The organism is Sporanaerobacter acetigenes DSM 13106, from assembly GCF_900130025.1.
Classification (GTDB): domain Bacteria; phylum Bacillota; class Clostridia; order Tissierellales; family Sporanaerobacteraceae; genus Sporanaerobacter; species Sporanaerobacter acetigenes.
Genome location: NZ_FQXR01000007.1, coordinates 1 through 57,671, shown reverse-complemented (window position 1 = coordinate 57,671; position 57,671 = coordinate 1). Strand labels below are relative to the sequence as shown.

Here is a 57,671-nt window from a genome sequence, read left to right as displayed (position 1 = left end):
TAATCAAAAAATGATCTTATGCTAGCAACTTTTCTAGCTTTGGTATAGTTTCCATTGTTTCTATTTTTATCTACAAAAGAAATAAACGCGTGAAGATCTTGTATATTGACTTTTTTGATTAAATCTATATCTATATCGTCAATATTGATTTCTTCGAAGGAGGTAGTATTATCGACTAATTTATATCTGATTTTTAAAAATCGAAAAAAAGTTCTTAAATCAAAATAATACTCTTTAACTGTGTTTTGAGATTTTCCTCTGATAGTTTCCATATAGTTTAAATAATCTTCTAGTATCAAAGGCATATTTTTCATTTCATCACCACTTTCTATATAATCAATACATCATTAGTCACAAAATATACATTTTGTGACTAATGATGTATTCGACATAGATATAAAAAAATCCTTCTTTTTCATATCTATTTTTTATTCTTTAATTATATGAATGTGATATAATTTTAGCAAACTTTCTCCAAAATGGCCTTCTATTTTGGCCTATAACAGCTTTTCATTACGGCATTAATATAATTTCATATATAGACAAAAATATAGACTATTTTGGCCCGTATTGAGGCTTAAAATAGCTATTCCATATTTTTGATTTATTTTGTTTTAAAAATACCATCTAAATTTCTCAGTCTCTAAAATATTGTAAAAAACCTCCATACTTTCCTACAAGGAATAGAAAAAAATCCATTTAGTTTACATAAATTAATTATGTAAACTAAATGGATCCTTACAAAATAAATATTTGAATTATTTATCTTCTACTATTGTCTTGATTCTACTTAATCCTTTTTCTATGTTTTCCATAGATGTTGCATAAGACAATCTTATATAGTCATCATCACCAAAACCAATACCTGGTATTACAGCAACTTTTCCTTCATCTAATAAAAGCTTTGCAAAATCAAGGGAACTTTCAATTTTCATTCCTCTTATTGTTTTGCCTTTGATTTTTGTAATATTTACCATTACATAAAATGCGCCTTTTGGTTTTCTACAGCTTAAACCTTCAATTGAGTTTACTGTATCTACCATGAAATTTCTTCTTTCTTCGAAATGTTTTTTCATTTTTTCAACACTACTTTGGTCTCCTGAGAGCCCTTCAACACTTGCATATTGAGATATTGAACATGGATTTGATGTAGTATGACTTTGAATATTACTCATAATTTTAGTTATATCTTCACTAGCTGCTGCATATCCAATTCTCCATCCTGTCATAGCATAAGCTTTAGACATACCATTTATAAGAATGGTCAAATTTTTAATTTCATCGTTTAGAGATGCTATACTTACATGATTTTCTCCATCATATACTAATTTTTCATATATCTCATCTGAAATAACAAATATGTTATTCTTTACTGCCCAGTCTGCTATTTTTTCTAATTCATTTTTATTGTAAAAAGTACCAGTAGGATTATTTGGGCTATTAAGTATGATTGCTTTTGTTTTATTACTTAATGCATTGTTTAAGTCTTCTAATGTATATTTAAAATCGTTTTCTTCTTTTGTCTTTATAAATACAGGCTTTCCTCCAGCTAACTTTATCAATTCCGGATAACTAACCCAATATGGTACAGAAATGATGATTTCATCTCCAGGATTTGTAATGGCCATTAGGGCATTATAAATTGAATGTTTAGCACCACTGGATATAATTATATTTTTAGGTGAATAAGTTAGATTATTGTCTTTTTTTAATTTTTCACAAACAGCTTCTTTTAATTCCAATATACCTGATGCAGGAGTGTATCTTGTTTTTCCTTCCTTTATAGCTTTTATTCCTTCTTCAGCAATATTTTCAGGTGTATTAAAATCAGGTTCTCCTGCTCCAAAACTTACAACATCTATACCTTGGGTCTTCATTGATTTAGCTTTAGCTGTAATCTCTAAGGTTACAGATGGGGATATTTTGAGTCCTTTTTCTGATAATTTTGTGTTCATTGCTTTTCCTCCATTCGTAATTATATTGTATATCTATCTTCTACAAAAAATCTGTTTTTCCTTCTTTTAAATGTTAAATATTTGTCAACTATTTATTCCATATATGTCTTTTAAAACAGTTTGCACTATAAATAATGAATCTTCAAATGCTGGTTTATACATACGGGATATTACTTTATAGTGTTCATATCCCTTATCTGTAAGCTTATATCTTCTTATAGAGCGTTTATCGGGTTCTTCCCACCATCCAACAATATAACCTTCTTCTTCCAATTCCCTTAAAAGGGGGTAGACCATACCAGGACTAGGTTCCCATTTATTTTTAAGTTTATATTTAATTTCGTCTATTATTTCATTTCCATAATAACTTTTTTCTCTAAGAAGATGTAGTATATATAATTTGACAAAGGAAGTTGTACTAATTTTAGATGGGAATTGTCTATTTCTTTCACCTTTATAATTTGCCATTTTAATTCAATCCTTTCATTTGATCCAAATTATCTAAATCAATACAGTATTTACCCAACACGTAATCTCCATTGATTAATTGCCCATGACAATCTGAACCTCCAGTCTTTATTAAATTGTGCTTATTAGCTAATTTTGTATAAAATTCGATTTCTTTCTTAGAATGCTTTGAATGTACAGTTTCTATTCCATCTACTCCAATTTTTATACAATAATAAATAATATTTTTATCCTTTATTAACCCAGGATGTGCTATTACAGCAATTCCCTTGCATCTATGTATAATATCTATTGCATCTTCTATAGAAAGCTTGTATCTCTCTACATATGCAGCTTTTCCTATTTCTAAATACTTATCAAAAGCTTCATCTATACTATTAACCCATCCTTTTTTAATTAATGCTCTAGCTATATGAGGTCTTCCAATGTTATTTGCACCAGAAATTTTTTTTACATCATCAATGGTCACATTTATTCCCAAACTATTCAGTTTATCTAGTATCTTATATCCTCTATTCATTCTTTCTAATCTTAAATTATATGTCAATTGAATTAAATCAGGAGATTTATAATCTATGAAGTATCCTAATATATGTATCTCTTCAGTAGTATATATACAACTGAATTCTATACCTGGAATTACTTGAATATCTTTATATATTTTACTTCTTTCAATAGCTCTGTCTATTCCTAGTGTGGTGTCATGATCAGTTATGGCTATTCCATCAAGTTCTTTTTTTACTGCTAAGTCAACAACTTCTTCTGGTGTGAGTAATCCATCTGAAAAGGTTGTATGAATGTGTAAGTCTGCTATCATAAAAACACTCCTTTTTTAATACACTATAAAGAAAATCACATATTAGAAAAAACCTGCCTAAAACAAAGCAGGTTTTTTATTTCTATCTAGGTTCTACAATTAGCTTAATCGCCGTTCTTTCTTCTCCATCAATCTCGATGTCAGTAAATGCAGGTATACAAATAAGATCAATTCCACTTGGAGCAACAAAACCTCTAGCAATAGCAACTGCTTTAACAGCTTGGTTTAGAGCACCAGCTCCAATAGCTTGAATTTCAACAGTACCTTTTTCCCTTAGAACTCCAGCAAGTGCTCCTGCAACAGAATTTGGGCTTGATTTTGCGGCTACTTTTAATATATCCATTAAAAAGCCTCCCTATTTAATTTATTTTTCATATATTCATACATTGTATTATTATATATCTTCTATAAATAATAGAAAAACCCTCTTTTATTTCTAATATTTCTAAATTATTTTTATAAAAAGATTTCTTAGAAATAAAAAACCTGCCTAAAACAAAGCAGGTTTTTTATTTCTATCTAGGTTCTACAATTAGCTTAATCGCCGTTCTTTCTTCTCCATCAATTTCGATGTCAGTAAATGCAGGTATACAAATAAGATCAATTCCACTTGGAGCAACAAAACCTCTAGCAATAGCAACTGCTTTAACAGCTTGGTTTAGAGCACCAGCTCCAATAGCTTGAATTTCAGCAGCACCTTTTTCCCTTAGAACTCCAGCAAGTGCTCCTGCAACAGAATTTGGACTTGATTTTGCTGATACTTTTAATACATCCATTAAAATAGCCCCCTCTACCTATATTATTTTTTTATATTATATTATATATATCTATATATTCTTAATTCTACAAATAATAAAAAAATCCTCTTTTATTTTCAAAAAAATATTATTATTTGAAATTTATAAAAATCATATTTTTCATTTTTAAGCTTATAGTTATTCTGGCTATTTTGCATATTCTATTGCTCTAGTTTCTCTTATGACATTTACTTTTATTTGTCCAGGATAATCAAGTTCAGTTTCAATTTGTTTAACAATTTCTCGTGCTGTATGAACTATTTCATCGTCATTGATTAATTCAGGTTTCACCATGATCCTAATTTCACGACCTGCTTGTATTGCATAAGATTTTTCTATTCCATCAAAAGAGTTAGCAATCTCTTCTAATTTTTCTAGTCTCTTAATATAAGCTTCTAAGGTTTCTCTTCTAGCTCCAGGTCTAGCAGCAGAAATAGCATCAGCGGCTTGAACTAATACTGCTTCAACGGTTTCTGGTTCTATATCACCATGATGAGCAGCTATAGCATGCAATACCTCTTTTTGCTCTTTATATTTTTTAGCTAAATCTACACCAATTGTCACATGAGGTCCTTCTATTTCGTGATCTACAGCCTTACCAATATCATGTAATAATCCCGCTCTTTTTGCAACTTTTATGTCTGCTCCAAGCTCTGCAGCCATTACCCCTGCCAAATGAGAAACTTCAATTGAGTGCTTTAAAACGTTTTGTCCATAACTAGTCCTATATTTAAGTCTACCTAAAAGCTTTATTATTTCAGGGTGAAGTCCATGAACACCCGTTTCAAAAGCAGCTTGCTCTCCTTCTTCTCTTATTATATTTTCTACTTCTTTTTCAGCTTTTTCAACCATTTCTTCAATTCTTGCTGGATGAATTCTGCCATCTACAATTAGTTTCTCTAATGCTATTCTAGCCACTTCTCTTCTTATAGGATCAAATCCAGATAGAACTACTGCTTCTGGAGTATCATCAATGATTAGATCAATACCAGTTAAGGTTTCTAAAGTTCTAATATTTCTTCCTTCTCTTCCTATAATTCTACCTTTCATTTCATCATTTGGAAGAGGAACAACTGTAACTGTGGTTTCAGCTACAATGTCCGCTGCACATTTTTGTATTGAACAAGCAACAATTTCTCTGGCCTTCTTTTCAGCTTCTTGTTTTGCTTTGTTTTCCATTTCTTTAATCATTATAGCAGATTCATGAACTATTTCTTTTCGTATATCATTTAATAGTAGTTCTTTTGCTTCTTCTGTAGTTAGACCAGATAGTCTCTCAAGTTCTTGGACTTGTTTTTCATAAAGTTCATTAATTAATTCTTCTTTTTCATCAAGCTCTTTAGATTTTTTGATTAATAATTCATCTTTTTTCTCTATAGATTCACTTTTTCTATCTATAGTTTCTTCTTTATGAACTAATCTTCTTTCTAATTTTTGTAGCTCATTTCTTCTTTCTCTACTTTCTCTTTCAATATCACTTCTCAACTTATGAACTTCTTCTTTTGCTTCAAGAATAACTTCTTTTTTCTCTGTTTCAGCATCTCTTTTTGCATCTTCAATTATTCTTGTAGCCACTTCTTCAGCATTATTAATCTTTCCTTCACCAATAGTTTTTCTTATATAATATCCTATGATGATTCCTACTATAGCACTTAGAATTAATTTTATAATGTCAATAATAAAGCACCTCCCTTTCTATTTACTTTTCAAGTTCCATGTTACATTTTCTGGATAATAGTAAAAATATAAACCGAGTAGTCTCGGCTTATAGAGTCTACACTATTATTTTATATGGATTGCACACACTTTAATTTTATTACTTTTAGATAAATCTGTCAAGTGTTTAATTGGATGTCACCTTTTCTACCATGCTCTTGGAGCCGTTTAAATGAACTCTATAGGCATTTGTGCTTATAGATGAAAGATGATTGTTATGGGTGACCATTATTATTTGTCTATCAAACATATCTGAAGTTCTCTTTAAAAAGTCTGCAACATTAAATATATATTCTTCACTTACGTGTTTTGCAGGCTCATCTAATATCAATGGTCCTTCAATAAGGGGTTTATGAATTTGAAGAAAAGACATTCTGAGTGCCAAAGAAATAATATCTACAATTCCACCACCCCTTGACAATTCTGGTTTGGTTTTTATCAGTTCTTCATTGATTTTTGAGACAACATAAAATTCTGCATTTGGTTTTCCATAAAGCTCCTCTATCTCCACCTTGAATTCCATGTCAGCGTCAAATACATATTGAAGACAGTTTGTAACGATTATTTCTATTTGTTTTTTTGCCTGTTCTCTAGCATACTCGGAAGTTTTTTGTAATAGTATATTTACCTTTTCTAAAAGTTCAATATTTTTCTCAATTTCAGAAATTGTCTTTACATTATGATCTATCTGTTCCAATATTTTGTCTTTCTTTCCAGATTCTCTGGACAAATAATTTTTCAAATCAGATATTTTTTTTTCTAATTCAAAGGAATTGTCTATCATTATTTATCACTTCTTTTCTAATATATCTTTTGGTAATAATTCATTTGCTTCTCTAAATAAATCATCAATTTCATTGGTCAATTTTTCTATTTCACTGTCTAATTCATCAGGAGATACTCCCAATTCTTCTAATTCTTTAATAATCTCTTCTTGTTGTTTATTTAATTGTTCTAATCTTGCTTCTGCTTTATATTTTAATGATTTTGCTTTCTCAAGATTATCTTTTAAAATATTTAATTCTTTTTCGTAATCAGTCAATTTTAAACCTCCCTACTTATAGTTATCTACTATTTTATCGATAGTTGCTTCATCTATTCTATTGAAACATAGCGGACATACTTCAAACTTTGACAAAAGATTTTTGTATTCATCTAGAAGTATTTTGATTTTTTCATCTTTATCTTGCATAGTTTTAATGTTTTTATTTAATTCTATTTCTATTTGCTCCTGTTGTTCTTTTAAATTATTTAGTTTTGAAAGCATTTTAGTTTTATATCCTATATCTGATAAATTGTTTTCAATTATATTTATTTTTTCAAATTTAGAAAAATAAATATTTCCATATGCAATTCTCTTATTTATTTCGGTTACCCTCAATTGAAATGATTTTAGATTTAGCATTTTCTTTATATATTCATTAATTAAATAAATTTTTGTTTCTACACCATCTGTGTCTTTTAATCCTATCAATATATTTTTATTATAATTTAAACTTTCAGCTGTTACTGTATATTTGTTTTTTGCATTTTCCAATTTATCTATTTTCTTAACTTTTAATTCTGAATTTTTTATGCAATTCTTAACTGTATCCAAATTTTTCAACTTTGCTATTATATCTTCATTATAACAAATATTCTTATTGACATTTAACAATGTATATTGCTTTTCTTTAATAAGAATATATGCTTTTATTTCACGATTTAGTTTATCAATTAGATTTTTAAAGTAATTCAAATTTTGCAATTTAGTGATCATTAATTCTGAATAAGCAATATCTTTATTTAGTTCCTTTAACTTAATAGAAATGGATTTTAACTTTTCAACCTTAGTTTCTAAGTCTTTTATTGCATTTTTTTTGTCTTCTAGTTGTTCTATGTTTATTCTCAATTTTTCTAAATAATCATATTCTTTCAAGTTTTCATTAAGAGTATCTAATTGGTCTTCTAGATTTTTCTTTAATAAATTTAAATTTCGAATATCTTTTAAAGTTCCCCCAACAGCATCATCTACAATATGAACTCCTACTAATCTTCCAATAGCATTAGCTCTAGTAACTGTTTTTTCCGATAGTAAAAAAGGGCCTTCCAATTGATCGCTTATATTAATGGAATTGGTTTGTTTTCCATCTAGATATATTTTTCTAATATTAATTTTTTCTGTAATTTCCTGTGGTACGCTAGTCCCAAATCCTTCAAAAATAGTTTCCTTCCCATTTTCATCATAGAGATAATACAAATTTTTACTTTTATTTCTATATCTTTTGATTTTGGTATTATCGTTAAAGATAATAGTAACACTACACTCATTTTCACCTTCTCTTATAAAAAAATCACCTGAGGGTTCATTAAATAATGCCCACTTAATTCCTCGAATGATTGCACTTTTACCTTGATCGGAAGGTCCAACTATAACATTCAAATTATTGTCAAAGTCTATTTCTGAATATTTATGGGACTGAAAGTTTTCTAATATGGCTTTTTTTATATATTTCATACTAGTTATTCATCTCCTGTATTTTTCATTTGAGACAAGGATATTCTTTTTAAAGCTTCTTGTTTTACTTTATCAGACACTTCTTCAGTCAATGAAATATTCAAAAGTATTTCATTAATATCTAATTTTTGAAAATTTGCAGTGGAGTCTACTGATTGTTTAAATTGTGTTAATCTTTCATTTTTAAATATAAAATTTTCAATTTCTTGTCTATCTAATACTTCTTCACCAGGTAATGCAGATTTTAAAGGAATTAATTCAATTTTTATATCGTCTTTTAATGTAATCATTACTACTTGAGGTATTCGCTCTATTTCTTTAAGGCTATTAGTTATCCTAATTATACTTCCTGGATTGACAAAGTATTTATCATCACTTTTAATTATACCAAAACCAGAGTGATAATGTCCTGCTAATGTTATATCAGCTTTAGTATCTTTAATGTCATCAACAAGGGTATAGGGTATGCCTTTTATAAATGGCCTATCTAGCAACATGCCATGAACCATATGTATAGAAAAATCGGCTTTTTTATCGATTTTTTCTACTCTGTACTTACTTATATTTATTTTTTCATCTATACTATAAATGTAAGGTTGACCAGTTAATTGAACATTTATATCATCTTTTCTAAGAAATACAACTTCTCCTTCGTGTATTAAATGAATAATTCCCATAGCATTAAATAGGCCTAACATAGTTCTATGGATAGTTTGAGGATTATGTCCATATACATCATGATTTCCAGATATAATATAAATAGGAGCTTTAAATTTATTTAATATAGTAACAAATTTACTTACAATAGATATTGAAACATCAGGTCTATCAAATAGATCTCCTCCATGTAAAACAAAATCAACATTATTAGAATTTGATATTTCAACAATCTCATTAAATTTTTTTCCCAAAGTATCTACTAAATCATCTTTTCTATTTTTAGGAGTAGTTCCTCTTATATGAGTATCAGTAAAAAATAATATTTTCAATTTTTAACACTTCCCTTTGATTTTAAAACCTCCTTATATAAGGAGGTTTTAAATTTTACTCTTTCTTTTCGTCTTCACTATTATCTTTTGTTTTTTCATAATTTAGTTCATATTTTTCTCTAATTTTGGTTTCGATTTCTAAAGCTATCTCTGGATTTTCCTTTAAAAAATCTTTAGCATTTTCTCTTCCTTGGCCTAATTTATATTCTCCATAGCTATACCATGCACCTGATTTATTTACAATTTCAGCTGTTACGCCTGCATCTATTATGTTTCCTTCATTAGAAATGCCTAATCCATACATGATATCAAATTCTGCTTGTTTAAAAGGAGGAGCAACTTTATTTTTTACCACTTTAACTCTTGTACGATTTCCTATAACATCATCACCTTGTTTTATAGAATCAATTCGTCTTACGTCTAATCGTACTGAAGAATAAAATTTCAAAGCTCTTCCTCCAGTAGTTGTTTCAGGATTACCGAACATGACTCCAACTTTTTCTCTTAATTGATTTATAAATATAACTATAGCTTGAGATTTGTTTATAGAGCCAGCTAATTTTCTTAAAGCTTGAGACATAAGCCTAGCTTGTAGACCTACATGACTTTCTCCCATTTCACCTTCAATTTCGGCTTTTGGTACCAATGCAGCAACGGAGTCAATGACAATTACATCTATTGCACCACTTCTAACTAGAGCTTCAGCAATTTCTAAAGCCTGTTCTCCTGTATCTGGTTGAGAAACAATTAAATTATCAATATCTACTCCTAATCTCTTAGCATAGGATGGATCTAATGCATGTTCAGCATCAATAAAAGCAGCAATTCCATCTTTTTTTTGTGCTTCTGCGATTACATGAAGAGCTACAGTAGTTTTGCCTGATGATTCAGGTCCAAAAACTTCTACTATTCTTCCTCTAGGGAGACCACCAATACCTAAAGCAATATCTAGGTTTAAAGAACCAGTAGGTATTACTTCAATATTCATCTTGGTATTTTCTCCTAGTTTCATTATTGAACCTTTACCAAATTGTTTTTCAATTTGGCTTATAGCAGCATCTAAAGCCTTATTTTTATCAGCCATATCAACCATATTGTTCCAGTGAAAACTGGATCCACCACCTTTCGTTTTCGAACGTAAGTTCCTCATATACATAATACAATATTTTGTTTACATAGTCAATGATTTATTTTTAGTAAATATTTTCTACCCTCATCAAAAACTTTGCTTGCAGCTTTATCTTGAATAGATTGTCTATCTCCACTAAAATGACATTCAATTGCTAAAGATTCATGTTTTGTAGCTATTCCAATGAAAACTGTGCCAACTGGTGTAGTTTTAGTTCCTCCACTAGGTCCAGCTATGCCAGTGGTTGACAAAGCCATATCCACATTGCTCTTTGAAAGCAATCCATTGGCCATTTCTATTGCAGTTTGGCTACTTACTGCACTATATCTATTTAAGGTTTCTCCTTTTACGCTAAGTTCAGTTATTTTTGCATTATTACTATATGTAACAATGCCACGATCAAAAACTAAAGATGCACCTGGTATCCTTGTAAATCTACTTGAAACAAGTCCACCAGTACAAGATTCACAAAAAGCTACCTTCATATTTTTTTCTTTGAGAAGATTATAAAAAACTTCTTCAATGGTTTTATTGTTATAGCTATAAATATAATTTTTTAATACTTTATCAATTTTTTCGACTAGCTTCTTTATTGATTCGTCAATCGTTTCTTCATCTCTGTCTTTTCCTGTTATTCTAATATCTACTTGACCTTCTTTCGCATAAGTAGCAATTGTAGGATTTGTTTGTTCTTCTATTAAATCTTTAATTAAATCTTCTAATTGAGATTCTCCTATGCCTATGGTTTTTAGTGTTTTGGATTTTATAATATAGTCTTGTTTTATTAATGGAACGACATAATTATTAAACATTAAATTCATTTCTTTAGGAGGGCCTGGTAATAAAACTATCTTCTTTTCATTATAGTCTAAAAAAACACCTGGAGCAGTTCCTACATCATTTTTTAAAACAATACAATCTTTAGGTAGAATAGCTTGCTTTATATTATTTTCCGTCATAATTTTATTGCTTTTCTTAAAATATTCTTTTATTTTTTCTAAACTTATATTGTCTAATTTCATTTCTAAACCCAATATATTTGAAACGATTTCTTTGGTTAAATCATCACTTGTAGGTCCTAATCCACCCGTATAAATTATCAATTCGGATCTATTTAGGGCTATTTTTGTAGCTTTTTCTAATCTTTCTGCATTGTCTCCCACTACTGAATGATAATAAACGTCTATGCCTAAATCAGCTAATCTTTGTGATAAAAATTGTGCATTTGTATTGACAATATTTCCTAGAAGTAATTCTGTGCCAACACATATAATTTCTGCTTTCATTAAATCATCTCCTGTTTACCTGTCTCCACTGTGCAATACTTCTTTGTTTTTATAGATATAATCAATTCCAGATATTATTGTAAAAAATACAGCAACATATATCATAATTTGATCAAAAGGAAGGTTTATTAGTCTAAAAGGATAGTTATTAAATAACAAAGCAATTATTGCAATTAGTTGTGTTATGGTTTTTATTTTACCTAATTTATTTGCAGCAATAGTGATTCCTTCACTAGCTGCAATAACTCTAAGGCCAGTTATTGCAAATTCTCTTGCTATAATAACTACTACTACCCATGCTGGAATCTTGCCTAGTTCTATCATAGAAATCAAAGCGGATGATACTAGTATTTTATCTGCTAGTGGGTCCATGAACTTTCCAAAGTTAGTTATCTGATTTCTACTTCTTGCAATATGTCCATCTAATGCATCTGTTATAGAAGCTAATATAAAAATAGCTGCAGCAATATATTGTGCATTGTTGATGTCAGAGAATAAAAAAATCATAAAAACAGGAACTAAAATCATTCTAAAAATTGTCAATTTATTCGCTGTATTCACTTAAAATCTCCCCCATTAAATCATATTCTAAACAACCAACTATTTTAACATTAACAAAAGTGCCAGGATTTACTGCTTTGATGCTTTTAAAATATACTATTCCATCAATTTCAGGACTATCCATATAGCTTCTACCTATATAAATATTGTCATCATATTTTTCTTCTATCAATACTTTATAAATCTTCCCTATTTTATTTTTGTTTTCCATCAAAGATATTTCTTGTTGCAATTCCATTATTCTATTTCTTCTATATATTTTAGTTTCTTCATCTATTTGTTCATCATATTCATATGCTTTAGTACCTTCTTCTCTGGAATAAACAAAAGCTCCTAGTCTATCAAACTTAATTTCTTTTATATACTCATACAATTCATCAAATTCTTCATTTTTTTCTCCAGGAAATCCTACAATCACTGTTGTTCTAATAATGATTTCTGGTATCTCACTTCTCAATTTTTTAATTAGTTTAGTTATATCCTTTTTACTTGTTTTTCTGTTCATTTTTTCTAGTATTTTATCACTTATATGCTGAATGGGTATATCTACATATTTTGCAACCTTTTTATTTGTTTTTATTGCTTCAATAAGTTCATCTGTAAAATTATCTGGGTACATATATAATATTCTAATCCACTCTAAACCTTCTATTTTGTTCAATTCATATAGTAGATCGGGTAATTTATATTCTCCATATAAATCTATTCCATAATCTGTTGTATTTTGTGCTATAAGTATTATTTCTTTTACACCTTTATCTACTAAATACTTTGCTTCAGATATGATATTTCCCATTTTTCTACTTCTGTAATGTCCTCGAAGCTTGGGAATTATACAATAAGTACAATAATTATTGCAACCTTCGGAAATTTTCATATAGGCAGTATGAGTAAACTCTGTTCTTTCAATTTCTTCAATATATTCTTCGTTTACATTTCCAATATTAATTATTTTATTTTTTTGTTCCAATCCCTTAAGTAGTTGTGCTATATCCCTTATGTTTCCTGTGCCTAAAATTCCATCTACTTCATCTATTTCTTCTGCCAATTCTTTTGAGTACCTTTCAGCTAAACAGCCTGAAAGTATTAGGTATTTACACTTTCCATATTCCTTATATTTTGTCATTTCCCATATAATTTTTATAGATTCTTCCTTTGCAGCATCAATAAATCCACATGTATTTACAATGATTATCTCTGCTTCATCTAAATTTGTTATAATATTAAAGTCATTATTCTTTAGTATACCAGCCATTATGTCAGAATCTATTTCATTTTTAGAGCATCCTAAGGTTATTATAGCTACATTTACTTTCTTCAATTGGTTAACACTCCTTTTCTAAGAATTAAAATCTTCTTTATCTACTAGTACTTTTCTGGGTTTGCTTCCTTCGTATCCTCCCACTATTCCCCTATCCTCCATTTCATCAATAAGTCTTGCAGCTCTTGCATATCCTATTTTTAATTTTCTTTGTAGTAAAGATATTGAAGCCTGTCCCTCGTTAATGACTAAATCGATTGCTTTTGGAAGAAGTTCATCACTTGATTCATCACTTATGAAATTTTCATTTTCTATTGTATCTAAAATTTCTTCATTATAGGTTGGAGTATTTTGCTTTTTCAAGAAAGAAACAATTTCTTCAACTTCTTCATCATCAATAAATGCTCCTTGAACCCTTATAGGTTTGGGCATATCTGAAGGATAAAAAAGCATATCACCTTTTCCAAGTAGTTTTTCAGCTCCACTCATATCTAATATGGTTCTCGAATCGACTTGAGAAGTTACAGCAAAAGATATTCTAGATGGTATATTAGCTTTTATAGTCCCAGTGATTATATCTACTGATGGTCTTTGGGTAGCTACAATTAAATACATTCCTGCAGCTCTTGCCATTTGTGCCAATCTACATATATAATCTTCTATTTCTTGAGCAGCTACCATCATCAAATCTGCTAGTTCATCAATTATTATGACAATTTGTGACAAATTTTCAGCCTTATCATTATCTCGTATTTTGTTGTTATAGCTGTAGATATCTCTTACACTATTTTGAGCAAATAATTTATATCTTCTTGTCATTTCTTCAACAGCCCAATTTAGTGCACTTCTTGCTTTTTTTGCATCTGTAACTACTGGAATTAATAGATGAGGTATATCATTGTAAATACTTAATTCTACAACTTTTGGGTCAATTAAAATAAGTTTTACATCATCTGGATTAGATTTATATAATATACTCATTATAATAGTATTTATGCACACGCTTTTGCCTGAACCCGTAGCACCTGCAATCAATAGATGAGGCATTTTTTCCATAGTTGTAATTACAGGTTTTCCTGCAACATTTTTCCCTAATGCCAACGGTATATTTGAATTTATCTCCATGTATTCTTCTGATAAAAGTATTTCTTTTAACCCTACATTTAATTTAGTTTTATTGGGAACTTCAATACCTACCGCTGCTTTCCCAGGAATAGGTGCTTCTATTCGCACATCTGATGTAGCTAAATTTAAAGCTATATCATCTGATAAATTCACTATACGACTTACTTTAACACCAGGTGCAGGTTGAAGTTCATAGCAAGTAATGGTAGGGCCTTTGCTTATTTGAACTATATTTGCCGCGATACCAAAATTTTTCATTGTGTCCTCGATTTTTTTTGCATTCACCAATATTTCTTTTTTATCATCTATATCACTTTTTTCATTTCTGTCTTTCAATAGTTCTATAGGTGGGAATTGATAGTTGTCTATAGAAATATTATTTTTATTTATACTTATTTTATCATCTGAATTGTCAATTTTTGAATTTTCATTTTCTATATCATTGCTAGAATAGTCTAGTATTTTTATAGACTTTTTTTTGTCATCTACTTTTGTATACTTTTCTTTTCTTTTCTTTCTTTTCTCATTATTATTTTCAATTTTAACTGAATTAAATTTTGGTGTGAGTTCAGTTAGCCTGATTTCAGTTAACAATAGAAAAAAGATAAAACTAATAATGGAAAGTATTATATAAGATCCTAAAGAGCCAAATAGTTTGAAGAAGGCATATCCTAAAAGTCCTCCAACAATGCCTCCTCCATGTCCTAATTGAGAATATTCAAATACAAGCTCCATTTTACTTTTAAATAAATCAACTTTAATGTCTTTTATATCAATAATGGTGATAAAACATATGAAAATAACAATTAAAAAAATCGACTTTTTATCATCTTCCATATCTAATTTGTTTAGCACTAATAGCAGTCCAATAGCTAATATTATTAATGGAAATATATATCCTCCAAATCCCATAAGTAATAAAAGTGCATCTTTTAAAAAGTTACCAACTACACCAGTTTTATTGGTAAATAAACTTAAAAGCAAAAGTATTCCAAAGGATATAATTATAATTCCGACTATTTCCCTATCAAATGATTTTTTCTTTTTTTTGCTTTTCAAAATAATCACCTCTGGAAGTATTTCTACAGATGATACTAAAATCCTCTTTTATTTAGAATATCTGAGAAATTAATAATATAGTACCTAAAACCCACAAATAATATGAAAAATAGTGTAGCTTTTTATTTTCTAGCAAGCTCATTAAAATTTTCATTGCAAAAACTCCTACAATAGCTGAAATGACAACTCCCACAACTAAAGGAGCTGTAAATTGAGTTTCTCCACCAGCGGCTACAGCATCTCTTATTCCTAGTATTGCTGCTCCAAAAGTAGCTGGCAATGCAAGTAAAAATGAAAATTCAGTAGCCAATTTTCTGTTTAATCCTCTAAACAATCCACCTGCTATAGTTGAACCTGATCTAGATATACCTGGTGTAATAGCAATACCTTGAAAAATACCTATGATTATTGCATCTAAGTAAGATACATTTTTTATTCTCTTATTTTCTTTTGCGTTTCTGTCAACAAACCATAGTAGAAAACCTGTTATTATAAAAGCAATACTTATTGCAATTATAGATGAGTATAGTTTTTCAAAGATATCTCCCAATAATATCCCAATTATAGCAGTAGGTATACTTCCTACAATAATTAAAAGAGCTAATTTTTGATAAGAATTGGTGACTTTAAATTTTTTGTTTTTTATTCCACTGCCAAGCATTTTGAAGAATTCAATTATTATTTTAATTATATCGTTAAAATAAACAATAAATATTGAAATTAGAGTACCAAAGTGTAGCATTTCAGTGAAAAACAAATTTCCTTCTCTTATTCCAAAAAAATGTTGTAATACTACTAGATGTCCTGAACTACTAATTGGTAAAAATTCTGTTATGCCTTGAAAAATACCTAAAATAATAGCTTGAAAAAAAGTCAAAAAAATCTCCCCCTTATAGTGAAAATATGTACTCATGATATTATAGCATAATTTTTTTGCTTATACTATTCCTTATCATTATTAATCAAACTTCGAAGTTTGTACAGTGCATCACTAAATCCACCAACTTCATCAATTAATCCATAATCTACAGCTTCTTGACCAATAAGTATTGTTCCTACATCGTTAGCTATTTCGTCTGTAGCATACATTAATTTCATCAAAGTATCTCTATCTATATTAGATGTTCTAATAATGTAATCTATGATTCTTTGTTGCATTTTTTCAAAATATCTAAAAGTTTGGGGACCTCCTATAACTAATCCAGTAGTACGAATAGGGTGGATTGTCATAGAGGCTGATGGAACTATAAAAGAATAATCTGTAGATGTTGCTAGGGGAACTCCTACACTGTGTCCACCTCCTAGGACTAAAGATACTTTAGGCTTATCAATGCTACTTATCATTTCTGCAAGTGCAAGACCTGCTTCAACATCTCCACCAATTGTATTTAGAATAATAAATACTCCTTTAATTTTAGGATCTTCCATGGCTGCAATAAGTAAAGGTATTAAATGTTCATATTTAGTAGCTTTTTTCTGAGGAGGAGCCATAATATGCCCTTCAATTTCCCCTATTATAGTTAAATATTGTATATCATTTGGAAACTCTGGTATATCCATAGTTCCAATACTTTTTAGTTCATCTAAATTCTTATCATCTTTTTTTTCGTCCTCATTATTTTCTCCACGATAATTCAAATCATATCTTTTCATAAAATATATCCTCCAATTTTTTATTTAAATATGCTCTTTTTAGTTTTTACTTTTTATATAATAATATGCTAAATATAATAGACCAAATCATAAAAGATGATCTGGCCTATTCATATAATTTAAATTCATTATGGAGGGCTTTTATTGCCTTATCTGTATTTTTTTCATCAATTAAACACCAAATAGTATTATGAGAGTCAGCAGATTGTAAAATTCGTATTCCTTCTCTAGATAAAGTTTTTGTGATTCTAGCCATGACTCCTGGCATTCCATGCATTTTATAGCCTGTAGCACTTATTTTACAGCAGTTATCAATTATCTTATATTTGTAATTACCTTTTTTTAATATGTTTTCTAGAATGGTTAAGTCTTCCTTATCAATAGTAAATATTTTTTTGTCAACAAAAAAATTTATTAAATCAATGCTTATATTGTTTTTTGTTATTCCTTCCATCAAATTTTCTGTATTATCATTTTCACTATCAACATCAATAATGACTTGTACCCTTCTTTTTTTGTAAGTTATTGCTGTTAGAATTTTTTGATTTTGTATATCTTTCATATCTTTAGATGGTATTGTTTGAGTATTTTTTATTGTAGTACCTTCACTTTTAGTAAAAGTATTTTTAATTTTTATGGGTATATTGTACTTTTGAGCAATTTCTACAGCTTTAGGATGTATAACTTTTGCTCCATCTTCTGCTAATTGATAAACTTCAGAATAGCACATACTATCTAACAATTTTGCATTTGGTACAATACTTGGATCTGCAGTCATTATTCCATCTACATCAGTATATATTTCTACACATTGACTTTTTAAAGCTTTTCCTAATGCAACAGCAGTGATATCGCTACCACCTCTGCCTAAGGTAGTAATGTCACCCTCCCTATTAGCTCCTTGGAATCCAGCCACTATAACAATATAATCTTTTCCCAAACTATTAGCTATATTTATAGGATCTATATCTATGATATCTGCACAACCAAAATTGTCATTGGTTTTTATACCGGCCTGATATCCTGTGTATACGATAGATTTATAACCTTCTTCATTTAATAAATTTGACAATACAACTGCAGAGATAATTTCGCCACAAGATAAAAGAAGATCTAATTCTCTAGGCGACAGAGTGGATTTGTTTATTAATTCAATTAATGAATCTGTAGAATAAGGGCTTTCCTTTCTTCCCATAGCTGAAACTACTACAACTACTTTAAAACCTGAATTTTTTTTATCAAGTATTTTTTTCATTACCATTTCTCTACTGCTTTTTGAGGCAACTGATGTACCTCCAAATTTTTGAACTATTGTCCTCATCGTATTTTATCACCTCTAGAAATTTATCGTTTAGTTTATAATATGGGTATTTAAGATTATTTGTGATTGAATTAATAATTAGTAATCTTCAAATTCAACTATTATCATATCGTTTCCTATTTTTCGTATGGAGTTCCAAGGTATTTCTATTTCTTCCTTTTCCCCAAATAATTTGAATTGTACCTTTGGGTCAGGAACTAATAGAGAAATTATTTTCCCTGTCTTTTCATCAATAATAATATCTGAATCAGCAATTATCCCTAATCTTCCTCCATCGTTTAGATTGACAATTTCTTTGCCACCTAATTCGCTTAGTTTCACATAAATTCCCCCTTCTTATATTCCTGTATGTCCAAAACCCCCACTGCCTCTTTTAGTTTCATCTAATTTATTTACCTCTATTAAAGTAACTTTTTCATATTTTATAAAAACCATTTGAGCAATTCTATCTCCACTATTTATAATGAAGTCCTCTTGACCCAAATTTATAAGTATGATTTTTATTTCACCTCTGTAGTCACTATCTATAGTTCCTATGCCATTCGCCAAAGTTATACCATACTTTAAAGCTAAACCACTTCTAGCTCTGATTTGTGCTTCATAACCTGTAGGGATTGATATATGTATACCCGTAGGAATCAAGATTCTTTCTAATGGTTTTAAGAGCATAGATTCATCTATATTGGCATATAGATCTATTCCTGCTGAACCTTCTGTTAAATAATTTGGTAGTGGAAAAGGACTCTTGTTTACTATTTCTAATTTCATATTTATCACCTCAGTAAAAATATACTTCTACATACTTACTCGTAAAAAAAGGCTTCCTTAGTTTTCGATGCTTCCATTGGAAGCCTTTTTTATTATATCACTAACTCTTCCAATAGTGTATCCTTCTTCTTTTAATGATTTTATAATTACAGGCAATGCTCTTACAGTGTTTTCGGTTGGATGCATAAGTACTATACCAGAATTGTTTGCTTTTGTTAATACTCTGCTGATTATTTTTTCACTCGTACTATCTTCTCTCCAGTCTATAGTATCAATACTCCACATAATTATATCATAATTTAAATCTCTAGCAGCTCTAATTGTATTGTCATTATAAGATCCTGAGGGAGGTGCGAAATATTTACATTTAATTCCCAATATATTATTTATAGACTCATCGCATTTTTCAATTTCATTTTTGTTAATCTCGTAGCTTAATTTTCCATATTCTTTATGGTAGTAGCCGTGATTCCCTATTTCATGTCCGTGACTATATATTTCTTTCAATAGATCTTTGTTGTCATCTGCCCATCTACCAGTTATAAAAAAAGTTATTTTAATTTCTTCATTCTCAAAAATTTCTAACATTTGCGGTATATATTCGTTTCCCCAATCTACATTACAAGTAAAAGCAATTATTTTTTCATTTGTATTTCCCTCATAAAATATATCTCTTTTAAATGTTTTTTTAGCTTTATTTAGATAGATGCTATACATAATTAGTACTAGTATTACTATTATTAGAATAGTAACGAAAACATACATATTCTTTTTTTTGATGTATAAAATTTTCATTTTAATCCCTCCTTTGTATAATATATTAGAGAGTTTTTGAAAATATTTTAGTTTATCTTATCATTTATGATAAGATTTATTATGATAACATGTATTAAAAAAACATGAACCAGTTTTAGGTTCATGCCCTTATTTTATGTTATGTTCATCTTTGCTTTCTTCTTGAGGTAAGGCATCTTTTCTAGATAAATTTATCCTTCCTTGATTGTCAATTTCTATTACTTTGACAAGTATTTCATCGCCTACAGATAGTACATCTTCAACTTTGTTTATTCTTTCTTTTGCTATATTTGAAATATGAACTAATCCTTCTTTACCATTTAAAATTTCAACAAATGCACCAAATGGCACAATTCGATTTACTTTTCCTAAATATATTTCTCCAACTTCCACATCTTTAACTATTTTATTTATTATATCTATAGCCTTATTTCCCATTTCAACATCAACTGCAGCTATCGTTATCTTGCCATTTTCATCTATATCTATTTTTACTCCTGTTTCATCAATTATTTTATTTATCATTTTCCCACCAGGACCTATTATATCTCTTATTTTTTCAGTATCTACTTGCATAGTAAATATTCTAGGAGCAAATGGTGATAATTCTTTTTTAGGCTCAGAAATAACTTCTAGCATTTTATTCAATATGAATAACCTTCCTATTCTTGCTCTTTCTAATGCTTCTTTTAATATTGGTCTATCAATACCTGCAATTTTTATATCCATTTGAATAGCAGTTATACCTTTTTCTGTCCCAGCTACTTTAAAATCCATATCTCCTAAAAAGTCTTCCATACCTTGTATGTCTGTTAAAATAACTACTTTATCTTCGGATTTCATAAGCCCCATTGCTATACCTGCTACAGGAGCTTTTATCGGTACTCCCGCATCCAATAATGCTAAAGTACTGCCACAAACACTAGCTTGCGAAGTAGAACCATTAGAACTTAATACCTCGGAAACTAATCTTATAGTATATGGAAATTTATCTTCTGATGGTATAACAGGCTCTAATGCTCTTTCTGCTAATGCTCCATGTCCTATTTCTCTTCTTCCAGGACCTCTCAATACTCTTGTTTCTCCTACACTATATGGTGGAAAATTATAATGATGCATATATCTCTTTGATTCATCATCACCTATTCCATCAATTATTTGTACATCACTAGAAGCACCTAATGTAGCAATAGTTAAAACTTGAGTTTGGCCTCTTGTAAAAAGACCTGAGCCATGAGTTCTAGGAAGTAATCCTACATCACAGGTAATTGGACGTATTTCATCGATCTTTCTATTGTCTGGCCTTACACCTTCTTCCAATATAAGTCGTCTTACCTCTTCTTTAGTGATATCATATATAACTTCTTCTATATCTTTTTCACTTTCTGGATATTTTTCTAAAAAGCAATCATATACTTCTTGACGAACTATATCCATATTTTCGTCTCTTTCTTGTTTATCCTTAGTTTGAATGGCATTAATGATTTTTTCTGTAGCAAATTCTCTTACTTCTTCTTCTATCTGACTATCTGGCTCAAAAATTTGATAATCTTGTTTTTCTTTGCCTATCTCATTCCTTATTTTCTCAATAAAATCACAAATTCCCTTGATTTGATCATGAGCAAACATTATTGCCTCTAACATTGTATCTTCAGGAACTTCATCTGCTCCGGCTTCTACCATCATAACTGCTTCTTTGGTTCCAGATACAACCAAGTGCAACTTTGATTTATCTCTTTCTTCACTAGTAGGATTTATAATAAATTCTCCATTAGCTAATCCTACTGATACTGAACCTGTAGGTCCAAAAAATGGTATGTCAGAAATAGTTAATGCAATTGAAGAACCTATCATAGCAACAATATCAGGAGTACAATCTTGATCAACAGATAAAACCGTTGCAACAACTTGTACATCATTTCTATAACCTTTTGGAAATAAAGGCCTTATAGGTCTGTCTATTAGTCTTGAAGTTAATATAGCCTTTTCGCTAGGCTTTCCTTCCCTTTTTATAAAACCACCTGGTATTTTGCCAACAGAATAGAGTCTTTCCTCAAAATCAACACTTAATGGGAAAAAATCAATGCCTTCTCTTGGCTCTTTTGAAGCAGTAGCTGTAACTAATACAACAGTGTCCCCATATCTAACTAGACAAGCTCCACCAGCTTGTTCAGCAACTTTGCCAGTAGTTACTGTTAACTTTCTACTAGCTATTTCATATTCAAAAACCCTTTCCATACTTTACCTCCTTTTTCTTTAATGCATAATTGTGCTCTTATATATTATAACCTTATTTATTATAATAACACTTTTTAAATTTTAAGTCTAAATAAATCAATAGAGCGGGTGTATCCCGCTCTAGTTTATCCTCTTATACCTAGCTTTTGAATAAGACTACGATATCTTTCAATATCAGTCTTTTGTAGATAATTTAAAAGACCTCTTCTTTGACCAACCATTTTCAATAAGCCTCTTCTTGAATGGTGATCTTTTTTATGAGTCTTTAAATGCTCATTTAATGAATTAATTCTATAAGTAAGCATAGCAATTTGCACTTCTGGTGAACCTGTATCACCTTCATGTAATCCATACTCTCTTATTATTTCTTCCTTTTGCTCTTTATTTAAAGCCATATAAATAACACCTCCTCATTTATTTGTTTTCGCCCTTAGCTAAGTATAACGCCGAGGATGCGCTAAACTTTGCTAAAGGTAATTTGAAACTAGTTTTATTCTATCATATATATGATAAATTGTAAACACTATCACTACATTTTTACAGCTTTGATATCATTTTTTACTTGAACCATAAGTTCGCCTTTAGTATTAAATTTTATCTCTTCTCTAATAAAATCTAAATATTTAATACTAATTTTTTCACCATATATATTTTCATTAAAATCTAATATATGAGTTTCAATATGAATTTTAGCTTCATCAAATGTAGGATTTGTTCCAACGTTCGTCAAACTTAAGTATTCCTTGTTATTCACCACTGTTTTAGTTTTATAAACTCCAAATTTTGGTATCAAATAATTATATTCAATACTTAAATTTGCTGTAGGAAATCCCATGCTTTTACCTCTTTTTTCCCCACTAATTACTTTTCCATTCATAGTAAAAGGTCTACCTAATAACTCACTTGCTTCTTTGACTTTTCCCTTTTTTAATAAATCTCTTATTAGAGTACTACTCACTATATTGTCACCGCTATATACAGGACCAATAATTATAACTTCAAATCCATAATTTTTCCCCAATTGCTTTAAAACTTCACTATCTCCTGTAGCTTTATAACCAAATTTATAATCAAATCCAACAACTACTAATTTTGCATTTAATCTATCTATCAATATTTTCTTTACAAATTCTTCTGGACTCAACTTCATAATTTCAGCATTAAAATCCATTGAATATATAAGTTCTAAACCTAAAGATTCAAGTAATTCAGTTTTTTGCTCATTTGTCGTAAGTATTTCAGGTGCTTTTACATTATTTAAGACAGTTTTAGTATGATTGTTAAAAAGCAAAACAGAACTTTTCAGTTTTTTTATTCTACTTTCTTTTATCATAGTTTCAATTAGCTTTTGATGTCCTATATGTAAACCATCAAAATTTCCTAAGGCAACAGCTGTTTTAGCATTTATTGTGTTGTTTTTTTCATATTTGATAATTTTCATTTTTATCACCTTTATAAAAAAACTTTATTCATTTTTAAAAATATTTTACTATCTTTATTTACAAATTTTCCTATGCCTATGAAGATATCTCCGCAATAAATTCTCAAGTTTTTACCTACAACCACATTGCCTTTAAAATTCAACCTATCGAGATCTATAAGCATACCATTAGACAATTGTTTAAAGTAGTTCTTATCTACAAAAATGCTTTCAAAATTAGATAATGCATAATCAATAGGAATTAAAATATCTTGAATATTTCCACTATCAAATTTGTTTTTTATCGTTTCTAAACTAACAGCAGTATCTATTTTAAAAGGATACACACTAGTTCTTATTAAAAAAGACATATATCCATAAGTACCTAAATATTCACCTATATCATTGCACAGTGTTCTAATATAGGTGCCTCTTGAGCATTCTACATTAAATAAAATTTTTTTATTATCAATTATTTTAAGTATTTCTAAATCATAAATATATACTTTTCTTTTTTCCCTCTCAACCTCAATACCCTCTCTAGCTAATTCATATAATCTTTTTCCATCATGTCTTATAGCAGAATACATAGGTGGAATTTGATAAATCTCACCTTTGAAAGAATCAAATGCTTCTAAAATTTCATTTTGTGTAACTTCTTTTTCTGAACGCTTTAATATATTTCCTTCTTCATCTTGAGTGTCAGTACTAAAACCCAGAGTAATTTCAGCAGTATATTTTTTATTGGAATACAATAAATACTCGCTGACTCTTGTGGCCTTTCCAATACAAATTGGCAATACGCCACTTGCATTAGGATCAAGCGTACCAGTATGTCCAACTTTTTTGACATTTAAAATTTTCTTTACTCTTCTTACAACATCATTAGAAGTCAATCCTCTAGGCTTAAATACATTGATAATACCATTCATTTAATCACCTAATATAATTATAAATTTCTTTTAATATTGATTCTTTTGCATCATAAATACTCTTATTTATAGTGCAACCAGCAGCTTTTTTGTGGCCTCCACCATTGTATTTTGAACATATCTCTGCTACATTTATTTTGCTTTTAGATCTTAAACTTATCTTTATTTCATCATCTTCTACTTCTTTCAATATACAGGCTATTTCTACTCCTTCTATATCTCTAATATAAGACACTATCCCCTCTGCATCTTCCATGTTTGCATTGCATTCTTCTAACATATCTCTAGAAACAGAAACCACTGCTATTTTTCCTTTGCATAACATTTCTAATGTATTGAGAGTTTTTATAAAAAGTTTTGTTCTTGAAAGAGATCTGCTTTGATATATATTAACTATTATTTCATTTAAATCAATACCTTTATTCATTAAATCAGCAGCAATCAAATGAGTAATACTGGTAGTGCTATCATACATAAAACTACCAGTATCAGTACTTATAGCAACATATATACAAGTAGCAATATCTTTATCAATTTCTACACCCATTTCTTTTATAAAATGATAAATTATTTCACCTGTAGCTGCAGCTGATGGGATAACAATATTTACATCACCAAAATTATCATTAGTAATATGATGATCTATATTTATGATTTTTTTTGCTCTTAAAGCTAGTTCTTTCCCTATTCCCAGTCTTTCTATATCTCCATTGTCTAAAGATATAAATAAATCGATAGTTTCTACAGCATTCTGTTCTTTGATCATATCAATGTTAGGTAAAAATAAAAAATCTTTTGGTATTTCATCTACTTTTAGTATACTTACATCTTTATTTAATTTTTTAATTGCCATTCCAAGAGCTAATAATGAACCTATATTGTCTCCATCGGGCTGCACATGACTACATAAATAAATAGTTTTGCTACTTTTAATCATTTCTATGCTTTTGTCCATAAGTAATTTAATTTCACTATTCATCAGTACCCCTTCTTTTTTTCTCATCTTCTTCATTCACTTTTTCTATCAATTTAGAAATATATATACTATGCTCAATTGAATCATCTACATGAAAAATTGGCTCAGGTACATATCGTAAATCTATTCTATCCCCTATTTCTTTTCTAATAAACCCTTTGGAATTTTCTAAACCTTCTAAAGTACTTTTCTTTTCTATTTCTTCTCCCAAAACACTAACATAAATCTTTGCATACCTCAAATCTCTAGTTACTTCAACATGAGTTACACTTGTCATAGGTGAAATTCTAGGATCCTTAAGTTTATTTGTTATTACATCTGATACAACTTTTTTAACTTCTTCGGAAATTCTATTGATTCTCTTGTTATCCATATTCCAATACACCTCTACCTTTCAACTTCTTTTAAAATATACGCTTCTATTATATCCCCTTCTTTTACATCATTATAATTTTCAAGACCTAATCCACCTTCATAACCTGATTGCACTTCTTTAACATCATCTTTAAATCTCTTCAATGAAGAAACATTTCCTTCAAATATCACCACATCATTTCTCAACAATCTGGTTTTGCAATTTCTGGTTAATTTACCTTGCAAAACATATATACCAGCAATCATACCTATGCTAGGAACTTTAAATGTAGCTCTCACTTCTGCTCTTCCTATAACTTCTTCCACTATAGTTGGTTCTAGCATACCTTTTATGGCAGATTGTATATCTTCTATAGCCTCATATATTATCCTATAAGTTCTTATATCTACATTTTCTCTTTTTGCTATATCCATAGCATTTAGGGTTGGTCTTACATTAAATCCGATAATAATCGCATTTGAAGCTGAAGCTAACATTACATCACTTTCAGTAATTCCACCTACACCACCATGAATGATATTGACTTTAACTTCTTCATTTTCCAATTTAATGAGTGACTGCTTGATTGCCTCAATAGAACCTCTTACATCTGCTTTTATAATAACATTTAAATCTTTTACTTCTCCTGCTTGAATTTGATCAAATAAATCATCTAGTGATACTTTTTGATTGACCTTCAACTGTTCTTCTCTTCTCTTTTGTTTTATTGCTTCAGCATAAATTCTAGCAGTTTTTTCATCTTCAACAGAATACAAATACTCTCCTGCTTCTGGAACTTCAGATAAGCCTAATATCATAACTGGAATTGATGGAGTAGCTTTTTTGACTCTTTTCCCTTTATCATCCAACATGGCACGCACTCTACCATAAGCGCTTCCTGATACTACATTATCGCCTACATTTAAAGTTCCCTTTTGCATTAATACAGAAGCTAGTGGTCCTTTACCCTTATCAAGTTGCGCTTCAATTATTATACCAACAGCTCTTCTATCTGGATTAGCTTTTAGCTCTTGCATTTCAGCAACTAACAATATCATTTCTAATAATTCATCAATTCCTTCTCCGTTTCGAGCTGAAACAGGAACACATATAGTGTCGCCGCCCCAATCCTCTGGAACTAATCCTTGTTCCACCAATTCTTGCTTTATTCTATCTGGATTAGCTGTAGGTTTATCCATTTTGTTTATGGCTACAATAATTGGCACTCCAGCAGCTTTAGCGTGATTTATAGCCTCTATTGTTTGAGGCATAACTCCATCATCAGCTGCTACTACTAAAATAGCTAAATCGGTAACCTGAGCTCCTCTTGCCCTCATAGCAGTAAAAGCTTCGTGCCCTGGAGTGTCCAAAAAAACAATTTTCTTATTTTTTATATTTACAGTTGAAGCACCTATGTGTTGAGTAATTCCACCAGCTTCACTTCTAGTTACCTGAGTCTTTCTTATCGCATCTAGCAATGAAGTTTTACCATGATCTACGTGTCCCATTACTGTAACAACTGGTGGCCTTGGTTTTAAGGATTCTTTAGCATCTTCAAAATCAAGCTCAAATTGATCAACATTTTCAATAGTTTCTGATTCTTTAACTGTAAAGCCAAACTCTTCACCAATAATACTAGCTGTATCAAAATCTATTTCTTGATTTTGATTAACCATAACACCCAAAGAAATCAGCTTAGTAATTATTTGACTTGATGTTATTGACATTTTATCAGCTAACTCTCTAACTATTACTGTATCTCCTATTTCAATTATATTTTCATTACTTTCAGTATCTTCAATAATTTCTTTTGTTTGCAAATTTTTTTCTTCAGTTTTTATTGAATTGTTATCTTTTTTCTTTGTCCCTTTTTTTTCGATAGCTTTTTTATCTTTATTTTCTTCTTCTATAAGCTCCATAATAAGTTCTGCTTCTTCATCTTCAATTGTACTCATGTGACTGTTTATTTCTAAGTTTAAATCAGATATTTTTTCTATTAATTCCTTACTAGTCATACCTAATTCTTTTGCTAACTCATAAACTCTAATTCTAGTCAAACGATACACCCCCAATATAATTTACAGGTGACTTCATAATAAATTATTCTTGTTTATCGCAAGAAATAATTTTAAAAAGTTCATCATATACTTTGCTTGGTATCTCACATTCCAAAACTTTGCCAAGCTTCTTTGTTTTTTTTACCGTATTCAAACAATTTAAATTGGCACAAATATATGCTCCTCTTCCATTTACTTTACCTGTCAAATCCACTTCTATATCACTATCACTTTTTCTTACTACTCTTAATAATTCTTTCTTTGGCTTGTTTTCTCCACAAGCAATACATTTTCTTAGAGGTATTTTCTTCTTTTTCATAAAAATCACCCCCATTATTATTTTCCTTCACCATATTGGCTTTCACTTTTTATATCTATTTTCCAATTAGTTAATTTGGCCGAAAGTCTTGCATTCTGACCTTCTTTTCCTATAGCTAAAGATAATTGATAATCTGGCACAACTACTAGAGCAGATTTTTCTTTTTCATTTACCTCAACTTTTACAACTTTTGAAGGGCTCAAACTATTAGCTATAAACTCTTCTATGTTTTTACTCCATATAACTATATCTATTTTTTCTCCATTTAGTTCATCAACTATAGCTTTCACTCTACTACCTTTAAAACCTACACACGCACCTACTGGATCAACATTTTTGTCTTTTGAATATACTGCAATTTTTGTTCTAGAACCTGCTTCCCTAGAAATTGCATAAATATCTACTATTCCCTCTTGTATTTCCGGAACTTCTAATTCAAAAAGTCTTCTGACTAATCCAGGATGAGATCTAGAAAGGATTATTTGAGGCCCTTTGGTAGTTTTCTTAACTTCGACAATATAAACTTTTATTCTATCACCTTGCTGATATTTTTCTCCCTCTATTTGTTCTGATGGTGGTAAAACCCCCTCAGTTTTCCCTAGGTCCACATAAATAATATCCTTACTTATCCTCTGTATTTGGCCAGTTACTATTTCATTTTCCCTATCAACAAACTCTTCAAATATAACTTCTCTTTCTGCTTCCTTTATCTTTTGCATTACTACTTGCTTTGCTGTTTGAGCTGCAATTCTACCAAAATCTTTAGGAGTAACTTCCACTTTAACTATATCATCTATTTCATATTTAGTATCAATTTTCTTTGCTTCTTCTAAACTGATTTCTAACAACTCATCCTCTACTTGTTCAACTACATTTTTTGCTGCATAAACTTTTACATCTCCTGTGATTTTGTGTATTTCAACCTCTACATTTTGTGATGAACCAAAATTTTTTTTATAACCTGATATAAGTGCTGCTTCCAATGCCTCAAATATTATATCTTTAGAAATTCCTTTATCTTTTTCTATTTCTTCAAGAGCCTCTATAAATTCGGCCTTCATTTTTCTCAAAACCTCCCTTAAAATCTAATTGCTAGATTAATCTTAGCTATATTCTTTCTAGACAATTCCACTTCATTGTTCTCATCATCCAATATAACAATACAGTCATTATTAAAAGATAAAAATTTACCCATATATAATTTCTTCCCATTAATACCTTGATATAATTTTATTTCTATATCTTCTCCTAGGTTTCTATTTAAATCTTTGTTTGTCTTTAGGGGCCTATCAAGTCCTGGTGAGGATACTTCTAAATAATAGCTAACATCTATGGGATCAATCTCATCTAATTTATCACTTATAATTTCACTTGCCTTTTGACAATCATCTATTGTTATTCCACCTGGTTTATCAATAAATATCCTCAAATAATTATTGGGACCTTCTTTCACAAATTCTATATCCACAATCTCAAATCCTAGTTCTCCCATGATAGGAATACTTAATTCCTCAACAATTTTTACTATATCTCTTTTTTTCACAAAATCACCTCCACCTCTAAACCCTATTTTCCTCTTAAATATTGGTATTTATACCTTCTCATGAAATAAAGTAAAGAGTGGGTCTGCCCACTCTTTATCCTATAGTGCTAAAACTTATCAGTTCTTGTCAACATTATTATAGCATTTATCGGCGAAAAAATCAAATATTAAATAGACTAAGTTGATTTGTATCAGGTATATCATCAAGACAGCCATGATTTTTTAACACTTCAACAACAGGCTTACTGACTTTAGTTCTATTCATAAGGTCCTCAGCAGAAATAAACTTACCTTTTTCCCTCTGTTCTATAATATTTCTAGCAGCAGTTTCACCCATACCCTGTAAAGATTTTAAAGGTGGTATAATTCCCTCTTCACCAATAATAAATTTATCACTATCCGATTTATATAAATCTACTTTTTCAAATTTAAATCCCCTACAATACATTTCTAATACTACTTCTAATACTGTCAAAAGATTTTTTTCCTTAGCAGTTTTATCTGAAGATGCAGATTCTAACTCCGCAATCTTACTTTTTACAGTTTCTTTACCTTTAAGTATAAGTTCAGCATCAAAATCACTTGCTTTAGTTGTAAAATATGTTGCATAAAAAGCTTCAGGATAATGAACTTTAAAATAAGCAATCCTATAAGACATCATTACATAGGCTACAGCATGAGCTTTAGGAAACATATATTTTATTTTCTTGCAAGAACCTATATACCATTCAGGAATACCTTTATCTCTCATATAATTTTCATCTTCTTCAGGTAATCCCTTGCCCTTTCTAACTTTTTCCATTATTTTAAAGGATCTTTTTTTATCAAGATCTTCATGAATAAGAAATAGCATGATATCATCTCTTGTAGAAATTACATTGCTCAATTTTGCAGTTCCATTTTTTATTAAATCTTGAGCATTATTTAGCCAGACATCGGTACCATGAGAAAGGCCACTAATTCTCACTAGTTCTGCAAAAGTTGAAGGTTTAGTATCCATAAGCATTTGTCTTACAAATTTTGTACCAAATTCAGGAATACCTAATGTACCTACTTCTGAATTTATATCCTCACTAGTAACTCCTAGTGGTTCAGTGCTAGTAAATAACTTCATCGTTTCAGAATCGTCTAACGGAATCCCTTGTGGATCAACACCAGTTATATCTTCAAGCATTCTAATAATAGATGGAACATCATGTCCTAGTATATCGAGCTTCAATATCCTACCACTAATTGAGTGATAGTCAAAATGAGTAGTTATAACACCCGATTTTTTATCATCTGCTGGATATTGAATAGGGGTAAAATCATGAATATTTTTATACTTTGGTACTATCATTACACCCCCTGGATGTTGTCCTGAAGTTCTCTTTATACCAGTGAGTCCTTTAACCAGTCTATTAATTTCTGCTGGATGCACAGATATGTTTTTTTCATCAAAGTATTTTTTTATAAATCCATAGGCTGTTTTTTCTGCTATAGTTCCAATTGTTCCTGCTCTAAATACATATCCTTTTCCAAACAACTCTTCAGTATATTTATGCGCTACTGGTTGATACTCTCCTGCAAAGTTTAAATCTATATCTGGTTCTTTATCTCCTTCAAATCCAAGAAAAACCTCAAAAGGTATATCATGTCCATCTTTTCTTAATTTTGTACCACATCTAGGACAATTTTTATCAGGTAAATCAACTCCAGATCCTATTGAACCATCTTCTATAAATTCACTATATTTACAATTTGGACATATATAATGAGGAACTAATGGATTTACTTCAGTAATTCCACTCATAGTTGCAACAAAAGATGAACCTACGGAACCCCTTGAGCCTACCAAATACCCATCTTCTAATGATTTCCAAACTAATTTTTGAGCAATTATATATAATACAGCATAACCATTTTTAATAATAGAATTTAATTCTTTATCAAGTCTTTCTTTAACAATCCTTGGAAGTGGATTGCCATATATTTCTATTGCTCTATCATTAGTTATTTGTCTCAATTGTTCCTCTGAACCCTCAATAACGGGAGGAAAAGTACCATCAGGAACAGGAATTATTTTTTCACATAAATTAGCAATATAATTAGTATTATCTATAACAACTTTTCTTGCCTCTTCTTCTCCTAAATAGCTAAATTCTTCTAGCATTTCATCTGTAGTCATGAAATAAAGTGGAGGTTGGTTATCTGCATCTTTAAATCCTTGACCATACATAAGTATTCTTCTATAAATTTCATCTTCTGGATCTAGAAAATGAACATCACCAGTTGCAACAACAGGTTTATTATATTTTTTCCCTATAGATAGAATTTTTCTATTAATATTCCTCAATTCTTCCTCGTTTTTTACCATTCCATCTGCTATTAAATGTTTATTATTTCCTATTGGTTGTATCTCTAAATAATCATAAAAATTAACAATTTCTCTTATTTCATTATAATCCCTATTTTTGAGTAAACCTTTATAAAGTTCGCCAGCTTCACAAGCACTCCCAATTATAAGCCCTTCTCTGTGTTGCACTAAAATTGATTTAGGAATTCTTGGTTTTCGATAAAAATATTTTAAATGAGCATCAGAGACTATTTCATAAAGATTTCTTAATCCTATATAGTTCTTAACCAATATTATTACATGATACGTTTCTTCCTTATATCCATTTTTGTTATTTGCTAATTTTGTATTTACTTCATCTAATTTTTTAATCCCTTTTTCTGATAAAATATTTTTACATTTCAAAAATATATGAGCAGTAGCCTCCGCATCATCTACTGCCCTATGATGATTTTCTAAACTTACGTTTAAATGTTTCGCCACTATATTTAACTTATGACTTTTTAATTCTGGAAATAGATTACGAGTTAGTTCCAAAGTATCTAGTACTGGATTTTCAATATCAATTCCTAATTTAGATAAGTTTTGTCTTATAAACCCCACATCAAAAGAAGCATTATGTGCTACCAATACAGAGCCTTCAATGAAATTGTAAAAACCAGGTAATATATTATCTATTGTTGGCTTATTTCTAACAAGTTCATCAGTTATACCAGTCAAGTCTACTATTTTTTCAGGTATTGGAACTTCTGGATTAATTAATTGACTATATCTATCTATAATTTCTCCATTTTTTATTTTGACAGCTCCAATTTCAGTTATTTTATTGTTTATAGGCGAAAATCCTGTAGTTTCTATATCAAATACAACATACTCTGTATTTAAACTTCTTCCTTTGCAATTAGTGACTATAGACCTTATATCATTTACTAAATATCCTTCTAATCCATATATTACTTTTAAATCATATTTCTTACTTGCTTCCATCCCTTCAGGAAAACTTTGTACCACTCCGTGATCTGTTATAGCTATTGCACTATGTCCCCAGTCTTTAGCTCTTTTAGCCATACGCGAAAAACTAGTTATTCCATCCATAGCACTCATTTGAGTATGTAAATGAAGTTCTACTCTTTTATCAGCAGAATTATCTTTTCTTCCGATCTTTTCTATAGTATTTAGATTCTTCAATATTATTGCAAGACTTCTAGAATAATTGTCATATATTACATCCCCTTCAATTTTTGCAAAAACACCTTCTTTAATATAGAATTCAAACTCTTCTTTATCTTTTTTCTTTATAAATGCTTTTACGGTAATAGAATTTGTATAATCCGTTATATTAAATGTAAAAAGAATCTTCCCGCCTTTTATTTCCCTTGATTCTATTTGAAATAGTTCTCCTTCAACTATAGCAGTACCAGTATTTGAATCTATATTGCATAGCTTCGTTAAATCCCCTTCTATATTTTTTCCATAAATATAATTAGTGTTTTTGTTAAATGCTTCCTTCCCATCTTTAATGTCATTGCTATTTTCATCTATAGCAATATTTTGAGCTAATTCTTTTTCCTCTTCTTCTATTTTTTTTATTAAAAGTTCATCCATATCAACACTATTGGCTACAAAACTTACTGTAACTACTACATTTATTCCTAGTTCTTTTTTTATTTTTTGGCTTATCATTTTTTCAATATTGTTTTTCTTTAAAGCATAAGATATAACTTCACTATCACAAATTAGAATAAAATTAGTACCTTCCATTTTCCATTCTAAGTTTTTTATCCAGCCACTGCTAGACGGAATCTCTTTTTCTATAAAACAAACTAAATTTGCCCAGTATTTATTCATGATAAGATTCAAATCTTTTTCATCAATATCATACAAAATATTCACTTCAATATCCTCAAATTTAGGCAATTTTGTTTTTAATACCTCTTGAAGTTTAATTAATTCTCCTTCATTAACTAAAAATTTTGAAACTAATTGTAACGATAAACTTCTTACATTTGAATCCAAAAATACATCTCTTATATATACATTTTGTAACTCACTTAAATCTAATCTAATTTCTTTTTTATTAAGCAAATCTACTAATTTTGTCTCTTTCACCATTTGTTAAAATTTCTACCCCCTTTATACTTATTGGGATATCTCAATAGCATTATCAACTTTAGATATTTGATTTATCAAATTTACATTTTTTCAATTTCTTTAATCAATTCTTCAATTAATTCTTTTTCTTTTACTTTTTTTATTATTTCACCATTTTTAAAAATAAGGCCACAGCCTTTACCTCCAGCAATTCCAATGTCAGCTTCTCTAGCCTCACCTGGCCCATTGACAGCACAGCCCATAATAGCAATCTTTAAAGGCCTGTGAATTTCCACTTTGTTAAGTCTTTCCTGTACTTCTTCTACTAATTTTATTAATTCTATTTGAGTTCTCCCACAAGTTGGACATGAAATAATTTCAATTCCATCATTTAATAAATTTAAAGATTTAAGTATTTCTCTACCTACTCGTACTTCTTCAACTGGGTCTCCCGTCAAAGAAACTCTTATTGTATCCCCTAATCCCATGGCTAATAACGCTCCTATTCCTACAGAAGACTTAACTGTACCATTCCATAAAGGTCCAGCTTCAGTTATACCTAAATGAAAAGGATAATCTACATATTCTGCCATTTTCATATATGACTTTATAGTCAAAGATACATTTGTAGCTTTTAGTGAAATTTTTATATTGTTAAAATTCATATCTTCTAATATTTTTATGTTCTCTAAAGCACTATAAACCATTGAATTTTCATTTACTCCGTCATACTTTTCTAATGCTGTTTTGCTTAATGAGCCAGAATTTACTCCTATTCGTATAGGTATATCTCTTTCTTTGCATATTTTTACAACTTCTTTGACTCTTCCTTCAGAGCCAATATTGCCTGGATTTATTCTTAAACAATCTACACCATTTTTTACTGATTCTATAGCCAATCTATAATCAAACTGAACATCAGCAATAATAGGTATATTTGTTTCTTTTCTGATTTCTTTTATTGCTAAAGCTGCTTCCATATCAGGTACTGCTATACGAACAATATCACAATGTGCTTCTTCAAGTGCTTTTATTTGTTTTACAGTACTTTTAACATCTCTAGTGTCAGTATTCGTCATAGACTGAACAGAAATAGGGCTATTTCCCCCTACTTCCACATTTCCAACTTTTATCTTAATAGTTTTTCTTCTATCCATTTATATCACCTTCTAAATAATTGAAATCTAACTATATCTGAATAAGTAACAAATACCATCAAAGCTAAAAGTAATACAAATCCAATAAAATGTACAAAACCTTCTTTTTCTGGATTCATTGGTTTTCCTCTAAACAATTCAATTAACAAAAATAATATTCTACTACCATCTAGTGCTGGTATAGGCAACAAGTTAAAAAATCCTAAATTTACACTAATAAACCCAAGTAAATACAATACATTTATGAAACCATATTTTGCTGCTTCCCCTACTGTGTAAATAACTCCAATAGGACCTGATAAATCATCTGATTTTACCTGACCTCTGAAAAGCATCCTCAAAAACTGAAACATTAATCCCAATACTGTACCTGTAGTTTCAAATCCATTTTTTACAGAAGAAATAAAACTCTTTTCTGATTTAGGTACTATTCCGATGATAACTTTCTTACTTTCTTCATCATATTTCGGTCTTAGCACAAAATCTACATTTTTCGAATTTCTAATCACAGTAATATTCATATCTTTTTTTGAGTCACTATTGCTAATTTCTTTAACTATAGACTTCCAATTTTTTGTTTCAATATTGTTTATTCTTATGATTTTGTCTCCTGTTTTAATGCCAACTTCATATGCAGGTGAGTCCTTAATTACTTCATCTATGACCGTCGTTGGAGTACCAGTATTATAAGCAACTATTGTAAATACAACTATAGCTAATATAAAATTCATTATTGCACCTGCAGCTACTACTAAAATTCTGGCCCATGCAGGCTTTTTATTAAAACTACGAGGATCATCAGAACTTTCATCTTCGCCTTCCATTCTAACATATCCACCAATTGGAAAAGCTCTTAAATAGTAATCTGTCTCTTCACCTTTTTTATGAAAAAGCTTGGGACCCATTCCTATTGAAAACTCATGAACTTTGATTCCTACCATTTTTGCAGTGATAAAATGTCCAAATTCATGAACTACTATCACAAGCATAAATACAAATATAGCTGATAATGCTGTAGTCAATTAATACACCACCTATCTACAATAAAAAATATTTTACATAATAATATACTATTGGTGCAGTAAAAAGTATGCTATCAAATCTATCTAAAATACCACCATGACCAGGCATAATATAACCATAATCTTTAATACCAGTAACGCGTTTTATTCTTGAAGCAGTTAAATCTCCCAATTGTGCCATTATAGAAGCTATAATTGATAATATTATTATTTTCCATATGGGGCCTAACTCAAAATATTTAGCAAAAATTATAGATAAAATTAAACTTCCCAATATTCCTCCTAAAGAACCTTCTATAGTCTTATTTGGACTAAGTTTAGGACACAATTTTTTCTTACCAAATAGATTCCCAAATATATATGCAAAAGTATCCGTTCCCCAAGCAGTAATGAATATTAGCCAAATATACTTAGTATTGTCTAAATATGTTATATGAAACATGAGAAATGGAACGTAGAGAATTCCCATTAAAGTCAATGCTATGTCTTTTACATCCATATCCTTATCAAATACAAATATCAATAGAGAAGCTATTATGCTCATAAAAAAAGCAAAATCTAAATCAGCCCACTTGATATTTATAACATCCAAAAACAGAATAATACAAAATAAGTACCCAAGAATTTTTATAGTTCTATAACCTTTCTTATCTAATGCCTTATAAAATTCATATGTTCCAACTAAAGATACAAAAAGAATTCCAATATCTAATATTAAACCACCTTTAGAAGCTATCAGTATAAGTAATAACACTCCAATAAGTCCACTTATACTCCTAATAATTAATTCTTTCACTTAAATTCCCCCATATCTTCTATCTCTTTTCTGATAGTCTATAATTGCCTGATAAAAATTTTCTTCTCTAAAATCTGGCCAATATATATTAGAAAACCAAAATTCTGTATAAGCAATTTGATATAACATGAAATTGCTTATTCTCAATTCACCGCTAGGTCTTATCAATAAATCAGGATCTGGCTGACTTATTGTGTAAAGATACTCTTGAAAATTTTCTTCAGTTAAATCTTCTATCTCCATTTTACCCATTTTCACATCTTTTAAAATATTCTTTACACCTGTAACGATTTCATTTCTTCCACCATAATTTAATGCAATGTTTAAAACCATTTTGTTGTTATTTTTTGTTAGTTCTACTGCCCTTATGACTTCTTCTCTTGGCAATTTGGGTAAACCGTCTATGTTTCCTAATGTTTTTATCTTAACATTATTTTTATTTAAATTGTTTAGTTCCATTCTCAAATATTGAACTAACAACTTCATGAGTCCATTTACCTCTTCTTCTGGTCTTTTCCAATTTTCTGTAGAAAAGGCATAAAGAGATAAGTATTTTATACCTAAATTTGAAGCAACTTCTACAATTTCTTTGACTCTTTCCATTCCTTCTTTATGACCTGCCGTTCTAGGTAAATGCTTTTTTTGTGCCCACCTACCATTTCCATCCATTATAATTGCTACATGGGAAGGTAATTTATCCTTATCTATTTGTGATTTCAATTCTTCTATAACTACTTTTCTATCTTGCATATCAATTTCCTCCAATTATTTAAACTTATTAAAACCCCTTCTCTTTTAAAGAAGAAGGGGTTTTAATAAAAGAGTAAATATTAAATAATTTTTAAACTTCCATCAATTCAGCTTCCTTCTTTTCAGTCAATTCATCTACTTCCAAAATATATTTATCTGTTATTTCTTGAATCTCATCTTCCGCTATCTTTCTATCGTCTTCACTAATTTCTTTGTTTTTTTCCATTTTTTTTAATTTGTCATTTGCTTCCCTTCTACTATTTCTAATGGCTACTTTAGCATTTTCCGCACTTTTTTTAACAATCTTTACAAGTTCTTTTCTTCTATCTTCGGTTAATTGAGGAATAGGGAGTCTTATCAATTTTCCATCATTGGAGGGGTTTAAGCCCAAGTCAGACTTTAATATAGCTTTTTCTATTTGAGGCACAGTATTAACATCCCAAGGTTGAATAACCAATAGTCTTGGTTCTGGTGCTGAAACACTTGCAACTTGATTTAAAGGCGTTAAAACGCCATAATAATCAATACTTATTTTATCTAATAACGCTGGATTAGCTCTTCCAGCTCTGATACCTATAAGCTCATCTTTGTACACACTTATAGTTTTTTTCATCTTTTCTTCAGCCTCTTTATGAACATCTAAATACATACATCACTCCTCCTTTACTTCAGTACCTATTTTTTCGCCTAAAACAACCTTTACAATATTGTCAGGTTTGTCAATACCAAATACTATTAAAGGTATCTCATTATCCATACAAAGAGACGTAGCGGTAGAATCCATAACTCCTAATCCCATATTTAGTACATCTATATATCTTAATTGTTGAAATTTTTTAGCATTGTAATTTTTGTGAGGATCTGAATCATAAACTCCATCGACACCTTTCTTAGCTAGAAGTATTACATCAGCTTCTATTTCAGCTGCCCTCAGTGCTGCTGCAGTATCTGTGGAAAAATATGGATTACCAGATCCGGCTGCAAATATGACTACTCTTCCTTTTTCTAAATGTCTTATTGCCTTTCTTCTAATATAAGGTTCTGCGATTTGCCTCATTTCAATAGCACTTTGAACTCTAGTAATTACATTTATCTTTTCTAGCGCATCTTGAAGTGCAAGAGCATTTATAACAGTACCTAACATCCCCATATAATCAGATGTTGTTCTATCCATTTCCTTTGCACTTCTTCCTCTCCAGAAATTGCCGCCTCCTACAACTATTGATACTTCTACACCTATCTCTTGAAGTTTTTTTATCTCTTCAGAAATATTCACAATTGTATTTTCATCTAGTCCAAATCCTTTTTCACCTGACAATGCTTCTCCACTAAGTTTTAATACTACTCTTTTGTACTTGGGTTCCACCATATTAACACTCCCTACATTATATATTTCTACATAAAAATAAATTTTCCTCTTAATTCTTCAATTTATTTAAATGGAGAACAACTTTGTGTTCTCCATTTAAATTACATTTTCATTTGTTTTGCAACTTCTTCAGCAAAATCTTCTTCTCTTTTTTCTAATCCTTCGCCTACTTCGTATCTAACAAATCTTCTTATTTTTATATTTTCTCCAATTTTTGAAATCTTTTCATTCAATAAATCTTGAACTTTAATACTAGGTTCCTTAATGAAAGGTTGTTCCAACAAACATATTTCTTCATAGAATTTTTCAAGTCTTCCTTCTACAATTTTGTTTGCAACATGTTCAGGTTTGCCTTCATTGATTACTTGTTGAGTTAAAACTTCTCTTTCTCTTTCAACCTCATCAGTTGGAACATCTTCTTTTGAAACATATTTAGGATTTGAAGCAGCAACTTGCATAGCCATATCTCTTACAAATTGTTTGAATTCTTCATTTTTAGCAACAAAGTCTGTCTCTGTATTTACTTCAACTAAAACACCAATTCTGCCATTGTGTATGTATGCATCAACAAGACCTTCTGCAGCAATTCTTCCTGACTTTTTAGCTGCTTTTGATAATCCTTTTTCTCTTAATACATCTATAGCCTTCTCAATATCACCATTAGTTTCTTCTAATGTCCTCTTACAATCCATCATTCCAGCACCTGTTCTTTCTCTTAATTCTTTAACTAATGAAGCAGGTATAGCCATATTATCCCTCCTAATCATATTAAGTAAAAAGGTAAGAGCAGTAAGGGACTAATCCCTTATGTAACCCTTACCTTCCAAATTTACTCTTCTACTATTTCCATTTGTTCGCCTTGTCTTCCTTCTATAACTGCATTTGCAATGGTTTCAGTAAGTAGTTTCACAGCTCTTATAGCATCATCATTTCCAGGTATTACATAATCAACTTCATCAGGGTCACAGTTAGTATCTACAATAGCTACTACTGGTATACCTAAAATTTTTGCTTCTCTTACAGCAATTCTTTCTTTTCTTGGATCTACAACAAACAATACATCAGGAATTTTATCCATTTCCTTGATTCCACCAAGAAACTTTTCAAGTCTTTCAGTTTCATGTCTCAATTGGATTACTTCTTTTTTAGGCAACACATCAAATATGCCATCTTCCTCCATTTTGTTTAGCTCATGAAGTCTATCAATTCTTTTTCTGATTGTCTTGTAGTTAGTCAACATTCCACCTAACCATCTTTGATTTACATAATGCATACCACATCTTTTAGCTTCGGATTCAATAGCTTCTTGTGCTTGTTTTTTAGTACCTACAAATAATACTTCACCGCCATCTGTAGAAACCTCTTTAACAAACGCATAAGCTTCTTCAACCTTATCTACAGTTTTTTGTAAATCAATAATATATATTCCATTTCTTTCCGTGAATATATATTCAGCCATTTTAGGATTCCATCTTCTAGTTTGATGTCCAAAATGAACGCCAGCTTCTAATAAACTTTTCATTGTAATAACTGACATTTAATTCACCTCCTGTTTTATTCCTCCATCCTCTTCATTTTTTTAGGAAACCATTTGGCACAATCCCAAAAATCAAAGAATGTGTGTAATCACTTTAGTAGTATAACATAGACTTTTAATTTAATCAATAATAAATTATTTAACATATTTATTATTTTCATTCATATTTAAAATTATATCAATCTCTCTTACTCCTCTTCCTAATTTTTGGGCTATCTCTTTGTTATTTAAGCCAATTCCATTTAAAGTTAAAACTTTTTCAGTCAAATCTTCGTTATTATTGAATTTATCAGATACATTAAATAGATTGATTTTATTTTTTTCTTCTACTTCATGATCATCTATATCAATATATTTTACTTTTTCACTATTATTATTTATCTTGACAATAGTTGAATCAACCAAGGATTCTATATTATCCATAAGCTCTGTAGAACAGCGTCTATATTCATTTATGTCAGAATACATTCCAACTATTTCATTATACCTTTCTTCTTCACTTTTATTTATTTTTTTTATATATATAAGTGATATAATAACTAAAAAAATTCCTATTATCAATAAAATTCTATATATCATTTTCTAACTCCCCATCAAATTCTAATATCAATATTTTTGCCAAGCTTATTGTTTTCATCTTTTTCATCTTGTTTTTGATTGATACCTTTTTTATTTTTTTGATTTTGAGAATTTTGATTTTTGTCTTGTTTTTTATGCCTTACATCAATTTTCGTTTCTTCACTTTTGTCTGCGTTTTTTACTCGATTTAAATCTCTCTCAATTTTATTTTCCTGTTGTACAAAATTTTGTTGCAATTGAATTTTAGTTTTATCATTTTCCATCTGCCTTATTTTTGTCAATTCTTGTGCCTTTGGTACTAATGTATTGAAATCAACAGGCTTAATTGACATTTAAATCACTCCTTAAAAAGGTCCAACTTTCACTTCACCCTCATCACTATAGAATGTACAATGACTCATCTCGTCCCTTATAAACATAATGCTATTTCCTATTACTATTTTTACCCCTGGATATATAGTTTCTTGAACTTTTATTTTACCCGAAGAAATATTACTCAATTGAGATTTTATAACAATATATTCTCTGTTTAAATTATTCAAATTTTCTTCTATCTCTATTTTAGTGTGTATTAGTTTTTCGTATAACATTTTCTTTTCTTCATCTATTCTATTTTCCTTGATCATATTCTCTAAAATAAGTAGTGATTGGTCAATTTTATTTATATTCTCTTTACTTGAATTAATGTTTTCTTCTAATTTCTGAAATCTTAACTTTAATTCTGGATCAAGACCAACTTCTAATACTGTCGCAGTTGCCATTCTAGAACCTATAGTCTGGGCATATATTTCTCTTCTGGCTCTACAAATTCCCCCAACAATGAGCCCTTTCTTTCCAATAACCTTTATATCTCCTCTACATGTTACTTCGCTATGCATTATTGCTTCAGCTGTCAAGTTTTTATTACAAAAAATAAAAGAATTTTCAATAAATTTAGAAGTCAAATTACCACCAGAAACAACTTTGCCACTATTATATCCCTGTATTCCTTGTCTAATCAAAATATCCCCATTGCTCTCTAAAATAGCACCCTCTACTACACCCGAAACTTCGATATCTTCCTGAGCTTTAACCTGAAAACCATTTACTATATTTTCTTTTACTTTTATAGTTCCATTAAAATAGATATTTCCTGTAGAATTATCGACTGCGTCTAATTCCAACACATCTAAAACTACTATTTTGTCACCACCAAATTTTACTTGTCCGCCTTTTGTGGCTATTAATAACAATCCATCATCTGATACTTTTACATTCTTACCATACTTAAAAAAGGGCGTTTTGCCTGGTTTATATGGTATACTTTCACCAGTAACTTTAGTTCCATTTTTCCCTTCCTTCGGCAATATTATTTCAGCTAACACATCTCCTTCCTTTACATTGTTTACTAAATTTAATTCTCTATAATCAACAGAACCATCTTTATTTATTTTAGGAGCTATTTTTTTATTTTCTTTAAAATAATATCTAATATATCCATCTTGACCATCTTCTGGTGGAAGACCTTTTGCTATGCATAAACTCTCATTATAAATTTTGTTGGATATCATATTTTTTACTGTATCTTGATTAAGTCCTATTTTAATGAACTTATTTATTTCTCTCATTACTTCTTCATATGAGATTTCTTTCTCAATAGAATCTTCCTCAATTGCTAATGTTAAATAAGCCTCTAAACCGTCTCTACTCAAATCCAAGAGTATACTTTTTTTAGAATTTAAATTCACATAAATCCCCCCAATTAATCTGAATTTATACCTTTTTTTATAAGATAATTTTTTATTTTCAAAATAGATTTACTATGTATTTGTGAAATTCTAGATTCAGATAAATTCAAAATATTACCTATTTCCTTGTATGTTAGCTCATCATAATAATATAAAGAAATTATTAACTTCTCCTTTTCTGGAAGCTCTTCAATTGCTTCAATTAAATTTCCTTGTATTTCACTTTTTTCATAAATAAACTCTGGAGAATCTAAATCACTTTTAGATTCTAATACTCCATGGCTTTTATCTGTCAAAAACTCTTCTAATGATATCATGTTAAATGTTGAAATATCAGATAATAAATTTTCCACTTCATCAATACTAATATCCATATAGCTGGACAATTCTTCATTTGATGGTGTATGTCCCAATTTGTTTTCTAATTCTAACATAGCTTTTTGAACTTCTTTTGCTTTTTTCCTTAGAGATCGAGGAATCCAGTCAAGTTTTCTTATATTATCTATAATAGAACCTCTTATTCTTATCTGAGCATAAGTTTCAAATTTAATATTCTTATCTAAATCAAATTTATCTATGCTATCAATTAATCCTAATACTCCATACCCTACTAAATCATCAAATTCAACTTTGCTTCCATAAAAATTATACATCCTGCCAGCCACAATCTTTACTAACGGAATATATTTAACAATTAATTCTTCTTTAAGTTCTTGATTACTAGTTTCCTTATATTTTTCCCATAGCTCCTCAGTAGTCATAAATTAAACCTCCCATACGAAGAAACTATATAATTTGAGTACCATGTCCAATAGTTTTAACCAATAGAGAACCATCTTCGGAATTTAACTCTATAGTCCGTCCATAATTGCCGCCTGTGTCCTCACTGACAATTGGTATATTTAATTCCTTTAGTTTCTTCTTGGTGGCAATAACATTTCTCTCTCCAATTTTTAATACATCATTGTTGGAATTAAAAGAAAACATTTGGGAACCACCAGCTATTTTGGCTTTTATATTTTTTTTATCAGCGCCAATATTAATCATTTTTTCCAATAACAATTCTATTCCAGTATCAGCAAATTTTGCTTTATTACTATTATTTTTTATCTCTTCACTAGATGGCAGCATTATATGTACTAAGCCTGCAATCTTATTTTTCTTGTCAAATAATGCTATCCCCACGCAAGATCCTAATCCTAGAGTCGTCAATAAACCAGGAGTTTTTGCAATATTTAAATCAGCCATGCCAATTTTTATAACATTCATCTCAACATACTCCTAAACTTTTTAGTAGTTTTTCAAAGGAATCAATTTCAGGTATCATAAATAAATTTCCTGATACTGTCTTATTTCCTTCTTCAAATTCAGTTTCTATTAATATAACATTATCAGCTATATATCCAAATTGTATAGCTGGTACACTTAATATGGCACCCGCCATATCTATAGCTAGTGAAGGAATAGAAACTATCAATTTCATTCCAGTTAAGGCACTTAGAGAGTTTATATATGAGGATGCCAATATATTTCCAACCTCAGATAATGCCGACATATCCATTTCATCTAATTCATTTGAGTGATTGTCTCTATTAAACAATATGTTTGTTAAATTTTTAGCACTATCTAAATTCAAAACAAACATAATGTTACCTACTATTTCTCCTGTCATTTCGAAATAAATTCCTACAACTGGTATTTCTTCTCCTCCAAGTACAGCTGGCACATCTTTAAATTCTAATATTTTTACTTTTGGCACATTCATGTCTACTCTTTTAGAAATCATTGTGGCAAGTGCTGTTGCAGCATTTCCCGATCCAATATTCCCTAATTCCTTTAAGACATCAAGCATAACATTGTTTAAATTATCTATATCTAATGTCATGACAACACCTCATCTATTCTAAATCTAACAATCGTTCCAAATCCAATAAAATAACCAATCTCTCTTTATCTTTCCCAATGCCATTTATATATTCCTTAAATTCATTGCTTCCTGTTGCAGGTGGCTTGTCTATATTGTCCTTATTAATTTCAAGAACTTCGGATGATGTATCAACAATAAGCCCTACAACAATTTCCTCGTATGATACAATGACTATTCTAGTATTGTGATCAATATCTTTGGGTTTTAATCCAAGTTTTATTCTTAAATCCATTATAGGAACAACTTCTCCTCTTAAATTTACAACACCTTTGATATAATTTGGCGCATTAGGAACCCTGGTATAATTTTGAAATTTTTCTATGGATTGAACATTGTCAATATTTAACCCATAATACTCATTGTCCAATTTAAATATAACATATTTATTTTCAATATCAGTAGTCATTTTTATCCCCCTCTCTAGAATAGTGAATTCACATCTAATATTAGAGATATTTTCCCATTTCCAAGTATAGTGGCCCCTGCCGAGTATTTTATATTAACTAAATATTTGCCCAAAGGTTTGATTACAATTTCTTGTTGCCCTATAAGTCCACGAACTATAAGTCCTGCTTGCTTATCTCCTTTTCTTACAACTACTACTGTCAATTCTTCAGTATCATCTTCTTCAACACCCATTATGCGATTCAACCTAACTATTGGCAAAGTTTTATCTCTATATAAAATAATCTCTTGACCTTGAATATCTCTTATACTGTTCCTTTGTATACTTGTAATTTCCGATATAGAACTCAATGGTATAGCATATATTTCATCACCAAGTTCAACCAACAAAGCTTGTATTATAGCTAATGTTAAAGGTATTCTGATGATAAATTTAGATCCTTGTCCTTCATAAGTTTCAACTTCTATAGAGCCATTTATAGATTCTATTTTGCTCTTTACTACATCTAATCCTACGCCCCTACCAGATACATCTGATATTTTATCTGATGTACTAAATCCTGGCCTAAATAATAGATCTATACATTCCTCCTTAGTGAAATTTTCTGATTCTTTTTCGGTTATAACTTCTTTCTCTATAGCTTTTTTCTTAACTTTTTGATAATCTATACCTTGTCCATCATCTTGGACTTCTATGACTACATTGTTGCCATCAGGATAAGCTTTCAATTTAACTGTTCCAAATTCATCTTTCCCAAGTTTAATTCTTTCATCTGGATGCTCAATTCCATGATCAATGGAATTTCGTATTAAATGTATTAATGGATCTCCTATTTCATCAATAACAGTCCTATCAACTTCTGTTTCTTCACCTGACATCTCTAAATTTATCTCTTTATTTAATTCTTTTGACAAATCTCTAACCATTCTAGGAAATCTGTTAAAAACTCTTTCTATAGGTACCATTCTTACCTTCATAACTGCATCATGAAGACTTGTAGTAATCCTTTCTAGGTATTCAATAGCTTCATTCATATCTTCTTTGCTTGATGCTTCACTCATATCTTCCATTCTTGTCTTAATTATAATTAACTCACTAACTAAATTCATTAAATTATCTAATCTGTCAATATCAACTCTAACTGTTTTACCAACTTTATTTGTTCTAGTGGTTGTAGACATATCTGCTTTAGCTTTTTCAGTTTTGTTTTCTTCTTCAAGTTTTGTTTCCTTTACTTTAGTCTCTACATTTAGAGTATCAATTTCATCTATAGGACTTACTTCTACTTTTTCAATTTCAGAAATATTGTAGATTTCTTTTTGTATCTCTTCTTTTGAAATTTCTGTAACAATCATTAAGGAAAACTCAAAATTAAACTTTTCATCTTCTATATCTTCTACTGAAGGCTTTGATTGTATTATTTCTGCAAAGCTCTCAACAGTATTAAAAATAATAAAAGCTCTTGCAGACTTAAGCATACAACTCTCACTTAGTCTTATATTTACTTTATAAACATTTAATTTGTTTTCCTTTGCCTTATTTATAGCATTTACAAGATATTCATCAAATACTTCAGCAGTACTAGAGACTGATTTCTCTGATTCCTCAATTTTTTCATTGCCTGAATTAAAAATACTTTTTAGCTTTTCAATAATTTCCAAATGTTCATCATCATTTTCTTTGCCATTTTCACCAACATAATTTACTGAAAAATCAAGGGCATCAAAACATTCAAATAGTATATCTATTACTTTTGTTGTTGCTTGTATTTCGTCACTCCTTATAGCTTGCAATACATCTTCCATATCATGAGTTAAATTGGCCATATTGGTAAACCCCATAGTACCAGCCATTCCCTTTATAGTATGAGCTATTCTAAAAAGTTCATTTAACAATTCTTTGTTATTCGTATCTTTTTCTAAATTAAGTAATATATCATTCATGTTTTGTAAATGTTCTTTAGATTCTTCCACAAATACATCTAAATATTGATTAATATCTAGATCCATAAATTACACCCCCACTCTATTGATAATCTCGTCTCCAATTTTATCTAAAGGTAAAACCAAATCTACACTTCCAGTGTTTATAGCAGATTTGGGCATTCCAAATACTATGCAACTCTTTTCATCTTCAGCTATAATATAGCTGTTTGCTTTCTTCATTTCTACAATCCCCTTGGCACCATCAGAACCCATACCAGTTAAAATAATACCAAGCTTATTTATATTGTTAAGTTTAGATACTGATTCCATTAAAATATCTGCTGCAGGCCTCAATCCAGATATTGGTGGATTTTTATCTAGCCTTACAATGTAATCCCTATTTTTTTGTATTACACTCATATGAAAATCTCCAGGCGCTATGTAACAACAACCTCTCATGAGCTTTTCCCCATCTTCACCTTCTTTCACCTTAATATGAGAAAGAGTATCTAATCTATTTGCCAATGATTTGGTGAAACCTGGTGGCATATGCTGAACTATAACAATAGCAGCATTTATGTCTTTAGGTATTTTAGGTATTACTTGTTGTAAAGCTCTAGGACCCCCAGTAGATGTTCCTATTGCAACGATGGCATCAAAAGATTCTTTATCATACTTGGTCTTTGAAATCTTTAATTCTCTTTTATATATAGCTTTTCCCCCACTTATTTTATCATCAATTTTAAGATTTGATTTAGAAACAATTTTAATTTTTTCAATAAGTAAATCTTGTTTTATCTCACTGCTTACATTAAAAACATTTTTAGGCTTTTGTACAAAATCTACAGCACCTATCTCTAAAGCTTTTAGCGTTAAATCTGCTCCTTCAGTAGTTAAACTACTTAGCATTATCACTGGAATTTTATACTTATTTACAATTTCTCTTAAAGTCTCAATTCCATCCATAACTGGCATTTCAATATCTAATGTAATAACATCCGGATTTAAAATTGGTATTTTTTCCAAGGCTTCCTTTCCATTGCGTGCCAATCCCACGACTTCTATTTCTTTGTCGATTTCTAAAATATCTTTTATAACTTTTCTTATAAATGCGGAATCATCTACAATCAACACTTTAATTATTTAAATCATTCCCTTTTCTATAAGTTTTCTTTCTTCCCTAAAAATAAACCTGACAATAGTTTCCCTATCTTCTTTTTTTATGTTAATAAAATTAATTCCTACTTCATACATATAATTTAAATTATCAATTTTTTTCACCCTTACAATTTCACCAGAAGTTGAAATAATCATATCATTTATTTTAAGTAAACATTTTATTTCATCCCCTACAGAATGATTAAAATTACACATAATTCTTATACCATTTCCACTTAAATCTTTTGAAATACATTTTTCTTCAATAGTTCTTGTTTCAGAACCCACTTTCAAGTTGTAATATTTTGTAACAGGTATATTAATATTGAAACGATAATACTGTCTTTGCTGTAGCCTATAAACTTCACTTATCTTCTTGATTTTTAATTTATATATCAATTTATCTTCTCTACTCAATATTTCAGCTTTAAACATGTACCTCCCTTTATTTTCCTTTATATAGACGATTTTTATTATATCTCCTATGTGTAGAGGAACAATGGTATTTTTATGTATTGGCCCACTAATTATATATATATCATCATTAATAATATCTAGTATCTGACTCGGATAAACTTGAGCTTTTTTTTGGCTTTGTTTAATTATTTCAATTCTTTCTCCAATATTTAATTCTTCTTTATCTAAACTCATTTCAGCCATCCTTTCTTAAAAAAAGTTCTTTCAACTTTTGAGAAAAGCTCTTGTCTTTTTTAATTTCTACTTCTTCTTGATTTGCGAATTTTAAAGCAATAATATTTATTTTTTTTGATACAGAACTATTTGGATTCGATAAAACAAACGGTCTTTGATTTCTTACAGCATTAGAGACTATACTGCTACTATTGATGAAGCCTAAAAAATCAACACTTGTTTGTAAAAATTTGTTAGATACAGTGTTTAACTTATTAAAAACTTCATCAGCTTCTTTCTTGTTTTCTGACATATTTACCACAATTTTTACTTTATTCTTATAATTATACATAGTCAATGCTTTCAGTAGAGCATATCCATCAGTTAATGAAGTAGGATCTGGGGTTATTACAAGTACAACTTCATCAGAAGCCATTAAAAACTTCATAACATTATTATTTATTCCTGCTCCTGTATCAATAATTATAAAATCAGAGTAATATTCAAGTTTTTCTATTTCAACTATAAATCTATTCAAATTATCTTCATTAAATGAAGATAATTCTTTTATACCTGAACCTCCTGATATTATTTTAATACCTTTTGGTCCTTCTGTCATTATTTCAAAAATACTTTTATTTTCAGTAAACAAATCAGAAATCGTATGTTTTGTAATAGTACCAGCAATTATATCTACATTTGCCAGTCCAATATCAGCGTCTACTACAACTACTTCGTATCCCAATTGTTTTAAAGATATGGCTAAATTAATTGTAAAGTTAGTTTTACCAACTCCACCTTTGCCGCTGGTTACAGAAATTATTTTAGCTTTAGATGTTTTAGTAGAAATATCTTGTTTTTCCTGTGTGATTTTATCCATTATTTTTCTTAATTTTTCTGCTTGATCTGCCATATTAGTTCTCTCCAATCAATTTATAAGCAACTTCTTCAATATTGGCAATCTTAATGTCATCCGGAACGTTTTGTCCCATAGCAAAATAAGAAAGAGAATTGTTTGTTTGAAATTTGACATTCAAAATATTCCCATATGTTTCAGCTTCATCTAATTTTGTAAATATTATTTTATAATTTTCTATATAACCATATTGATTAATTATGGACTTTAAAGTAAAGTAATCAGTAGCCATGCTGAGTACTAAAAAAACTTCCTTGTTTTTTACAGAATTTATTAATTCTTGAGTTTCATTTTTCTGAACTATGTCTTTATGACTTCTCCCTGCTGTATCTACAAGTATAATATCATTATCTTTTAATTCAGCCATAGCTTTATATATTTCTTCAGGTTTATAAATTATTTTTAGTGGAAGCTTTAATATTTCACTGTAAGTTCTCAACTGTTCAACTGCTGCTATTCTATAAGTATCAGCAGTTATTAAACCTATATTATGATTCCCATCAATAACTAGCTGAGCTGCAATTTTTGCAAGAGTCGTAGTTTTTCCTACTCCTGTTGGTCCTATAAAAAAAATAACTTTAGGTATATCTATTATATCAATTGGTTCTGGTTTGCCTAGGTATTCCATTATATTATAAGAAACGATTTTTTTGATTTCTTCTTCACTTTTTTCATTAAAATTTACTTGTTCTCCTATTTTATATAATATAGTTGTAGCTATATTATAATCAACTCCATTTTTTATAAGCTCATCTCTATATCTAATTAAATTTTCATCAATTTCCTTTTCATCAAAATTTTCATTTATTGCTACTCTCTCAACTAAGGTTCTTAATTTTTTTATTTCTGAATTTACCTCATTCAAAAAAATTTCATTTTCATTTTGCCTAGATTTATTTTCTTTTTCATCAATAGCTGCAATAACTTCAACTAAAGGTTTCTTAAAAAAACCAAGGATACCTTTTTGCCTTATAGTTCTTGTATTTAAAATTACAGCTTCTGAACCAAGTTCTTTCTTTAGTTTACTCATGGCTTCTTGAGTATTTGCCCCTATATATTTTCTCACTTTCATTATAGACTCACCATCCCTACAGATTGAACTTCAATAGAGGGCTCAATTTCATTATATGATAGTACAATTAAATCCCTTGTAACCTGTTCAGTTAATCTTTTATAGTATAAACGCACTATAGGAGCTGTTAAAATAATAGGTTGTTCCCCAATAGATGTAAGTCTCTGAACGGATTTTAATGTGCTATTTATTATTGTCTGAGCTGTATTGGGTTCTATAGATAAATAAGAACCTGTTTCAGTTTGATTAATTGATTTCATAATAAGTTCTTCTACTTCACTATCTAGAGTAACTACTTTCAACTCACTGTTATCTACATATTTATTTGTTATATACCCAGATAATCTCTGTCTCACATACTCAGTCAATAAATCTGTATCTTTTGTAATTGTAGCATAATCTGCCAATGTCTCTAATATAGTCACCATGTCTCTAATACTTATTTGTTCTTTAAGTAAATTTGATAATACCTTTTGAATTTCTCCTAAAGATAGTAGTTTTGGCACAACTTCATCTATTACTGCTGGATACTCTTCTCTCACATTATCAATAAGCATTTTGACATCTTGTCTTCCTATCAATTCAAAGGCTCTTTCTTTAATGATTTCAGTTAAATGTGTGGCTATAACAGATGGTGGATCAACTACAGTATATCCTAAAACTTCTGCTTTTTCTCTTTCTTTATCTGTTACCCATTTAGCAGGCAATCCAAATGCAGGTTCTACGGTGTCAATGCCCTCTAATTCACCTTCTGCAGTTCCAGGATTCATGGCTAAATAATGATCAAATAATACTTCTCCTTGTGCTACATCAACACCTTTTATTTTAACTATATATTCATTTGGATTTAACTGAATATTATCTCTTAATCGCACTATAGGTACTACAAGACCCAATTCCATCGCTATTTGCCTTCTAATCATGACTATCCTATCTAATAAATCCCCTCCTTGATTTACATCTGCTAGAGGTATAAGACCATAACCAAATTCCAATTCTATATCATCAATTTTTAACAATGACATAACATTTTCTGGCTTTCTCAATTCTTCTGATTCTGATTCTTCTACAGGAGGCTCTTCTGATTCTTCTTTTACTTTCTTTTTCATTGAATATCCTAAAAAAGCAAACAAAAGGCCCATTACAATGTATGGAGTTCTAAGAGGTGTAAATATTCCTAAAAACATAAGAACTCCTGATATGACAAACATTATTTTTGAATTGTTTCCAAAAAGTTGATCTATTAAATCTCGTCCTAAATTAGATTCAGAAGCTGCTCTTGTGACCACTAAACCTGTTGCTGTTGAAATGAGCAGTGCGGGAATTTGACTGACAAGACCATCACCTACTGTAAGAAGAGTATATTTATTTAGTGCTTCTTTGAATGACAAATCTTTAGAAACCATGCCTATAACAAGACCTGCTCCAATATTTATAAAAGTAATAATAATACCCGCAATTGCATCCCCTTTTACAAATTTTGTAGCGCCATCCATAGCACCATAAAAATCTGCATATTGTTGCACTTCTTTTCTTCTTTTCCTTGCCTGTTCTTCTGTAATAAGCCCAGAATTCAAATCTGCATCTATTGCCATCTGTTTACCAGGCATAGCATCTAATGTAAACCTTGCAGCAACTTCGGCCACTCTTTCTGCTCCCTTTGTTATAACTACAAATTGAACTATCATAATTATCAAAAAAACTATAAATCCTACAGCTACATTTCCCTGTATAACAAAATTTCCGAAAGTCTCAATTACTTTACCTGCATCTCCATCTTTTAAAATACTTCGTGTAGTTGAAATATTTAGGGCCAGTCTATAAACTGTAGAAAGTAGTAACAATGATGGAAAAATAGATATTTCTAACACATCTTCAGTATACATGGATAACAACAATATCAATAATGCTAATGAAATATTTAAAGTCAAGAGTATATCCAAAGTCCATTTAGGCACGGGCACAATAATTATAATTATTATTGCTATAACTGCAATGGCTACAATTAAATCACCAAATTTCATATTCAATATCCCCCTAAATCTCATCTTTCATGCTATATACATATGCCAATACTTCTGCTACCGCTTCATACAAATTTTCAGGTATCATATCTCCAATTTCTACAGTCTCATAAATTGTCCTAGCTAGAGGTTTGTTTTCTACAATTGGAATACTATTTTCACCAGCTACCTTCTTAATATTTTCAGCAATTAAATCCACACCTTTTGCCACTATAAAAGGGGCAATATATAGATCTTTATCATATTTTAATGCAACAGCTATATGAGTTGGATTTGTAATGATTACATCAGCTTTAGGTACATCTTGCATCATCCTGGAAAATGCCATCTTTCTCTGTATTTCCCTAATCTTTGACTTTACAATTGGATCGCCTTCTGTCTGTTTATATTCCTCTTTTAATTCTTGTTTTGTCATCATTAAATTTTTCTCATACTCTCTCCATTGATAAAAATAATCTAGAACAGCTAAGAAAAATAGTACACCAACTATTCTCATACCAAATTCAAAGGATAATTTTGAAAAATTGACTAGCATATCTTCAATTTCCATATTTCCTAAATTTAATATTGTATTAATCTTCTTTTTAAAAAATCCGTAAGTAGCATAGCCAATAATCAATATTTTTAGCGAAGATTTTAATAGCTCCATAAGGGCTCTTTTAGAAAATATTCTCTTGAAACCCTCTATGGGATTTATCCTATTTAGCTTTGGCTTTAATGGCTTTGTCGTAAATAAAAATCCAATTTGCATATAATTTGCCATAAGTCCAGCAGCAAAAGCTACTAATACTACAGGAGCTGTAACCTTCAAAAAAATAGCTATTATAGATAAAAAATTAACTCTCATATTATCCATTACAAACAAACCATCAAGATTCTCAATTAAAGAAAAAGTATATGACATGAATTTCATCAAGTTTTCAAACATATATTTTCCAAAAATTTTTATACCTAAAAATGATAACAATAGAATAAATGCAGATGAAATTTCTCTGCTCTGAAGAATTTGTCCCTCTTCCCTAGCGTCTTTACGCTTTTTGGGTGTTGCCTTTTCAGTTTTTTCTGCATCTGCAAACAATTGCAATTGTATATTATATTTCATTTATATCATCCTTTAACGAAGGACTTGAAAAACACATAAATTTCCTTTATCATTTTATCAAATACATTTCCTGTAAATTTATTAAAAATTGGAAGTGATACAGCAATAATTAACAAACCTACTACAATTTTCAATGGCATACCTACTACAAAAACGTTCATTTGTGGTATGGTTCTTGACAATACTCCTAATAATATATCAATTAATAGCATAGTTACAACTATAGGGACAGATATTCTAAAGCCTAAACTAAAAGTTTTGCCAAGTATACTTATTAATTGATACGCAGTAGCTTCACTTATGTAAAATTTACCTATAGGTATATATTTGTAACTATCCACCAAAGCTTTAATAATGACATGATGGCCATTGGTAATAAGCAAAATTAAAAAAGACAATATATAATAAAAATTTCCCATTACCGGTACTTGTATTTTGTTCTGTGGATCAATTACATTTACCATACCAAACCCAATTTCCATATCTATTATTTGTCCCAAAATATAAAAAGTACTAAAAAAAGCATAGCTTATAAAGCCTATTATAATACCTACCATTAGTTCTTTAACTATAAGAACCACATAATTCGTATCAACTTGATTCAAAAAATCTACTTTTAGTGTTGTTGTCAATAGCAATGAAAATATAAAAGAAAATCCAATTTTAAGTACATTGGGCACATTTTGAGAACTGAATAAAGGTGAAAAAATAAATATTCCAGATACTCTTACAAATATTAGTAAAAATAGCTGATATTTATCAATTAAGATACTCATCATATAATCCATATTTAGCACCTATTTCATTGTATATATAAATTAACATTCGTAAATACTTCTGTAGTAAACTCAGTTATTGCTCTTAAAATCCATGGTCCAAATATAATCAGTGATAAAAGTACAGCAATTATCTTTGGAACAAATGCCAATGTAGCTTCTTGAATTTGAGTAACTGCTTGCAAAATACTTACCAACAACCCAACAATCAGGCTAAATCCCAGCATTGGTGCAGTTACAATCAAAATTGTCCTAATTGCATCTTGAGCAAGTTTTAGCACATCTCCCTGATTCACATAGATCACCTCAATTATTTAAAACCTAAAACTAGAGATTTGGCAATTAAATTCCAACCATCAACTAATATAAACAACAAAATCTTAAATGGTAGAGAAATTATTACAGGTGGCAACATCATCATTCCCATTGACATTAACGTACTTGATACAACCATATCAATAACTAAAAAAGGTATATAGATTACGAAACCAATTTCAAATGCTGTTTTCAATTCACTTATGATAAAGGCTGGAATTATAACTCTATCTGGTATTTCTTTTAAATCTTTTACATTGTCCATTTTAGCTACATTCATAAATAAAGCTAAATCCTTATCTCTTGTTTGTTTAAACATAAATTCTCTCACAGGCTCCATAGCTCTTTTATAAGCTACTTCTTGATTTATTTCTTCTTTAAGAAAAGGTTGAATTGCATTATCATTAATCTGACTACCTATAGGAGCCATAATAAAAAACGTTAAAAAAAGAGCTAGTCCAATTAGTACTTGATTTGGAGGAGTCTGTTGAAGTCCAAGAGCATTCCTTATGAAAGACAATACTATTATTATTCTAGTAAAACTTGTCATCATAATGAGTATAGATGGTGCAAGAGTTAGTACTGTCAATAATATAAGTATTTGTATTGAAGTAACATAGTTCTCTGGATTTTTTGAATCTTCAATTTTAACTGTCTTCCCAAAAAGCGGAATTTGTGACTGCGCATAAGTTAGATTTGAAAAAGTCAATACTAAAATCAGTGTAAATATTATAATACTAATTGTCCTCTTCATTTTTTTCGTCTTCCTTACCTGTATTTAGATTAGTATGATTTACTTTTTTGAAAAATTCTTTTATTTTTTTTTGTAAATCATAGTTGTTAATTTCTTTTGAATTTTTAGTCATATAGTCATTTAAATATTTATCAAAAGTATCTTTATTTTGATTCTTAAGAAACTCTTCTACATATATTTTATCAATTAGTACAGTTTGATTGTTATTGATAGCTATTACATAAATAAAGTTAGAAACTTTAGCTAATATAATTCTATTATTTAAACCCAAATTAACAGAATCTATTATTTGTACATACTTACTTTTAAACATCCTCTGAGATTTTTTAGCCACAAATTTTGTTCCATAAAATGCAATCAATATTATAAATACTAAAATCAAGATATATGAAACTATCTTTAAAATCATTTCTGCATATCCAGTTTGACCCTCCTTAGCACTAATAGCATAGACTAGATCAGGTATTATACAAATAGCAAAACTTATAGACCAAAATTTTTTTCCCATTTATTATCCCAGTACCTTCCTAACTGCCTCTATAACTCTATCTGCCTGGAATGGCTTAACAATAAAATCTTTTGCTCCAGCTTGAATTGCTTCTATAACCATAGCTTGTTGTCCCATAGCAGAACACATGACAATTTTAGCACTTGAGTCTATTTTCTTGATTTCTTTTACAGCTTGTATTCCATCTACTTCAGGCATAGTTATATCCATAATAACTAAATCAGGATTCAATTCCTTATATTTTTCAATAGCTCTTGCACCATTTTCAGCCTCACCTACTACATCAAAACCATTTTTAGTCAATATGTCTTTTATCATCATTCGCATAAATGAAGCATCATCAACTATTAATATACTATTAGCCATATTTTATTCCTCCTTAACTATATTTTTAATTAATAATTAGTTTTATTGTATGGATTTACAACATCCGTTATCCTGATACCAAAATTATCATCTATTACAACAACTTCTCCTTTTGCTATGAATTTTCCATTTGCATATACATTTAGGGGTTCTCCCACCAGTTTGTCCAATTCAATGATTGTTCCTGGACCATACTCTAATATCTCACCAATCTTTTTAGTAGTTCGCCCTAATTCTGCAGTTAATTCTACGGGAATTTCTCCCACCAATTCGATAGATTCATTATAGCTAAATTTAGTTTCGTTGTCAAAGGTTTCAAATACTGGTTTTTTAACAGTTACAGCACTATTTTCTTTTCCTTGTATCCTATTTGATGAAATGTTCTCATCTTC

Annotated in this window: 61 protein-coding genes (1 of these 61 running past the window's edge); all 61 read right to left on the bottom strand. The window is 29.6% G+C overall.

The window, feature by feature from the left end; genetic code table 11:
- Positions 1 to 314 carry the 5' end (the start) of a tyrosine recombinase XerC gene (locus BUA21_RS08470; RefSeq protein ID WP_072744390.1) on the bottom strand. 652 nt of this gene lie to the left of the window's left edge, so the window shows 314 of its 966 coding nt (coding positions 1-314); the start codon lies at positions 312 to 314; its stop codon lies beyond the left edge, outside the window.
- 444 nt (positions 315 to 758) lie between these two features.
- Entirely contained in the window at positions 759 to 1,955 is a 1,197-nt protein-coding gene (locus BUA21_RS08465) for a pyridoxal phosphate-dependent aminotransferase (RefSeq protein WP_072744389.1), read from the bottom strand.
- A gap of 84 nt (positions 1,956 to 2,039) precedes the next feature.
- The gene (locus BUA21_RS08460) at positions 2,040 to 2,423 is read right to left on the bottom strand and encodes a PadR family transcriptional regulator (protein WP_072744388.1); all 384 of its coding nucleotides are present in this window, start codon (positions 2,421 to 2,423) and stop codon (positions 2,040 to 2,042) included.
- Position 2,424: 1 nt separating this feature from the next.
- On the bottom strand, positions 2,425 to 3,240 hold the full coding sequence (locus tag BUA21_RS08455) for a PHP domain-containing protein (RefSeq protein ID WP_072744387.1): 816 nt from the start codon (positions 3,238 to 3,240) through the stop codon (positions 2,425 to 2,427).
- Positions 3,241 to 3,322: 82 nt separating this feature from the next.
- A complete protein-coding gene (locus BUA21_RS08450; protein ID WP_072744386.1) occupies positions 3,323 to 3,583 on the bottom strand; it encodes a stage V sporulation protein S in 261 nt (86 codons plus the stop codon).
- Positions 3,584 to 3,755: 172 nt separating this feature from the next.
- Complete coding sequence (spoVS, locus tag BUA21_RS08445; RefSeq protein WP_072744385.1) at positions 3,756 to 4,016, bottom strand: stage V sporulation protein SpoVS; 261 nt, start codon at positions 4,014 to 4,016, stop codon at positions 3,756 to 3,758.
- A gap of 168 nt (positions 4,017 to 4,184) precedes the next feature.
- Positions 4,185 to 5,717: a ribonuclease Y gene (gene rny / locus BUA21_RS08440; RefSeq protein ID WP_072744384.1), complete on the bottom strand. Its 1,533-nt coding sequence runs from the start codon at positions 5,715 to 5,717 to the stop codon at positions 4,185 to 4,187.
- A 163-nt stretch (positions 5,718 to 5,880) separates the two neighbouring features.
- Entirely contained in the window at positions 5,881 to 6,537 is a 657-nt protein-coding gene (locus tag BUA21_RS08435; RefSeq protein WP_072744383.1) for an AAA family ATPase, read from the bottom strand.
- 6 nt (positions 6,538 to 6,543) lie between these two features.
- Complete coding sequence (locus tag BUA21_RS08430; RefSeq protein WP_072744382.1) at positions 6,544 to 6,795, bottom strand: hypothetical protein; 252 nt, start codon at positions 6,793 to 6,795, stop codon at positions 6,544 to 6,546.
- Positions 6,796 to 6,807: 12 nt separating this feature from the next.
- Positions 6,808 to 8,250 carry an AAA family ATPase gene (locus tag BUA21_RS08425; protein ID WP_072744381.1) on the bottom strand — a complete coding sequence of 481 codons (1,443 nt, stop codon included), beginning with the start codon at positions 8,248 to 8,250 and terminating at the stop codon, positions 6,808 to 6,810.
- 5 nt (positions 8,251 to 8,255) lie between these two features.
- Positions 8,256 to 9,239, bottom strand: a complete 984-nt coding sequence (locus BUA21_RS08420; RefSeq protein ID WP_072744380.1) for a metallophosphoesterase family protein — start codon at positions 9,237 to 9,239, stop codon at positions 8,256 to 8,258.
- 55 nt (positions 9,240 to 9,294) lie between these two features.
- Complete coding sequence (recA, locus tag BUA21_RS08415) at positions 9,295 to 10,332, bottom strand: recombinase RecA (protein ID WP_352404507.1); 1,038 nt, start codon at positions 10,330 to 10,332, stop codon at positions 9,295 to 9,297.
- 86 nt (positions 10,333 to 10,418) lie between these two features.
- Positions 10,419 to 11,654 (bottom strand): competence/damage-inducible protein A, encoded by a 1,236-nt coding sequence (locus tag BUA21_RS08410; RefSeq protein ID WP_072744379.1) that lies wholly within the window; start codon positions 11,652 to 11,654, stop codon positions 10,419 to 10,421.
- A 15-nt stretch (positions 11,655 to 11,669) separates the two neighbouring features.
- Complete coding sequence (pgsA, locus tag BUA21_RS08405; RefSeq protein ID WP_072744378.1) at positions 11,670 to 12,215, bottom strand: CDP-diacylglycerol--glycerol-3-phosphate 3-phosphatidyltransferase; 546 nt, start codon at positions 12,213 to 12,215, stop codon at positions 11,670 to 11,672.
- Complete coding sequence (rimO, locus tag BUA21_RS08400) at positions 12,199 to 13,536, bottom strand: 30S ribosomal protein S12 methylthiotransferase RimO (protein WP_072744377.1); 1,338 nt, start codon at positions 13,534 to 13,536, stop codon at positions 12,199 to 12,201. Before rimO ends, pgsA begins: the two co-directional genes overlap by 17 nt.
- An 18-nt stretch (positions 13,537 to 13,554) precedes the next feature.
- Complete coding sequence (locus BUA21_RS08395) at positions 13,555 to 15,660, bottom strand: DNA translocase FtsK (RefSeq protein ID WP_072744376.1); 2,106 nt, start codon at positions 15,658 to 15,660, stop codon at positions 13,555 to 13,557.
- A gap of 52 nt (positions 15,661 to 15,712) precedes the next feature.
- Positions 15,713 to 16,537, bottom strand: a complete 825-nt coding sequence (gene uppP / locus BUA21_RS08390) for an undecaprenyl-diphosphatase UppP (protein WP_072744375.1) — start codon at positions 16,535 to 16,537, stop codon at positions 15,713 to 15,715.
- A gap of 65 nt (positions 16,538 to 16,602) precedes the next feature.
- Positions 16,603 to 17,313 (bottom strand): ClpP family protease, encoded by a 711-nt coding sequence (locus tag BUA21_RS08385; protein WP_084604214.1) that lies wholly within the window; start codon positions 17,311 to 17,313, stop codon positions 16,603 to 16,605.
- A 106-nt stretch (positions 17,314 to 17,419) separates the two neighbouring features.
- The gene (gene dapG / locus BUA21_RS08380; protein WP_072744374.1) at positions 17,420 to 18,634 is read right to left on the bottom strand and encodes an aspartate kinase; all 1,215 of its coding nucleotides are present in this window, start codon (positions 18,632 to 18,634) and stop codon (positions 17,420 to 17,422) included.
- Between the two features lie 78 nt (positions 18,635 to 18,712).
- Positions 18,713 to 18,955 carry a YlmC/YmxH family sporulation protein gene (locus tag BUA21_RS08375; protein WP_072744373.1) on the bottom strand — a complete coding sequence of 81 codons (243 nt, stop codon included), beginning with the start codon at positions 18,953 to 18,955 and terminating at the stop codon, positions 18,713 to 18,715.
- A 15-nt stretch (positions 18,956 to 18,970) separates the two neighbouring features.
- The gene (gene dut / locus BUA21_RS08370) at positions 18,971 to 19,402 is read right to left on the bottom strand and encodes a dUTP diphosphatase (RefSeq protein WP_072744372.1); all 432 of its coding nucleotides are present in this window, start codon (positions 19,400 to 19,402) and stop codon (positions 18,971 to 18,973) included.
- 57 nt (positions 19,403 to 19,459) lie between these two features.
- Entirely contained in the window at positions 19,460 to 20,197 is a 738-nt protein-coding gene (locus BUA21_RS08365) for a polysaccharide deacetylase family protein (RefSeq protein WP_072744371.1), read from the bottom strand.
- Between the two features lie 129 nt (positions 20,198 to 20,326).
- A complete protein-coding gene (locus BUA21_RS08360; RefSeq protein ID WP_072744370.1) occupies positions 20,327 to 22,435 on the bottom strand; it encodes a polyribonucleotide nucleotidyltransferase in 2,109 nt (702 codons plus the stop codon).
- 125 nt (positions 22,436 to 22,560) lie between these two features.
- Positions 22,561 to 22,830, bottom strand: coding sequence for a 30S ribosomal protein S15 (rpsO, locus tag BUA21_RS08355; RefSeq protein WP_072744369.1), 270 nt, complete (start codon positions 22,828 to 22,830; stop codon positions 22,561 to 22,563).
- A gap of 134 nt (positions 22,831 to 22,964) precedes the next feature.
- Positions 22,965 to 23,876 (bottom strand): bifunctional riboflavin kinase/FAD synthetase, encoded by a 912-nt coding sequence (locus tag BUA21_RS08350; protein ID WP_072744368.1) that lies wholly within the window; start codon positions 23,874 to 23,876, stop codon positions 22,965 to 22,967.
- Positions 23,877 to 23,887: 11 nt separating this feature from the next.
- Positions 23,888 to 24,787 carry a tRNA pseudouridine(55) synthase TruB gene (gene truB, locus BUA21_RS08345; protein ID WP_072744367.1) on the bottom strand — a complete coding sequence of 300 codons (900 nt, stop codon included), beginning with the start codon at positions 24,785 to 24,787 and terminating at the stop codon, positions 23,888 to 23,890.
- 4 nt (positions 24,788 to 24,791) lie between these two features.
- A complete protein-coding gene (locus tag BUA21_RS08340) occupies positions 24,792 to 25,766 on the bottom strand; it encodes a DHH family phosphoesterase (RefSeq protein WP_072744366.1) in 975 nt (324 codons plus the stop codon).
- On the bottom strand, positions 25,759 to 26,136 hold the full coding sequence (gene rbfA / locus BUA21_RS08335) for a 30S ribosome-binding factor RbfA (RefSeq protein WP_072744365.1): 378 nt from the start codon (positions 26,134 to 26,136) through the stop codon (positions 25,759 to 25,761). The genes BUA21_RS08340 and rbfA overlap by 8 nt, the downstream gene beginning before the upstream one ends.
- Before the next feature lie 14 nt (positions 26,137 to 26,150).
- Positions 26,151 to 28,175 (bottom strand): translation initiation factor IF-2, encoded by a 2,025-nt coding sequence (gene infB, locus BUA21_RS08330; RefSeq protein ID WP_200796537.1) that lies wholly within the window; start codon positions 28,173 to 28,175, stop codon positions 26,151 to 26,153.
- Between the two features lie 43 nt (positions 28,176 to 28,218).
- Positions 28,219 to 28,494 (bottom strand): RNase P modulator RnpM, encoded by a 276-nt coding sequence (gene rnpM, locus BUA21_RS08325; protein ID WP_072744363.1) that lies wholly within the window; start codon positions 28,492 to 28,494, stop codon positions 28,219 to 28,221.
- A gap of 17 nt (positions 28,495 to 28,511) precedes the next feature.
- On the bottom strand, positions 28,512 to 29,555 hold the full coding sequence (nusA, locus tag BUA21_RS08320; protein WP_072744362.1) for a transcription termination factor NusA: 1,044 nt from the start codon (positions 29,553 to 29,555) through the stop codon (positions 28,512 to 28,514).
- A 17-nt stretch (positions 29,556 to 29,572) separates the two neighbouring features.
- Complete coding sequence (rimP, locus tag BUA21_RS08315; protein WP_072744361.1) at positions 29,573 to 30,037, bottom strand: ribosome maturation factor RimP; 465 nt, start codon at positions 30,035 to 30,037, stop codon at positions 29,573 to 29,575.
- A gap of 160 nt (positions 30,038 to 30,197) precedes the next feature.
- Positions 30,198 to 34,484: a PolC-type DNA polymerase III gene (locus BUA21_RS08310; RefSeq protein ID WP_072744360.1), complete on the bottom strand. Its 4,287-nt coding sequence runs from the start codon at positions 34,482 to 34,484 to the stop codon at positions 30,198 to 30,200.
- 80 nt (positions 34,485 to 34,564) lie between these two features.
- The gene (ispG, locus tag BUA21_RS08305) at positions 34,565 to 35,620 is read right to left on the bottom strand and encodes a flavodoxin-dependent (E)-4-hydroxy-3-methylbut-2-enyl-diphosphate synthase (RefSeq protein WP_072744359.1); all 1,056 of its coding nucleotides are present in this window, start codon (positions 35,618 to 35,620) and stop codon (positions 34,565 to 34,567) included.
- 5 nt (positions 35,621 to 35,625) lie between these two features.
- Positions 35,626 to 36,642, bottom strand: coding sequence for an RIP metalloprotease RseP (gene rseP / locus BUA21_RS08300; protein ID WP_084604213.1), 1,017 nt, complete (start codon positions 36,640 to 36,642; stop codon positions 35,626 to 35,628).
- Positions 36,643 to 36,658: 16 nt separating this feature from the next.
- Positions 36,659 to 37,438 (bottom strand): phosphatidate cytidylyltransferase, encoded by a 780-nt coding sequence (locus tag BUA21_RS08295; RefSeq protein WP_084604212.1) that lies wholly within the window; start codon positions 37,436 to 37,438, stop codon positions 36,659 to 36,661.
- Entirely contained in the window at positions 37,439 to 38,188 is a 750-nt protein-coding gene (locus tag BUA21_RS08290) for an isoprenyl transferase (RefSeq protein ID WP_072744358.1), read from the bottom strand.
- Positions 38,189 to 38,279: 91 nt separating this feature from the next.
- Positions 38,280 to 38,837: a ribosome recycling factor gene (gene frr / locus BUA21_RS08285; RefSeq protein WP_072744357.1), complete on the bottom strand. Its 558-nt coding sequence runs from the start codon at positions 38,835 to 38,837 to the stop codon at positions 38,280 to 38,282.
- A 3-nt stretch (positions 38,838 to 38,840) separates the two neighbouring features.
- The gene (pyrH, locus tag BUA21_RS08280; protein ID WP_072744356.1) at positions 38,841 to 39,557 is read right to left on the bottom strand and encodes a UMP kinase; all 717 of its coding nucleotides are present in this window, start codon (positions 39,555 to 39,557) and stop codon (positions 38,841 to 38,843) included.
- Positions 39,558 to 39,658: 101 nt separating this feature from the next.
- Positions 39,659 to 40,306 (bottom strand): translation elongation factor Ts, encoded by a 648-nt coding sequence (gene tsf, locus BUA21_RS08275; RefSeq protein WP_072744355.1) that lies wholly within the window; start codon positions 40,304 to 40,306, stop codon positions 39,659 to 39,661.
- A gap of 80 nt (positions 40,307 to 40,386) precedes the next feature.
- The gene (rpsB, locus tag BUA21_RS08270) at positions 40,387 to 41,094 is read right to left on the bottom strand and encodes a 30S ribosomal protein S2 (protein ID WP_072744354.1); all 708 of its coding nucleotides are present in this window, start codon (positions 41,092 to 41,094) and stop codon (positions 40,387 to 40,389) included.
- A gap of 135 nt (positions 41,095 to 41,229) precedes the next feature.
- Positions 41,230 to 41,673 carry a DUF6115 domain-containing protein gene (locus BUA21_RS08265; RefSeq protein WP_072744353.1) on the bottom strand — a complete coding sequence of 148 codons (444 nt, stop codon included), beginning with the start codon at positions 41,671 to 41,673 and terminating at the stop codon, positions 41,230 to 41,232.
- 14 nt (positions 41,674 to 41,687) lie between these two features.
- Positions 41,688 to 42,005 (bottom strand): hypothetical protein, encoded by a 318-nt coding sequence (locus BUA21_RS08260; RefSeq protein WP_072744352.1) that lies wholly within the window; start codon positions 42,003 to 42,005, stop codon positions 41,688 to 41,690.
- Between the two features lie 12 nt (positions 42,006 to 42,017).
- Positions 42,018 to 43,400 (bottom strand): DUF342 domain-containing protein, encoded by a 1,383-nt coding sequence (locus BUA21_RS08255; RefSeq protein WP_072744351.1) that lies wholly within the window; start codon positions 43,398 to 43,400, stop codon positions 42,018 to 42,020.
- Positions 43,401 to 43,414: 14 nt separating this feature from the next.
- The gene (locus tag BUA21_RS08250; protein ID WP_072744350.1) at positions 43,415 to 44,161 is read right to left on the bottom strand and encodes a FliA/WhiG family RNA polymerase sigma factor; all 747 of its coding nucleotides are present in this window, start codon (positions 44,159 to 44,161) and stop codon (positions 43,415 to 43,417) included.
- 25 nt (positions 44,162 to 44,186) lie between these two features.
- Positions 44,187 to 44,669, bottom strand: coding sequence for a chemotaxis protein CheD (locus tag BUA21_RS08245; protein ID WP_072744349.1), 483 nt, complete (start codon positions 44,667 to 44,669; stop codon positions 44,187 to 44,189).
- A gap of 1 nt (position 44,670) precedes the next feature.
- Complete coding sequence (locus BUA21_RS08240; protein ID WP_072744348.1) at positions 44,671 to 45,285, bottom strand: chemotaxis protein CheC; 615 nt, start codon at positions 45,283 to 45,285, stop codon at positions 44,671 to 44,673.
- 13 nt (positions 45,286 to 45,298) lie between these two features.
- Positions 45,299 to 45,733, bottom strand: a complete 435-nt coding sequence (locus BUA21_RS08235; RefSeq protein ID WP_072744347.1) for a chemotaxis protein CheW — start codon at positions 45,731 to 45,733, stop codon at positions 45,299 to 45,301.
- Between the two features lie 14 nt (positions 45,734 to 45,747).
- Positions 45,748 to 47,742 carry a chemotaxis protein CheA gene (locus tag BUA21_RS08230; RefSeq protein ID WP_072744346.1) on the bottom strand — a complete coding sequence of 665 codons (1,995 nt, stop codon included), beginning with the start codon at positions 47,740 to 47,742 and terminating at the stop codon, positions 45,748 to 45,750.
- A 3-nt stretch (positions 47,743 to 47,745) separates the two neighbouring features.
- Entirely contained in the window at positions 47,746 to 48,792 is a 1,047-nt protein-coding gene (locus tag BUA21_RS08225) for a protein-glutamate methylesterase/protein-glutamine glutaminase (protein ID WP_234973697.1), read from the bottom strand.
- Between the two features lie 9 nt (positions 48,793 to 48,801).
- Positions 48,802 to 49,467 carry a PilZ domain-containing protein gene (locus BUA21_RS08220; RefSeq protein ID WP_072744344.1) on the bottom strand — a complete coding sequence of 222 codons (666 nt, stop codon included), beginning with the start codon at positions 49,465 to 49,467 and terminating at the stop codon, positions 48,802 to 48,804.
- Between the two features lies 1 nt (position 49,468).
- The gene (locus BUA21_RS08215; RefSeq protein WP_072744343.1) at positions 49,469 to 50,359 is read right to left on the bottom strand and encodes a MinD/ParA family protein; all 891 of its coding nucleotides are present in this window, start codon (positions 50,357 to 50,359) and stop codon (positions 49,469 to 49,471) included.
- A 1-nt stretch (position 50,360) separates the two neighbouring features.
- On the bottom strand, positions 50,361 to 51,434 hold the full coding sequence (locus BUA21_RS08210; RefSeq protein WP_072744342.1) for a flagellar biosynthesis protein FlhF: 1,074 nt from the start codon (positions 51,432 to 51,434) through the stop codon (positions 50,361 to 50,363).
- Complete coding sequence (gene flhA, locus BUA21_RS08205; RefSeq protein ID WP_072744341.1) at positions 51,434 to 53,458, bottom strand: flagellar biosynthesis protein FlhA; 2,025 nt, start codon at positions 53,456 to 53,458, stop codon at positions 51,434 to 51,436. Before flhA ends, BUA21_RS08210 begins: the two co-directional genes overlap by 1 nt.
- A 13-nt stretch (positions 53,459 to 53,471) precedes the next feature.
- Positions 53,472 to 54,560: a flagellar biosynthesis protein FlhB gene (gene flhB, locus BUA21_RS08200; protein ID WP_072744340.1), complete on the bottom strand. Its 1,089-nt coding sequence runs from the start codon at positions 54,558 to 54,560 to the stop codon at positions 53,472 to 53,474.
- A 5-nt stretch (positions 54,561 to 54,565) separates the two neighbouring features.
- Positions 54,566 to 55,336, bottom strand: a complete 771-nt coding sequence (gene fliR, locus BUA21_RS08195) for a flagellar biosynthetic protein FliR (protein WP_234973696.1) — start codon at positions 55,334 to 55,336, stop codon at positions 54,566 to 54,568.
- A gap of 26 nt (positions 55,337 to 55,362) precedes the next feature.
- The gene (gene fliQ / locus BUA21_RS08190) at positions 55,363 to 55,632 is read right to left on the bottom strand and encodes a flagellar biosynthesis protein FliQ (protein ID WP_072744338.1); all 270 of its coding nucleotides are present in this window, start codon (positions 55,630 to 55,632) and stop codon (positions 55,363 to 55,365) included.
- Between the two features lie 14 nt (positions 55,633 to 55,646).
- Entirely contained in the window at positions 55,647 to 56,405 is a 759-nt protein-coding gene (fliP, locus tag BUA21_RS08185; RefSeq protein ID WP_084604209.1) for a flagellar type III secretion system pore protein FliP, read from the bottom strand.
- Positions 56,389 to 56,913: a flagellar biosynthetic protein FliO gene (locus BUA21_RS08180; protein WP_072744337.1), complete on the bottom strand. Its 525-nt coding sequence runs from the start codon at positions 56,911 to 56,913 to the stop codon at positions 56,389 to 56,391. Before BUA21_RS08180 ends, fliP begins: the two co-directional genes overlap by 17 nt.
- A 3-nt stretch (positions 56,914 to 56,916) precedes the next feature.
- Complete coding sequence (locus tag BUA21_RS08175; RefSeq protein ID WP_072744336.1) at positions 56,917 to 57,279, bottom strand: response regulator; 363 nt, start codon at positions 57,277 to 57,279, stop codon at positions 56,917 to 56,919.
- A 29-nt stretch (positions 57,280 to 57,308) separates the two neighbouring features.
- Positions 57,309 to 57,671: flagellar motor switch protein FliN (gene fliN / locus BUA21_RS08170; RefSeq protein ID WP_072744335.1), on the bottom strand; the 363-nt coding region annotated here is incomplete at its 5' end.

What these genes read in the sequence shown, in the direction of transcription:
- BUA21_RS08240 (WP_072744348.1), bottom strand. Translation starts at nt 45,285, where the DNA reads ATGACATTAGATATAGATAATTTAAACAATGTTATGCTTGATGTCTTA.
- BUA21_RS08350 (WP_072744368.1), bottom strand. Translation starts at nt 23,876, where the DNA reads ATGAAAATTATCAAATATGAAAAAAACAACACAATAAATGCTAAAACA.
- tsf (WP_072744355.1), bottom strand. Translation starts at nt 40,306, where the DNA reads ATGGCTATACCTGCTTCATTAGTTAAAGAATTAAGAGAAAGAACAGGT.
- BUA21_RS08360 (WP_072744370.1), bottom strand. Translation starts at nt 22,435, where the DNA reads ATGGAAAGGGTTTTTGAATATGAAATAGCTAGTAGAAAGTTAACAGTA.
- BUA21_RS08220 (WP_072744344.1), bottom strand. Translation starts at nt 49,467, where the DNA reads ATGAGTTTAGATAAAGAAGAATTAAATATTGGAGAAAGAATTGAAATA.
- pyrH (WP_072744356.1), bottom strand. Translation starts at nt 39,557, where the DNA reads ATGGTGGAACCCAAGTACAAAAGAGTAGTATTAAAACTTAGTGGAGAA.
- BUA21_RS08215 (WP_072744343.1), bottom strand. Translation starts at nt 50,359, where the DNA reads ATGGCAGATCAAGCAGAAAAATTAAGAAAAATAATGGATAAAATCACA.
- BUA21_RS08180 (WP_072744337.1), bottom strand. Translation starts at nt 56,913, where the DNA reads ATGGGAAAAAAATTTTGGTCTATAAGTTTTGCTATTTGTATAATACCT.
- BUA21_RS08455 (WP_072744387.1), bottom strand. Translation starts at nt 3,240, where the DNA reads ATGATAGCAGACTTACACATTCATACAACCTTTTCAGATGGATTACTC.
- BUA21_RS08465 (WP_072744389.1), bottom strand. Translation starts at nt 1,955, where the DNA reads ATGAACACAAAATTATCAGAAAAAGGACTCAAAATATCCCCATCTGTA.
- BUA21_RS08435 (WP_072744383.1), bottom strand. Translation starts at nt 6,537, where the DNA reads ATGATAGACAATTCCTTTGAATTAGAAAAAAAAATATCTGATTTGAAA.
- truB (WP_072744367.1), bottom strand. Translation starts at nt 24,787, where the DNA reads ATGAATGGTATTATCAATGTATTTAAGCCTAGAGGATTGACTTCTAAT.
- recA (WP_352404507.1), bottom strand. Translation starts at nt 10,332, where the DNA reads ATGGTTGATATGGCTGATAAAAATAAGGCTTTAGATGCTGCTATAAGC.
- rnpM (WP_072744363.1), bottom strand. Translation starts at nt 28,494, where the DNA reads ATGAAAAAGAAGAAAATACCTCTAAGAAAATGTATTGCTTGTGGAGAA.
- BUA21_RS08310 (WP_072744360.1), bottom strand. Translation starts at nt 34,484, where the DNA reads ATGGTGAAAGAGACAAAATTAGTAGATTTGCTTAATAAAAAAGAAATT.
- ispG (WP_072744359.1), bottom strand. Translation starts at nt 35,620, where the DNA reads ATGGATAGAAGAAAAACTATTAAGATAAAAGTTGGAAATGTGGAAGTA.
- BUA21_RS08260 (WP_072744352.1), bottom strand. Translation starts at nt 42,005, where the DNA reads ATGTCAATTAAGCCTGTTGATTTCAATACATTAGTACCAAAGGCACAA.
- fliP (WP_084604209.1), bottom strand. Translation starts at nt 56,405, where the DNA reads ATGAAGAGGACAATTAGTATTATAATATTTACACTGATTTTAGTATTG.
- BUA21_RS08175 (WP_072744336.1), bottom strand. Translation starts at nt 57,279, where the DNA reads ATGGCTAATAGTATATTAATAGTTGATGATGCTTCATTTATGCGAATG.
- BUA21_RS08340 (WP_072744366.1), bottom strand. Translation starts at nt 25,766, where the DNA reads ATGAATAGTGAAATTAAATTACTTATGGACAAAAGCATAGAAATGATT.
- BUA21_RS08410 (WP_072744379.1), bottom strand. Translation starts at nt 11,654, where the DNA reads ATGAAAGCAGAAATTATATGTGTTGGCACAGAATTACTTCTAGGAAAT.
- rpsB (WP_072744354.1), bottom strand. Translation starts at nt 41,094, where the DNA reads ATGTCAGTTATTACAATGAAAAGTTTATTAGAAGCTGGCGTTCATTTT.
- dut (WP_072744372.1), bottom strand. Translation starts at nt 19,402, where the DNA reads ATGAAATTAGAAATAGTAAACAAGAGTCCTTTTCCACTACCAAATTAT.
- nusA (WP_072744362.1), bottom strand. Translation starts at nt 29,555, where the DNA reads ATGAAGGCCGAATTTATAGAGGCTCTTGAAGAAATAGAAAAAGATAAA.
- BUA21_RS08235 (WP_072744347.1), bottom strand. Translation starts at nt 45,733, where the DNA reads ATGACTACTGATATTGAAAATAAATATGTTATATTTAAATTGGACAAT.
- BUA21_RS08265 (WP_072744353.1), bottom strand. Translation starts at nt 41,673, where the DNA reads ATGATATATAGAATTTTATTGATAATAGGAATTTTTTTAGTTATTATA.
- BUA21_RS08450 (WP_072744386.1), bottom strand. Translation starts at nt 3,583, where the DNA reads ATGGATATATTAAAAGTAGCCGCAAAATCAAGCCCAAATTCTGTTGCA.
- BUA21_RS08460 (WP_072744388.1), bottom strand. Translation starts at nt 2,423, where the DNA reads ATGGCAAATTATAAAGGTGAAAGAAATAGACAATTCCCATCTAAAATT.
- rbfA (WP_072744365.1), bottom strand. Translation starts at nt 26,136, where the DNA reads ATGGATAACAAGAGAATCAATAGAATTTCCGAAGAAGTTAAAAAAGTT.
- BUA21_RS08245 (WP_072744349.1), bottom strand. Translation starts at nt 44,669, where the DNA reads ATGAATGTTATAAAAATTGGCATGGCTGATTTAAATATTGCAAAAACT.
- BUA21_RS08230 (WP_072744346.1), bottom strand. Translation starts at nt 47,742, where the DNA reads ATGGATCTAGATATTAATCAATATTTAGATGTATTTGTGGAAGAATCT.
- BUA21_RS08290 (WP_072744358.1), bottom strand. Translation starts at nt 38,188, where the DNA reads ATGCAAGATAGAAAAGTAGTTATAGAAGAATTGAAATCACAAATAGAT.
- BUA21_RS08250 (WP_072744350.1), bottom strand. Translation starts at nt 44,161, where the DNA reads ATGACTACTGAGGAGCTATGGGAAAAATATAAGGAAACTAGTAATCAA.
- fliR (WP_234973696.1), bottom strand. Translation starts at nt 55,336, where the DNA reads ATGAGTATCTTAATTGATAAATATCAGCTATTTTTACTAATATTTGTA.
- flhB (WP_072744340.1), bottom strand. Translation starts at nt 54,560, where the DNA reads ATGAAATATAATATACAATTGCAATTGTTTGCAGATGCAGAAAAAACT.
- BUA21_RS08385 (WP_084604214.1), bottom strand. Translation starts at nt 17,313, where the DNA reads ATGAAAAGATATGATTTGAATTATCGTGGAGAAAATAATGAGGACGAA.
- spoVS (WP_072744385.1), bottom strand. Translation starts at nt 4,016, where the DNA reads ATGGATGTATTAAAAGTATCAGCAAAATCAAGTCCAAATTCTGTTGCA.
- BUA21_RS08210 (WP_072744342.1), bottom strand. Translation starts at nt 51,434, where the DNA reads ATGAAAGTGAGAAAATATATAGGGGCAAATACTCAAGAAGCCATGAGT.
- frr (WP_072744357.1), bottom strand. Translation starts at nt 38,837, where the DNA reads ATGTATTTAGATGTTCATAAAGAGGCTGAAGAAAAGATGAAAAAAACT.
- flhA (WP_072744341.1), bottom strand. Translation starts at nt 53,458, where the DNA reads ATGAAATTTGGTGATTTAATTGTAGCCATTGCAGTTATAGCAATAATA.
- BUA21_RS08425 (WP_072744381.1), bottom strand. Translation starts at nt 8,250, where the DNA reads ATGAAATATATAAAAAAAGCCATATTAGAAAACTTTCAGTCCCATAAA.
- dapG (WP_072744374.1), bottom strand. Translation starts at nt 18,634, where the DNA reads ATGAGGACAATAGTTCAAAAATTTGGAGGTACATCAGTTGCCTCAAAA.
- BUA21_RS08365 (WP_072744371.1), bottom strand. Translation starts at nt 20,197, where the DNA reads ATGAAAATTTTATACATCAAAAAAAAGAATATGTATGTTTTCGTTACT.
- rpsO (WP_072744369.1), bottom strand. Translation starts at nt 22,830, where the DNA reads ATGGCTTTAAATAAAGAGCAAAAGGAAGAAATAATAAGAGAGTATGGA.